Origin of the sequence: Aeoliella fuhlenseeensis, assembly GCF_052161615.1 — a bacterium.
Classification (GTDB): domain Bacteria; phylum Planctomycetota; class Planctomycetia; order Pirellulales; family Lacipirellulaceae; genus Aeoliella.
In genome coordinates this window covers 2,537,112-2,594,782 of sequence record NZ_CP197417.1, presented here as the reverse complement: position 1 = coordinate 2,594,782, position 57,671 = coordinate 2,537,112, and the positions used below count along the sequence as shown (strand labels likewise).

52 protein-coding genes and 1 tRNA gene (2 of these 53 cut by a window edge) are annotated in these 57,671 nt (G+C 61.1%); 20 read left to right on the top strand and 33 right to left on the bottom strand.

The annotated features are described in order from the left end of the window. The 6 genes from SH292x_RS10125 to upp all read right to left on the bottom strand — a co-directional run. Positions 1 to 950, bottom strand: the 5' portion of a protein-coding gene (locus SH292x_RS10125) for a cryptochrome/photolyase family protein (protein WP_442485488.1). It extends 604 nt beyond the left edge of the window; 950 of the gene's 1,554 nt are visible here — the first part of the coding sequence; its start codon is at positions 948 to 950; the stop codon falls past the left edge of the window. 71 nt (positions 951 to 1,021) lie between these two features. After that, on the bottom strand, positions 1,022 to 2,965 hold the full coding sequence (locus SH292x_RS10120; protein ID WP_442485487.1) for a sodium/solute symporter: 1,944 nt from the start codon (positions 2,963 to 2,965) through the stop codon (positions 1,022 to 1,024). After that, positions 2,962 to 3,195, bottom strand: coding sequence for a DUF485 domain-containing protein (locus SH292x_RS10115; RefSeq protein ID WP_442485486.1), 234 nt, complete (start codon positions 3,193 to 3,195; stop codon positions 2,962 to 2,964). The genes SH292x_RS10120 and SH292x_RS10115 overlap by 4 nt, the downstream gene beginning before the upstream one ends. A gap of 103 nt (positions 3,196 to 3,298) precedes the next feature. Continuing rightward, entirely contained in the window at positions 3,299 to 3,853 is a 555-nt protein-coding gene (gene hpt / locus SH292x_RS10110; RefSeq protein WP_442485485.1) for a hypoxanthine phosphoribosyltransferase, read from the bottom strand. A gap of 66 nt (positions 3,854 to 3,919) precedes the next feature. Then, the gene (locus SH292x_RS10105; protein WP_442485484.1) at positions 3,920 to 5,218 is read right to left on the bottom strand and encodes a NupC/NupG family nucleoside CNT transporter; all 1,299 of its coding nucleotides are present in this window, start codon (positions 5,216 to 5,218) and stop codon (positions 3,920 to 3,922) included. A gap of 111 nt (positions 5,219 to 5,329) precedes the next feature. Next, positions 5,330 to 6,001, bottom strand: a complete 672-nt coding sequence (gene upp / locus SH292x_RS10100; RefSeq protein ID WP_442485483.1) for a uracil phosphoribosyltransferase — start codon at positions 5,999 to 6,001, stop codon at positions 5,330 to 5,332. A gap of 229 nt (positions 6,002 to 6,230) precedes the next feature. Here upp and SH292x_RS10095 point away from each other — a divergent pair, with 229 nt between their 5' ends. Next, positions 6,231 to 7,466, top strand: a complete 1,236-nt coding sequence (locus SH292x_RS10095; RefSeq protein ID WP_442485482.1) for an endonuclease/exonuclease/phosphatase family protein — start codon at positions 6,231 to 6,233, stop codon at positions 7,464 to 7,466. Here SH292x_RS10095 and SH292x_RS10090 read toward each other — a convergent pair. The 3 genes from SH292x_RS10090 to SH292x_RS10080 all read right to left on the bottom strand — a co-directional run bounded on the left by SH292x_RS10090 (position 7,416) and on the right by SH292x_RS10080 (position 10,244). Next, a complete protein-coding gene (locus SH292x_RS10090; RefSeq protein WP_442485481.1) occupies positions 7,416 to 8,915 on the bottom strand; it encodes a PEP-CTERM sorting domain-containing protein in 1,500 nt (499 codons plus the stop codon). The genes SH292x_RS10095 and SH292x_RS10090 overlap by 51 nt on opposite strands. A gap of 297 nt (positions 8,916 to 9,212) precedes the next feature. Then, the gene (gene hemQ, locus SH292x_RS10085) at positions 9,213 to 10,055 is read right to left on the bottom strand and encodes a hydrogen peroxide-dependent heme synthase (RefSeq protein ID WP_442485480.1); all 843 of its coding nucleotides are present in this window, start codon (positions 10,053 to 10,055) and stop codon (positions 9,213 to 9,215) included. A gap of 115 nt (positions 10,056 to 10,170) precedes the next feature. Continuing rightward, positions 10,171 to 10,244, bottom strand: a tRNA-Asp gene (locus tag SH292x_RS10080). Positions 10,245 to 10,570: 326 nt separating this feature from the next. Between SH292x_RS10080 and SH292x_RS10075 the strand changes: the two genes are divergently transcribed. From SH292x_RS10075 to SH292x_RS10065, 3 genes are all read left to right on the top strand, one after another. Next, positions 10,571 to 10,738 carry a hypothetical protein gene (locus SH292x_RS10075; RefSeq protein WP_442485479.1) on the top strand — a complete coding sequence of 56 codons (168 nt, stop codon included), beginning with the start codon at positions 10,571 to 10,573 and terminating at the stop codon, positions 10,736 to 10,738. Between the two features lie 54 nt (positions 10,739 to 10,792). Continuing rightward, entirely contained in the window at positions 10,793 to 11,743 is a 951-nt protein-coding gene (locus tag SH292x_RS10070) for a GGDEF domain-containing protein (RefSeq protein ID WP_442485478.1), read from the top strand. 311 nt (positions 11,744 to 12,054) lie between these two features. Further along, positions 12,055 to 12,378, top strand: coding sequence for a DUF6793 family protein (locus SH292x_RS10065; protein WP_442485477.1), 324 nt, complete (start codon positions 12,055 to 12,057; stop codon positions 12,376 to 12,378). A gap of 138 nt (positions 12,379 to 12,516) precedes the next feature. Here SH292x_RS10065 and SH292x_RS10060 read toward each other — a convergent pair whose 3' ends face one another. The 4 genes from SH292x_RS10060 to SH292x_RS10045 form a co-directional block, all read right to left on the bottom strand. Next, positions 12,517 to 13,644 (bottom strand): hypothetical protein, encoded by a 1,128-nt coding sequence (locus SH292x_RS10060; RefSeq protein ID WP_442485476.1) that lies wholly within the window; start codon positions 13,642 to 13,644, stop codon positions 12,517 to 12,519. 327 nt (positions 13,645 to 13,971) lie between these two features. After that, a complete protein-coding gene (locus SH292x_RS10055; protein ID WP_442485475.1) occupies positions 13,972 to 14,583 on the bottom strand; it encodes a superoxide dismutase in 612 nt (203 codons plus the stop codon). 835 nt (positions 14,584 to 15,418) lie between these two features. Then, positions 15,419 to 15,676 carry a hypothetical protein gene (locus SH292x_RS10050; RefSeq protein WP_442485474.1) on the bottom strand — a complete coding sequence of 86 codons (258 nt, stop codon included), beginning with the start codon at positions 15,674 to 15,676 and terminating at the stop codon, positions 15,419 to 15,421. A gap of 41 nt (positions 15,677 to 15,717) precedes the next feature. Further along, complete coding sequence (locus SH292x_RS10045; RefSeq protein WP_442485473.1) at positions 15,718 to 18,048, bottom strand: diguanylate cyclase domain-containing protein; 2,331 nt, start codon at positions 18,046 to 18,048, stop codon at positions 15,718 to 15,720. 395 nt (positions 18,049 to 18,443) lie between these two features. Between SH292x_RS10045 and SH292x_RS10040 the strand changes: the two genes are divergently transcribed. The 7 genes from SH292x_RS10040 to SH292x_RS10010 all read left to right on the top strand — a co-directional run bounded on the left by SH292x_RS10040 (position 18,444) and on the right by SH292x_RS10010 (position 27,961). Further along, entirely contained in the window at positions 18,444 to 19,559 is a 1,116-nt protein-coding gene (locus tag SH292x_RS10040) for a hypothetical protein (RefSeq protein WP_442485472.1), read from the top strand. Positions 19,560 to 19,706: 147 nt separating this feature from the next. After that, complete coding sequence (gene gltX / locus SH292x_RS10035) at positions 19,707 to 21,278, top strand: glutamate--tRNA ligase (protein WP_442485471.1); 1,572 nt, start codon at positions 19,707 to 19,709, stop codon at positions 21,276 to 21,278. Positions 21,279 to 21,293: 15 nt separating this feature from the next. Further along, positions 21,294 to 21,560, top strand: coding sequence for a hypothetical protein (locus tag SH292x_RS10030; protein ID WP_442485470.1), 267 nt, complete (start codon positions 21,294 to 21,296; stop codon positions 21,558 to 21,560). Then, the gene (locus tag SH292x_RS10025) at positions 21,557 to 22,180 is read left to right on the top strand and encodes a paraquat-inducible protein A (RefSeq protein WP_442485469.1); all 624 of its coding nucleotides are present in this window, start codon (positions 21,557 to 21,559) and stop codon (positions 22,178 to 22,180) included. Before SH292x_RS10030 ends, SH292x_RS10025 begins: the two co-directional genes overlap by 4 nt. After that, entirely contained in the window at positions 22,181 to 23,668 is a 1,488-nt protein-coding gene (locus SH292x_RS10020) for an MlaD family protein (RefSeq protein ID WP_442485468.1), read from the top strand. 96 nt (positions 23,669 to 23,764) lie between these two features. Continuing rightward, a complete protein-coding gene (locus SH292x_RS10015) occupies positions 23,765 to 25,111 on the top strand; it encodes a vitamin K epoxide reductase family protein (protein ID WP_442485467.1) in 1,347 nt (448 codons plus the stop codon). A gap of 12 nt (positions 25,112 to 25,123) precedes the next feature. After that, a complete protein-coding gene (locus SH292x_RS10010; protein WP_442485466.1) occupies positions 25,124 to 27,961 on the top strand; it encodes an Hsp70 family protein in 2,838 nt (945 codons plus the stop codon). 121 nt (positions 27,962 to 28,082) lie between these two features. Here SH292x_RS10010 and SH292x_RS10005 read toward each other — a convergent pair whose 3' ends face one another. Continuing rightward, positions 28,083 to 28,301, bottom strand: coding sequence for a hypothetical protein (locus SH292x_RS10005; RefSeq protein WP_442485465.1), 219 nt, complete (start codon positions 28,299 to 28,301; stop codon positions 28,083 to 28,085). A gap of 383 nt (positions 28,302 to 28,684) precedes the next feature. Here SH292x_RS10005 and SH292x_RS10000 point away from each other — a divergent pair, with 383 nt between their 5' ends. Together SH292x_RS10000 and SH292x_RS09995 are read left to right on the top strand one after the other, a co-directional pair. Continuing rightward, the gene (locus tag SH292x_RS10000; RefSeq protein WP_442485464.1) at positions 28,685 to 29,140 is read left to right on the top strand and encodes a cupin domain-containing protein; all 456 of its coding nucleotides are present in this window, start codon (positions 28,685 to 28,687) and stop codon (positions 29,138 to 29,140) included. Positions 29,141 to 29,794: 654 nt separating this feature from the next. Further along, the gene (locus tag SH292x_RS09995; RefSeq protein WP_442485463.1) at positions 29,795 to 30,295 is read left to right on the top strand and encodes a DinB family protein; all 501 of its coding nucleotides are present in this window, start codon (positions 29,795 to 29,797) and stop codon (positions 30,293 to 30,295) included. 32 nt (positions 30,296 to 30,327) lie between these two features. On the opposite strand, the gene SH292x_RS09990 is transcribed toward SH292x_RS09995, so the two are convergent. After that, a complete protein-coding gene (locus SH292x_RS09990; protein WP_442485462.1) occupies positions 30,328 to 31,350 on the bottom strand; it encodes a hypothetical protein in 1,023 nt (340 codons plus the stop codon). A 264-nt stretch (positions 31,351 to 31,614) separates the two neighbouring features. On the opposite strand from SH292x_RS09990, the gene SH292x_RS09985 reads away from it, so the two are divergent. The 4 genes from SH292x_RS09985 (at position 31,615) to SH292x_RS09970 (ending at position 35,189) form a co-directional block, all read left to right on the top strand. Beyond that, a complete protein-coding gene (locus tag SH292x_RS09985) occupies positions 31,615 to 31,848 on the top strand; it encodes a hypothetical protein (RefSeq protein WP_442485461.1) in 234 nt (77 codons plus the stop codon). 607 nt (positions 31,849 to 32,455) lie between these two features. After that, positions 32,456 to 33,292, top strand: a complete 837-nt coding sequence (locus SH292x_RS09980; protein ID WP_442485460.1) for a hypothetical protein — start codon at positions 32,456 to 32,458, stop codon at positions 33,290 to 33,292. Between the two features lie 129 nt (positions 33,293 to 33,421). Further along, positions 33,422 to 34,285 carry a GNAT family N-acetyltransferase gene (locus SH292x_RS09975; RefSeq protein ID WP_442485459.1) on the top strand — a complete coding sequence of 288 codons (864 nt, stop codon included), beginning with the start codon at positions 33,422 to 33,424 and terminating at the stop codon, positions 34,283 to 34,285. Between the two features lie 775 nt (positions 34,286 to 35,060). Beyond that, complete coding sequence (locus SH292x_RS09970) at positions 35,061 to 35,189, top strand: hypothetical protein (protein WP_442485458.1); 129 nt, start codon at positions 35,061 to 35,063, stop codon at positions 35,187 to 35,189. Positions 35,190 to 35,242: 53 nt separating this feature from the next. On the opposite strand, the gene SH292x_RS09965 is transcribed toward SH292x_RS09970, so the two are convergent. The 18 genes from SH292x_RS09965 to SH292x_RS09880 all read right to left on the bottom strand — a co-directional run bounded on the left by SH292x_RS09965 (position 35,243) and on the right by SH292x_RS09880 (position 51,943). Beyond that, on the bottom strand, positions 35,243 to 36,901 hold the full coding sequence (locus SH292x_RS09965; protein ID WP_442485457.1) for an ABC1 kinase family protein: 1,659 nt from the start codon (positions 36,899 to 36,901) through the stop codon (positions 35,243 to 35,245). A gap of 107 nt (positions 36,902 to 37,008) precedes the next feature. Beyond that, positions 37,009 to 37,473, bottom strand: a complete 465-nt coding sequence (locus SH292x_RS09960; RefSeq protein WP_442485456.1) for a HEAT repeat domain-containing protein — start codon at positions 37,471 to 37,473, stop codon at positions 37,009 to 37,011. A 70-nt stretch (positions 37,474 to 37,543) separates the two neighbouring features. Beyond that, positions 37,544 to 38,209, bottom strand: a complete 666-nt coding sequence (locus SH292x_RS09955; protein ID WP_442485854.1) for an ABC transporter ATP-binding protein — start codon at positions 38,207 to 38,209, stop codon at positions 37,544 to 37,546. 19 nt (positions 38,210 to 38,228) lie between these two features. Beyond that, a complete protein-coding gene (locus SH292x_RS09950) occupies positions 38,229 to 38,654 on the bottom strand; it encodes an acyl-CoA thioesterase (protein ID WP_442485455.1) in 426 nt (141 codons plus the stop codon). Positions 38,655 to 38,765: 111 nt separating this feature from the next. After that, positions 38,766 to 39,047 (bottom strand): 30S ribosomal protein S18, encoded by a 282-nt coding sequence (rpsR, locus tag SH292x_RS09945; RefSeq protein WP_442485454.1) that lies wholly within the window; start codon positions 39,045 to 39,047, stop codon positions 38,766 to 38,768. Between the two features lie 128 nt (positions 39,048 to 39,175). Then, on the bottom strand, positions 39,176 to 40,462 hold the full coding sequence (locus SH292x_RS09940; RefSeq protein ID WP_442485453.1) for a glycosyltransferase family 4 protein: 1,287 nt from the start codon (positions 40,460 to 40,462) through the stop codon (positions 39,176 to 39,178). 20 nt (positions 40,463 to 40,482) lie between these two features. Continuing rightward, positions 40,483 to 42,117: a sodium:solute symporter family protein gene (locus tag SH292x_RS09935; RefSeq protein WP_442485452.1), complete on the bottom strand. Its 1,635-nt coding sequence runs from the start codon at positions 42,115 to 42,117 to the stop codon at positions 40,483 to 40,485. Next, positions 42,114 to 42,329 (bottom strand): DUF3311 domain-containing protein, encoded by a 216-nt coding sequence (locus SH292x_RS09930; protein ID WP_442485451.1) that lies wholly within the window; start codon positions 42,327 to 42,329, stop codon positions 42,114 to 42,116. Before SH292x_RS09930 ends, SH292x_RS09935 begins: the two co-directional genes overlap by 4 nt. 150 nt (positions 42,330 to 42,479) lie before the next feature. Next, positions 42,480 to 43,067 (bottom strand): hypothetical protein, encoded by a 588-nt coding sequence (locus SH292x_RS09925; protein ID WP_442485450.1) that lies wholly within the window; start codon positions 43,065 to 43,067, stop codon positions 42,480 to 42,482. Positions 43,068 to 43,107: 40 nt separating this feature from the next. Beyond that, entirely contained in the window at positions 43,108 to 44,025 is a 918-nt protein-coding gene (locus SH292x_RS09920) for a hypothetical protein (protein WP_442485449.1), read from the bottom strand. A 307-nt stretch (positions 44,026 to 44,332) separates the two neighbouring features. Continuing rightward, complete coding sequence (locus tag SH292x_RS09915; protein ID WP_442485448.1) at positions 44,333 to 44,995, bottom strand: response regulator transcription factor; 663 nt, start codon at positions 44,993 to 44,995, stop codon at positions 44,333 to 44,335. Positions 44,996 to 45,260: 265 nt separating this feature from the next. Then, positions 45,261 to 45,875: a response regulator transcription factor gene (locus tag SH292x_RS09910; RefSeq protein ID WP_442485447.1), complete on the bottom strand. Its 615-nt coding sequence runs from the start codon at positions 45,873 to 45,875 to the stop codon at positions 45,261 to 45,263. After that, entirely contained in the window at positions 45,868 to 48,486 is a 2,619-nt protein-coding gene (locus SH292x_RS09905; RefSeq protein WP_442485446.1) for a PAS domain-containing protein, read from the bottom strand. Before SH292x_RS09905 ends, SH292x_RS09910 begins: the two co-directional genes overlap by 8 nt. Before the next feature lie 104 nt (positions 48,487 to 48,590). Then, entirely contained in the window at positions 48,591 to 49,238 is a 648-nt protein-coding gene (trmB, locus tag SH292x_RS09900; RefSeq protein ID WP_442485445.1) for a tRNA (guanosine(46)-N7)-methyltransferase TrmB, read from the bottom strand. A gap of 8 nt (positions 49,239 to 49,246) precedes the next feature. Beyond that, positions 49,247 to 50,086 (bottom strand): rhomboid family intramembrane serine protease, encoded by an 840-nt coding sequence (locus SH292x_RS09895; protein ID WP_442485444.1) that lies wholly within the window; start codon positions 50,084 to 50,086, stop codon positions 49,247 to 49,249. Positions 50,087 to 50,124: 38 nt separating this feature from the next. After that, on the bottom strand, positions 50,125 to 50,646 hold the full coding sequence (locus SH292x_RS09890; RefSeq protein WP_442485443.1) for a 3-hydroxyacyl-ACP dehydratase FabZ family protein: 522 nt from the start codon (positions 50,644 to 50,646) through the stop codon (positions 50,125 to 50,127). Positions 50,647 to 50,736: 90 nt separating this feature from the next. Further along, positions 50,737 to 50,835, bottom strand: coding sequence for a 50S ribosomal protein bL37 (locus tag SH292x_RS09885; protein WP_442485442.1), 99 nt, complete (start codon positions 50,833 to 50,835; stop codon positions 50,737 to 50,739). A gap of 151 nt (positions 50,836 to 50,986) precedes the next feature. Continuing rightward, positions 50,987 to 51,943, bottom strand: coding sequence for a hypothetical protein (locus SH292x_RS09880; protein ID WP_442485441.1), 957 nt, complete (start codon positions 51,941 to 51,943; stop codon positions 50,987 to 50,989). A gap of 298 nt (positions 51,944 to 52,241) precedes the next feature. Between SH292x_RS09880 and SH292x_RS09875 the strand changes: the two genes are divergently transcribed. From SH292x_RS09875 to SH292x_RS09865, 3 genes are all read left to right on the top strand, one after another. Further along, positions 52,242 to 53,720 carry a BBP7 family outer membrane beta-barrel protein gene (locus SH292x_RS09875; protein WP_442485440.1) on the top strand — a complete coding sequence of 493 codons (1,479 nt, stop codon included), beginning with the start codon at positions 52,242 to 52,244 and terminating at the stop codon, positions 53,718 to 53,720. A 361-nt stretch (positions 53,721 to 54,081) separates the two neighbouring features. After that, positions 54,082 to 57,495: an aminotransferase class I/II-fold pyridoxal phosphate-dependent enzyme gene (locus SH292x_RS09870; protein WP_442485439.1), complete on the top strand. Its 3,414-nt coding sequence runs from the start codon at positions 54,082 to 54,084 to the stop codon at positions 57,493 to 57,495. A gap of 157 nt (positions 57,496 to 57,652) precedes the next feature. Continuing rightward, positions 57,653 to 57,671 carry the beginning of a WXG100 family type VII secretion target gene (locus tag SH292x_RS09865; RefSeq protein WP_145246399.1) on the top strand. Its footprint extends 254 nt past the window's final position, so 19 of the gene's 273 nt are visible here — the first part of the coding sequence; it begins with the start codon at positions 57,653 to 57,655; the stop codon falls past the right edge of the window.

The window sequence follows — 57,671 nt, the reverse complement described above, 5'->3', positions numbered from 1 at the left end:
CCGAGTATCTGCCGAATGAAGCCTTCGACACTGGCGAGCGGGGCGTGCCCGGCGTGGTAGGCTTCCTCAGCCGCGGCGACGACTTGGCGGGGATCGAGCAGCTTGAGATTCAGCGACGAAGAGATCAGCGAGTGGTACAGGAATGGCTCGCCCGTCCACAGCGCGTCCTGATACTGTCCGAAGTGTGGCAAACGGTGTTCGATGAATTCGTCGAGTGCCCGCTTAGCCTGCGAAGGCGTGGTCGGCCAATTGAAGTGCTCGAGCGTGCCGGGGTGAAAGCGATAGCGGTCGTTGACCAGCTTCAGCACTTCCTGCGTTGGTCCGTGAGAGCGAAAGCTTGGCACCGGTGGCACATTGCTCGGCCCCTGCTTGCCGAAGCTGCCACGGTTGTCGCTGTCGTAGTTCCACGACCCGCCGATGGGTTCGCCATCGTCGTCGAGCAGAACGCGGTGCTTCTTCCGCAGTTCGCGGTAGAAGAACTCGAGCCGAAGTTGCTTGCGGCCTTTAGCGTGCGCGGCGAACTCGTCGGGCGTCGAGTAAAAGTGCCGATCGGTAAGCACAGTCAGCGGCAATCCGGAGGCTTCGGAGGCTCTCTCAATCTCTTGCTGCACGCGATACTCCCCCGCTTCGACCATCACCACTTCGCGTGGGCGGTGGCGACGAACAGCATCCGCAAGTTCCTCGGCAAGGGACGGCTTGGTGGGTTTGTCGAGCGATTGATAATCCACCCTATAGCCATCGGCCACGCGGGCATCGCGGTAATGACGCATCGCTGCGAGGAACAAAGCGATGCGAGCTTTGTGCGACCAGACGTGTTTGGCCTCGCCTTCGACTTCGGCCATCCACAAGACATCGTTTGCCTTGTCAAACTCATCGAACACAGCCGAGTCGGCATTCAATTGATCGCCTAGCACAATCACCAGGCGATGGCAGCTCTTCTTTTCGGACATTACGACACGCAACTACGGAATCAAGCTATTGTTACTTGGATACCGTAGCGCGAAGTCCGGCGAGCGACCACTCAGTTTTCGGCTTTCCGAGGCTGTGTGAGCAGCGACACCACGACGACCACCGCAAACCCGAGCGGTATGGTGACGATGCCCGGTTGGCTGAAGGGCATGGGGGCGTCGGCGGCGGGGAGGCCATAAATCTTGTCGTAAGTGTCACTCGACAGCAGGATCCACGCGAGCGAACTGAGCATGCCAACGACAATGGCGACGGAAACCCCCGCGGCGGTGACGCGTTTCCAAAACAGGATCATCACGAGCGCGGGCAAATTGGCTGAGGCGGCAACGCTGAACGCCCAGCCGACCAGGAAGTTCACGTTCAAATTCTTGAACAGGATCCCTAGCGCGATCGCAATGGCACCGACGACGACCGAGGCGATCTTCGCGACGCGGACTTGCTGCTGCCCGGTGAGTTCTTCGGCGAGCAAACTCCCAAACAGATCATGGGCGATGGCGCCGGCCGACGCGAGGATCAACCCGCTCACGGTGCCAAGCACCGTAGTAAACGCGATCGCCGAAATAATGGCGAACAGCGGTTCGTTGATGCTCCGCGCCAAGAGCGGCGCGGCCATGTTGCTGTCCGTGGGATCGAGCGCCCCGCTGGTCATCGCACCGAGGCCGAGATAAAGCGTTAGCACGTAGAAGAAACCAATGGTCGTAATGCCAACGATGGTACTCTTGCGCGCGGCGGCTTCGTCTTTCACCGTGTAGTAGCGAATCAGAATGTGCGGCAGCGACGCGGTGCCGCAGAACAGCGCCAGCATCAGCGACAGAAAGTTGAGCTTGTCGACGAAGTACTCGCTGCGAATGCCGGAGAAGGTGGGGCTCTCGCCGGGGCGTAAGACTTGGCTACCGGGCGTTGGTTTTTGATAGAAGATGGTTGTGGTGCTGCCGTCGTCCTCGATCACTTTCTTGCTCGGCCACAGTACGACTTCGCTCTCTTGCAGCGTGCTGAAGAACGACAGCGGGCCGAGCGGACCGGTGCGCTCTTCGCCGCCCGGTAGTTTACTGATGCGACCAACGGGAATCAGATCTCGCTCGCCTGGTTTATTGCCGTGCGGCACTCCGCCGATAAATACCTTGCCATCAGCGGTCACCGTCTTCATCTGGGCCTCTTCGACCATCACTTGATCGTCCCCGACGGACCGCAGGTGCCAGATGTTGACGCCACCCTCTGGTCGAACGGTTTGCAGGAAGGGCAAATCCTTCCAAGGTCCTTCGGCGGGCAGAACTTTGGGATTGCCAAGCTCTGAGGATGCCTCGACATCGGAAACAACCGTGTTTTGATCAAATGGACCTGCCGAGGCGAACTCGTGCCCTTCGGCACCGCGGGGTTGTGTATCGAAACCTCGCATAATCAGCAGCACGGCCAGAATGCTACTAAAGAGCACCAAGAGCGCCCCCTTCAGAAACTGCACCCAAGTCGTCGACACCATGCCGGCGGTGACGACGATGAGAACCACCACGGCACCGACCATCATGACGCCAACCCAGTGGGGGAAGCCTAACAAGGGCGTGACAAGTGCGCCTGCGCCGACCATCTGCGGAATCAAATAGAACACGCTGACGGCCAGCGTGCTGATGCCCGCGGAGATACGGATGCTGGGGGACTGGAACTTCGCATCGAGGGCGTCGGCGAAGGTGAACTTGCCGAGCCGCTTCATCGGTTCGGCGATTACGAACAAGGCGACGATCCAGCCGGCGAGGTAACCGATCGAGTACAAGAACCCGTCGTACCCGTAGAACGCGATCATGCCGCAGATGCCCAGGAACGACGCGGCCGACAAGTAGTCGCCAGCGAACGCAACGCCGTTGACGAACCACGGAATCTGCCCGTGGGCGGCGAAATACCCTTGCGACGATTTGGCCGTCCGGCCCATGTAGAAACTGATGCCAAGCGTCACGGCGACGAACGCCGCGAACACGATGATGGCCATCCACGAGGCTTCGTAAATCACGACTGCGGCTCCTTGCTATCCGGAGTGCGGCAAAGAAAGCCGTAGAGGAATGCCAGGAGAATCGCCGCGACGATGAGCCCGAAGCCATACCAGATGGCGAGGTTCACCCCCATCGCCGGCGTCCACTCCATCGCCTCGGGGGCGAACGCATTGAGGAGCACGAAGCCGCCGTACAGCAGCACGTAGAGCGCGAAGAGCCACAGCCCGATGCGTGCGTTTCGTTGGATCATGTTTGCCTGGAGAAGAGAGGAGGGACCTCGGAAGGTCCCGCGAGAAGTCACAAGCTAAGCACTGACTCTCACACAGAAGGCAATACCTTCCGGCTAGGGCGGTTTACGTATTCTTTCCACCCACAACGCGGGCGTGTTCGACCAGGTCGGCTTCTTCGAGCGCCGCGAGGAACGGCAGGTTGCGGTACATGTCTTCGTAGTCGAGACCGTAGCCCACCACGAACTCGTCGGGGATGTTGAACGCCACGAAGTCGGGCTCGGCGACCACTTCCTGCCGGCCATGCTTGCGAAGCAGTACGGCGCTGCGAAGCGAGGTCGGCTCGTACTCGCGCATCTTCTCCATCACCTTCACCAGCGTGTGCCCCGTGTCGAAGATGTCGTCCACAAGCAACACGTCGCGGCCGCGGATGTCGAGCATCAGTTCGTCATTTACGGAGAGCTCGCCGCGAGTGGTGGTAGCTCCGCGATAGCTGCTCGCCGCGATCACTCCCACGCGCATCGGCAGGTCCAGCAGGCGGATCAAGTCGGCCACCAGCACCAAGCTACCGGTCAGCACGCCGACGATGGTCAGATGCTGATCTTCGTAGCAGCCCGCGATCTTATCGGCCATCGCCGAGACGCCTTCGTGCAACTGCTCGCGGGAGAAGAGGGTTTTCATCGGGTAGCACTCGTCACAGTGGGAATTAGGAAAACCGCCGAGTATACCCGATTCGCTACGAGGTTGTCAGTTGGCCGCGGCGCCAAGGGCTTCGGCCGCCGCGGGGGCGGAATAGAGCAAGCTGGCGATGGCCGCGGTAAGGAACGAGGCGAGCGTGCCACCGATCATCGCCCGCAGACCCAACCGCGCGAGGTCGCCACGGCGCTCGGGAGCCATGCCACCGATGCCACCAAGCTGAATGCCGATGGACGAGAAATTCGCGAAGCCGCAGAGGGCAAACGTCATCAGGTAGCGAGTTCGTTCGGAGATTTGAACCGCGCTATCCGCAGCGGCCCATTCATCAAGCCGCGTGTAAGCCACAAATTCATTGGTGCCCATCTTGAGACCCAGCAACTCACCGGCCCGCGCGGTGTCGCCGGCTTCGATGCCGATGAGCCACGCAACGGGTTGGAAGAGCGTTCCCAGAATGCCCTCGATCGTCCACGGTGCTGGGTTCTCGGGCGTGTTCCTGCCCGCCGCTTCCAGGCTCCACCAAAACGCGTCGCCAAGGCCTCCGAGAACTAAATTCATCACTGCGAGCAACCCCAAGAACACAATCAACATGGCCCCAACGTTAAGCGCCAGCTGCAAACCACCAATGGTTCCGTTGGCAATAGCCTCTAGTACGTTGGCGCTTTCGTCCTTGACCTCAACCTTCACGCTGCCGCGGGTCTTTGGTTCCTCAAGTTCTGGCTGCATGATTTTAGCGAGCATTAGCGCGCCCGGTGCAGAGATCACCGATGCCGCCAGCAGGTCGCCTGCGTTGAATCCCATCCCCGCGAGTCCACCGAGCACGCCCCCCGCCATCGTCGCGAAACCACCCACCATCACGGCGTTCAGCTCCGACGTGGTCATCGAACTGATGTAGGGCCGAATCACCAGCGGGGCTTCGGTCTGCCCGACGAACACGTTCGCGGCGGCCGACAGCGTTTCAGCCCCAGATGTACCAAGCGTTTTCTGCATTACCCAGGCCATGACGCCGACTACCCACTGGATGACTCCCATGTAGTAGAAGATTGACATCAGCGCCGAGAAGAAAATGATGGTCGGCAGGATCTTAAAGGCGATGAAATGCTCGGTGAAGTCGCCGCCGAAGACGAAACTCGAACCTGCATCGACCGAGTCAATTAGCTTGTTGAAGACAAAATTGACGCCGCTAAAGAGTGCCTCCCCATACGGCGTCAGCGTAATGAAGGCGGCCAGCAGCACTTGCAGGACGAGGCCACACGCCACAACGCGCCATGGAAAGTGGCGTTTGTGCGAACTCATGAGCCAGGCGAGGCCGATGAACGTGGCAATGCCGAGCAGGCTGACGAAGCGTTCCATGGAGGGGAGTACTCTCTGTGTGAAGTCCGAGGTGAACGATCCGCCATGGAAAGAATGAAACGCTACGCTCGCGGACCGCGTGGCGGTCCGGCTATGGCACTATCTGTCGGATTAGCCGAGTGTGTTGAAGATGCGGTCGCCGGCGTCGCCGAGGCCGGGGACGATGTACTTCACATCGTTGAGCTCCGGGTCGATCTTACAGACATACACCTGCACTTCGGGGAACTCGGAGACGACGTTCCTAATTCCTTCTTCCGAAGCAATAATCGACAGCAGCTTGACCTGCCCGACTCCCCAACGACGGAGCGTCTCGAGCGCAGCAAGCATCGAGCCACCAGTCGCCAGCATCGGGTCGACCACCAGCGCCACGTCCACCGGGCGACCTGGTGGGAGCTTGCTGTAGTACTCGACCGGCTGCGCGGTATCCTCGTCGCGGTAAAGCCCGAGGTGCCACACTTCGGCGGTCGGGATCAAATCGAGCACGGGGTCGACCATCCCAAGCCCGGCACGAAGGATTGGAATCAAACCAATTCGCTGCGAGAGCTTCCCACCCGTGGTCTTGGTAAGCGGTGTCGTCACCGGCACGGGTTCGACGGCCAAGTCCTGCGTCGCCTCGTACGCCAGGAGGGTCGCGAGTCGCCGAACGTGGGAACGGAATGACAACGGCTGCGTGGCGACGTCGCGAAGGGCGGTCAGGTGGCACTCGATGAGCGGGTGCGAAACTTCGAACACGCCCGAGGCGAGCGTATGCGCCAACGGTGGCTGGCTAGAGGTCATGGACATCGAATCGCGACTCCCGCAAGAAAGGAAACCGATATCGGGCCTGCGAACGCGCGTACCCGACTCCACCACCTGGCTGGCCATTCTAGCCGCGGGCCGAGCGCATGTTAAGAATCGACGCCAAGAAAAACCGACCGCAATTGCCCGCAACCGGCGGGCGGGACGGATCGCCGGTCGCTACAATGCCCCTATTCCGCAGGCTCCCCCACACCCGTTCACGGACGTTTGCTCCATGCGTTCTGCTTTCTATTTTCTAATCCTCGGCTTGTCTTGCACAATCGCTTCCGAGGCCGCTGCGGTAGAGCTGAAGAAGCCGCCTGGCTCGATTCGCGTGGCAACCTACAACGTGTCGATGTATCGCGATCGCGAAGGGCAGTTAGCGGAAGACTTGGAGAAAGGGGATAACCAAGCGCGAAGCATCGCCGAGGTCCTCCGCCGGGTTCAGCCAGACGTGTTGTTGCTCAATGAGTTCGACTTCGACCAGACGGGGCAGCCTGGAAAGAGATTTCTGCGCGACTACCTCGGTCGTGGTGACAATGGGCTGGACCAACTTCTACTCGGCTCAGCATTCTACCGACCCGTGAATACTGGCGTGCCCTCTGGCCTAGACCTCGATAACGACGGCATTCCAACGGGGCCCGCCGACGCCTTTGGATTTGGTCGCTATCCCGGACAGTACGGCATGAGGTTGATCACGAAGTTCCCGATCGACCTCGACTCGGCGCGGACGTTCCAGAAGTTCCTCTGGAAAGACATGCCCGGCGCGAAGCTTCCCGTCGACCCGAAGACAGGCGAGTCGTACTACTCGCCCGAGGTACTCGACATCTTCCGCCTGTCGTCGAAAAGTCACTGGGACGTGCCGGTGGAAGTGACGATCGGCGACACGACGCGAACCATCCACCTCTTGTGCGCGCACCCAACGCCGCCGGTGTTCGATGGCCCCGAAGATCGCAACGGGCGGCGGAACCACGACGAGATCCGCCTGTGGGCCGACTACATCACCCCCGATAAGAGCGACTATCTGGTTGATGATCGCGGTAATCGTGGTGGACTCGCCGAGGGCGAGTCGTTTGTGATCCTGGGCGACCTGAACGCCGATCCTGTCGATGGCGACTCGGGAGGTGACAACATCGGCCAACTTCTCAAGCACCCGCGCGTAAACGCCACCTTCACCCCCGCGAGCGACGGCGCTGTCGACGCCAGCGCCAAGCATGCGGATCTAAACAGCAACCACCAAGGCGATGCAAAGTTCGACACCGCCAACTTTAGTGGCGATGGTCACGGCAACTTGCGAGTCGACTACGTGCTGCCATCCCGCGACCTCACCGTCGTGGGCTCTGGCGTTTACTGGCCCAAGGAAGGTGAGCCCGGCAGCGAAGCCATCCTGGCCACCGACCACCGGCTGGTATGGGTCGATCTAGCGTTTCCGACGGAAGATAGCCAAGCCGGTGACGGCAAGACCGAGTAGCACGAACGTCGAAGGCTCGGGCACCACGGCGAATCGCGTGGCAAAGACGTACTCGGCAATGTCGCGACCCAGGTACGTGCCATCGACTTGGTCGAACATCCAGTGGACGCCCAAATAAACGCGGCTCGTGGCGTTCTCGCCTTCGGGCGAGTTCTCCAGGCCGATGTTGATGTCGCCCACCTGCGTGAAGGAATCGAACGTGCGAGTGAATCCCGAGCCCGCTTCCGCGGAGTTGAGAATGTACTCGAGCGTCACTTCGTCGTCGCCAAACATCGCGTCGGCGGCGGCAAAGTCGTTTGTGCCGAAGAACAATTCCAGCGCCCGGAAAGTTGCCCCTCCCATCGTGGCATGGCCCGAAGTGTAGGAAGGGAAGGGGGGTGTAAAGTCGTCTTCGTTCAGCGGATCGTCTGGATCGTTGTGCTCCGACCCAGGAGCGCCGAGCGGTGCCCAGTCGGGATCGCCCACGGTCATTGGATTGCCGTCGGCATCGGCCATCCCGCCCGCACCACCTTCACGAATGCCGCTAACGGGGCGCCAGAAGTTCGAGTCAAACTTGATATCCCACGATGCAATCGCCGCGTCGGCCATCGCCATGGAGGTCATGGCAAAGAGGCGTGCATTCTCTTCCTGCGACGTTCCCACCTGCAACGCAATATCGCGAATGTTCTCCGCAAACATCACGGGCGGAGGTCCCATCGCGGCGCGATCGTAGGCCCAGAAAAGGCCAATTTGAGTTTGGTCCGCGGTGCGAGACGTCGGTGTATCATCGGGACCGTAAGTGGTGCTCGCGCCGTAGTTCTTTACTTGATCGAAGGCGGCCGCGTACTCGGCACTCGTCAGCTCGGGCGGGCCTGGCGGAGCAAACTGCGTACTGCTGTTGAGCACAAACGGCGAAACCGTTCCCCACGCCGGCCCCCATGCTTCCTGGGGCCCGTGCATCGGATCGCTTCGCCATTCACCGGGCTGCGTCCCTTCGGGCCATGGCTCGAGCACGTTCGAGTTATCCGCAGCGCGATTCGATAAGTATTTGGCGGCGATTTGCTGACCCAGCGCGATACCAGCGGCCTTCGAGGGACTGTCCGCCATGCCGCCCAGGCTGGTGGTGAGCTGATTGCTAAGCGTCGCTGCACGCAAAGGATAACAGGCCAAGAGAATATCGTGCGCCGCTTGCGCCGCCGCGGCTTCTTTCGAAGCATCGGTGTGCATTTCGTTAAACATGAACGGCTGATGCGTGCGATTGACCGACTGGAAAGCGTCGTACATCGCGCCGTTGACCATCGCCAAGCTGCGCGTCGACCAGCCCGGGTTGGCCTTAGAATCCACGTTGACGATGCCATCTTCTTGCATCACGTGGCATAGGTTCTGATTCCATTCGAGGATAACGTCGGATCGCACCTCGCCAGCAAAGGGTAAGAGTAGCGCGGCGGAAAGTAGTGCTCGTCGAATCATCGGTTGACCTCTTCTGTTCCTCGACCTCAGGTGCTGACGCAAGGAATCGACGCGGACGCGAACCGGGACAACAAACGGCGACGAACGAGCCGCAACGAGACCCAGAGAGAGGGAATCGAGCTGCCTGACCAATCGAAGATGCCGTGCCGGTGGGCTACGAGCGTGCGATTAGAAGCGTCAGGCGATTAGGCATCTCTTCGGGTGAATTGCCACCGGGAAGGTAGCGAATTTTTTGAGCAACCGCGCCAGCCCTGTGGACGTGCGGCTACCCCTACTCAACTCATTTTACTTAGAGTCTCAGACTCTGCAATGCTTCATTAGGGAAAAAGCATCAATTACGTACCCCACCAGAAAGGGGCCGAACTCGGCGTACCGGGCACTCGCTTCATCAAACCGCATTTGGTACACGATATCCTTCAAATACTCCGGGTTTGCCCCCCACAGCGTGACGCCCCACTCCCAGTCGTCGAGCCCCAGGCCGACCGTAATCAGTTGGCTTACCTTGCCGGCGAACGCCATTCCGCTGCGGGCGTGCTCGCTCATCATGCGGTTTCGCTCCTCCTTGGACAGCGTAAACCAATTCTCGCCCGTCTTCCGCTTCTTGTTCATCGGGTAGAAGCAGGTGGCCCGGTAGGGGGGAAATTCTGGGGTCAACCGCTGGCGGTTCATCGCCCCCAAACGGCCTTCGTAGGCCTTTACCTTGGCATTCCAGGCGGGTGAATCACGGGTTTCACCCTCTTCGATCAGCCGGTCGCCGTACTGCTCGACGCTGGGGACGTACTCGCTGATCTCGGTCATCGAGACGAACGAGTACCCGGGCCGCAGCGCCACGCCGAGTGGCGAAGCCATGAGCCGCTGGTGCACCGCGTCGATTTTCAGGGGATCGACGTCCATCATCATCACGCCAAAATCCGCCTTATGGCCGCTTACAATCGTGGTTTGCAACCGCGTGGGGGCCTCCGGGCCCGCGGGGTCGAGCGCCTCGGCGAACTCCTGCCGGCCTCGCTCCAAGGTCTCGGAATCGAGCGATGCGAGTACGCCGCGATCGAACGAGTAGTAGAAATGGCTGCAATGCCATCCTCCGTCAGCCGGATGCAAGGGATCGACGGCGGGAGACTCGGACGGCATGGGGCGGGACATGGGGCGAACCTCGTGGCGAGGGGCGGACGGGCCAAGAGCGGCCGGACCAACCAGCCCGGCCCGATGAGCCTGGCCCTAACAGAAATAGCCCTTACAGATCTTGCAAGGGAAAAAGCGACGCGGACGGGACTCGAACCCGCAACCACTGGATCGACAGTCCAGTACTCTAACCAATTGAGCTACCGCGCCAGGTTGTTTCGCAGGAAGGCGAGCGACACGGTCTTCGCGTCACTCACTACCTGAGCCCGGCATTTTAGACAGAGGACCGCCGGACCGTCAATCGTACCCTACGACTGGAATTAGGACTCTTTTTTGAGGCCCCAGGTTCAGGCCCAAGACGACCTAAAATGTGCGGTGCTCCCGGCTGTATCGGGTGGACCGCCGACGCCGATTGTGCGGCCGGCCATTTCCTAGCCTGGGGCTCTGTTTCCCGCCGGCTCCTGGGGCTGCGCGGGCTAAACTTCAGCATCAGATACCTTTTCACTGGTACCTCTTCACTGACGAGGGCTTCTTGGATGGACGCTGTTTACACCACGGTCATGAGCTACTTCGACTCCGCCGTCGGCAACACCTGGGGTTGGTTCAACTCGTTGTCGCGAGAGGAGTGGGTGGTCGTCCTCGGCGTCGCCGCGGCGTGCGGATTTCTCTGCATGCGTGGATTCAGCGCCAAGGCCAACTTCTAAGTTAGCTCTGCCCATTTCAGTACAAGGCCGATTTAAGCATAGGACTCGCCTTCGATGGACGTTTTCGATTGGGCAACAGGTTTTCTCGTAGGCATTCCCGCCACGATGGGTTTGGCCGCCGTGGCCCTAATCGGCTACCTGTTTGGCCGCAGCACCAGCAACATCCCCCAGGCCAGCCTCAATGCCGTTGGTCCCCGCGAACTGCATCGTGCGGCACGAATCGCGCGACAGCTCGAAGACACCATCGAAGAACTCCGCCAGCAACTCGCCGAGCATCGCACCTACGTCGACCGATTCAAAGAAAAGGTGGCCGAGGCGGCGACGCACGAGCATCGCTCGGCGCTCGAACTGCTTTCGACCGAGTCCGAACACATTATCATGCCAACGCTTCGCCTGGCGTCGCGGTTGTCGCACGCTTATGACGAGCTCCGCCAACAGTCGCAAGTGCTGTCGAACTTCACCGAGGGCCGCACCGATCCCGTCACCGGCCTTGGCAACACGCCGGCGCTTGAAGAACAACTCGAACTCGCCCTGGGCGACCGCGTTCGCGGTGGTGCCGCGGCGAGCGTGGCGCTAGTGAGTGTCGATCCGCCGTTGGACTCGGTCCCTGGCACCGACGCGCATCGTGAGTTCGTGAAGCGGATCGCAGGCGAGATCGAACGCTGCGTTCGCGGTCACGATTACGTTGCACGACTGGGCGGCGTGGAGTTCGCCATCCTGATGCCCAAGACCACGTTGGCCGGAGCGCGTGTTTTTGGTACCCGGCTGCGGAAACAGTTGCTCAAGAACCGGGGCATCCTGGCCGGCTGCGGCATCGCCGAGGCCATGCCTGCAGATACCTCTCAATCGTGGCTGTCACGAGCCGATTCGGCTCTTTACAGCGCGCGAGCAGCGGGTGGAAGCAGCCAGTTTCTGCACACTGGCGAATCGTTGTACATGGACAATGTGCCGATTGAATCGCCACAGCCGACGCCCGAAGTGGACATCGAGTTGGCAGAGGTGTGAGCGACACGAAATTAATCCCTTGTCCCACTCCTTAGGCCTTGAACGGCATGCCGTTCGCTCGAAGCGACGCGCCAGTTTTCGTGGCGAAAGGCTTACCAAGCGGGGGGTAGTTTGTTGACCCCCGGGGGTGGGTGCCCTACATTACAGATGGCGGGCGGAACGGTTCTTCTGTCGCCTCGCCGGGCTCCACAGCGGAGCCTTGCATCGCCCCGAAGGACCGCGGTCGCTCGCCACTCACGGAAGCATCTATCGGCAAGTGCTTTCACATAAGGGTACGTGCGAGCGTCCCTGCAATTGGAAAGGAATGACCCATGCCACTTTTCGAAGTCGAGACTGACAACCACATCATCATCACGTGGGCGTCGGACGCCGATTCGGCCACCGGAGTTGTCTCCGAAGCCTATCCGTCCGAAAGCGTCATCCGTATGACGAAGCGTCCACGTGATACCTGGGTGATCTCCAAGAGCGCTCTGGGCATCTCCGAACAGGTCGACATCTGCCACGCCGCCCGCGACTGCCTGAGCAAGGCTGCCGGCGACAAGGTCCACGCCATCCGCCTTTACATGCACGAAACGGGCGTCGATCTCGAACAGGCCCGCAAGGTCATCGAATCGAACATGGTGCTCGGCTGGTAGTCGATCCCTCGCATCCACATCACAAAAGCAAAACGGCCATCAGCAATCGCGATTTCTGATGGCCGTTTGCGTTGATGCCTGGAAGAACTGTGGGAGGGCTCTCCGAGCCCGAGCTTCTCGAGCGGAGAATCCTCTCACCTAGCGGTACGAAGGAGTACCATACCTCGAAGGTGTCGGCACGGTAGTCGGCGGCAACGTGGTCGACTCGCTGCCGGCGGGACGCGTGGCAACGTCGATCGCCGAAGCCTGCGTCGTGGGATAGGTCGAGGTGCCACCGGGGCGATAACCACCCGGTGCGCTCGGCACCTTCACGCTCGCCACCGAAGAGGCGGGCGCAGGTGGTGTCGTCGTGGGCATGGTAAACGCGCTGGGCGACGGAGCGCTGCTGGTGGGCAGCGATGACATGGTGTTATTGACCGCTGCCGTCATGCCCGGAATCGCTGAAGTGCCAGCCGAGATCGGTGGCACGGTGGGCGTGGAGACCGGAGGGATCGCGGGAGTCGCGGCAACTCCGGCACCATAGCGTGCGTATGGATCGAAGCTGGCCGCCACATTGGCGGGGGCAGCCGCGACGTTCTCTGCGGCAGCAGCTACGGTGCTCGAAGCGTTATTGTACGCCGACGAGGCGGCGGCCTGCAAGTTGGTCGTCGCTTGGCTCAGGTTGTTCTGCGCATCCGTCGCCATGTTGCTCGCGGTTTGCGAATAACGATCCACCGCACCAGTCACAGCGGGCGGCGCGATGGACGACAGCGTCGGTGTCGAGTAACGATCGTTCGACGGCGCGGTGGTTAGAAGGTTGGTCGGCGCGCTCGCAGCGGCTGGTGCCGCAGGTGGATTAGTGGTCGGCGCTGCCGTCGCGGCTGCGAGGCTTGTGCTGGTCGAGTAGGGACTCGACTGGGGAGCAACCGGCGAACTCGCAGCGGTTGCAGTCGCTGGCGAAGCGTAGGACGGAGGTGCCGCTGGGAACACCGAGTAGTCGGACTTCGGCGCCGAGGCAACCGAAGTGGTGGACGGGGCGGCAGGGGTCGAAGTGGCCGGCTTACTGGTGGTAGCGGGCGGGGCACTCGCGAGCGGTGCCGCGATATTCTTGCTCGCCGCGAACTGGGTCGACGGAAGCGTCAGATCGGCATCGGCAACCGCCGTGTCCTTCTTCCACATGTTGGCCGGGTTCATCCAGGCGAGCCGCGAGCCCGTGGACTTGCAGCCGGTCGAGATTAGCAGCGTCACGATGGCAGCCGCAAGTAGCGGATACTGAATCGTTTTCATGGCTTCCATGCCTTCGATAGTGCGTTGAGCGAGCGGACAAGTTGCGGAGTTACGTTGGCGATCCTTCGCGTCGTAGCTCCAGCAGAACCTTTCGTTCACCTTGGGGTGGTCCATTGGTTGGGATCGGTTCCCACGGCCAGCATGCTTAAATTCTGTCGCCTTTTTCCAAGCTTTTTTCTGATGCAGCCTAGAAAAAACGCCGCGACACCAGGCATGCTGGCGCGCGGCGATTATAGGAGTTACCGAAATGCCGTCAACGGCGAATCATTTTCGCGAACGGCGATGGCGATGCATTCAATGCTGCCACCGTGGTCGCGGTGCTATCAACTACTTGGCCTTAGCAGCAGCGTAGCGCTTGCCAACGGCGTCCCAGTCGATCACGTTCCAGAAAGCCGTGACGTAATCAGGACGGCGGTTTTGGTAGTGCAGGTAATAAGCGTGTTCCCACACGTCGATGCCGAGGATCGGGGTGCGGCCTTCCATGTAAGGATTGTCTTGGTTCGGCGTGCTTTCCACCTTGAGCTTACCACCGTCGACCGACAACCAAGCCCAACCGCTGCCGAACCGCGTGGCGGCGGCGTTGGCGAACGTTTCCTTGAACTTTTCGAAGCCACCCAGTTCGGCGTCGATCGCCGCGGCGAGTTCGCCGGTCGGCTTGCCGCCACCCTTGGGGCTCATGATCAGCCAGAACATCGAGTGGTTGGCGTGGCCACCGCCATTGTTGCGAACTGCCGTGCGGACATTCTCGGGCACACTGTCCAGCTTTGCACACAGTTCTTCAATGGGCATATCCGGAACGCTGGTGCCGGCCAGGGCTTCGTTGAGCTTTGTCACGTAAGCATTGTGGTGCTTGTCGTGATGGATCTCCATCGTCTTGGCGTCGATGTGGGGCTCGAGCGCGTCGTTGGGGTAGGGGAGAGCGGGCAGCGTATAAGCCATGGGAAGGCCTCCGTGTGTTCGAGTCAGTACTTATTGTCCACGCACCTTGAGCGCAAGCACAGGCCCGCGCGGTCCGCGTTCGCACGAAGTGCAAACGGCGTTCCGAGTGAGGCCATTGGAGCCTCACCCACGCCCACCAACATACCCCCGTTCACGCCCGGCGACAATGAGCGCCACGCGGCGGGTGAGTCGGGTAACGGTCACAAACTGGTGAGAATCTGGCATAAAACTTCGCCCCGGAATAGGCCGTATCAAGCTCCGCGCCGCGTGCGGCGCTTAGCGTGTTGATTGTTTCCTACCTCTCCATGGTGCGATTGGTTGGCAGAGCGTTTTGATTTTCTCACCCTAAGGCGCAAAGACGCCAAGCGCATGCACGTAGCATGGCTGCCTCGGCCGTGTATTTATGCGAGTGCGATGTTGGACACGGCCGGGGCGGCCATGCTACGTGGTCTCTGTGTCCTTCCGAACGGAGCGCGCTGCCCCTGTGTCATCCTGAGGGAGCCCTAGCGACTGAAGGATCTCCTGCGCCATTGGGAACGTATTCACAGGGACGAGATTCTTCGGGTCGTGCTACTCCCCTCAGAAAGACATGCGTTTAAGGTCACTCGCATCTTTGGGTTCGCTGTCGCCGCTCCGCGGCTAACGATCACGCGTTGAACACCCAACCAGGGGCTCGCGCCCCTGGCTATGCGCTGCCGCCGCTCCGCGGCTGGGGGCGTTGATAGAACACGGCGAGGCCTCTTGTGCTGCCCACGCGGACAGTCGGCCTTGGTGAATCTGCCAGATGGCTGGGCGCTAATCGGCCGAAAGTTCGTGCACCCCACCTTCGCGTTCCTTAGAAATCTGTGGCGAGGCCGAGGTCGGTCATTAGGCGGACGAGCCGGTTCTTTTGGTCTTCGATCGACTTGAGTTGGTGGCCGATTGTGGCGATCAGTTGTTCGGTCTCGGCGGCGAAGCTCGTCGTGGACGATTCCTCCGCGGGCGAGTCGACTCGGAACTCGAAATCGGCGAACACCTCATCGACCACCACCGCCGCGAGGGGCGTGCGGGTGCGAAGGGGCGTTGCCGTCGTGGTGGGTTGCGTGCTGTTCATGTTCGTGCGGGTGCTTCGAGAGGGAAGGGGACCGGTGGAGGTTAAACCTCGGCGACTGGGTCGGTCGTGGTTTCCTTAGCCATCAGGTACGACTTCAGGCTCCCCAGGAGCAAGCGAGCCCGCTCGGCCACTTGGCCTCGGCGGCGATCGCGTTCGCGCTTGGGGCGGATCTTCACTTCGGCTACGGTGTGGACGTACTCACCCGCGGCGAGGCCAGTAGAGTTGGTGCGGGCGTGGCGTTCTTGGCCAAACGTGATCTCGATGATGTAGATCACGGGCTGGGCACCGCCTTGCTTCATGTTGGCGGCCTCGGCAACTTCTAGATCCACCTCGTTCTCGGTCACCCGGAGAATGCGTGCCTCGCGATCGGAGATAAAGCCTCGCAGCTTCTCGACGGCCAGTTCGATGGGGACGTTGGTCGAGAGCTTGGTGTCCACCAGGGCTCCGCCCGACCAGGGTCGGAAGCTAAACCAGCTTGGTTTGGGTTGTTCTTCAGGCATGCCATTCCCCAATTGCACCACTTGGTTGCGGCCCTGGTCCTTGGCCTGAAGCAAGGCGCGGTCCGCGCGTCGCAACATCGATTCGGGCGTGTCGCCCACCTGCAGTTCCGTAACGCCGAAACTGGCGGTCACCGTGTGATTGGCGAGCTCGATGTGCGCGGTCTCGGCGAGCTTCTTGCGCATCGCATCGGCGCGAGCGGCGGCGGTGGCGTTGTCGCAGTCGGCACACAGCACGGCGAACTCTTCGCCGCCGTAGCGCGCCACGAGGTCGCCCGAGCGGCACATCGACTTCAGCAGCGTGGCGAACGTCACGATTGCTTCGTCGCCCGCTTGATGGCCGAACGTGTCATTGATCGACTTGAAGTGATCGATATCCGACATGATCAAGCTGCATGTCAGCTCGGTCTCCTGATGCGCCTCGATGAAGAGGGCAAGCATCCGGTCGAACTCGGCACGGTTGGCGACCTGAGTCATCGGATCTTTGGTCATCTGCGAGTGGAGCGCCTGGCACCGCTCTTCGAGCGAGGTCTCGCTCGAGGCGTCGTGCATCAGTAGCGTCGCACCGCAAAGGTTGCCCGAGTCGTCGTGCACAGGGACTGCATGCAGGTCGATGGTGACGTGGCGACCACTGCGGCCGAGCACACCGACGCGCTCGAGCACCTGCATGCCAGTTCGCAGGCTCTTGGCGATGGGGCAATCGGCGTCGGTGATCAAGCTGCCCTTGGCGTTCGACATCTGCAGCAAACCAGGTTCGAACGTGCGGCCGCAAACGGCCGATCCAGCAATGCCCGTCAGCCGCTCGGCACCGGTGTTCCAGAGGAACACTTGCCTTAGGTGGTCGACGAACACGACGCCATCGTGCATGGTGTTGACCAGCTTTTGTTCGAACAGGGCATTCGAACCAACTTGGCGGCGATCCCCCGGACGGATGATGGAAGTTGTACCGCCCGGTGCGGCCCATTCCGTGGAGAGATCGGTCAGCCAGCGACTGGCGACTTGATCGGTCAGCACGCGCTGATCACGAGTCACGAGGTCGGCGAACGACTGAACAAGTTTGGGATCGAACTGCCGCGCCGAACACTCGAACAACTCGGCGATGGCTCGTTCGCGCGAGCGGGCGCGGCGGTAAACGTGGTCGGTGGTCATGGAGTCGAAGGCATCGGCGATCGCCAGCATCCGCGCGGCGAGCGGGATCTGTTCGCCAACGAGCGGGAGTTCGCCGTTTGAGCCGTCAAACCAGGCGTTGGCCGTCAGCACGGTATCGAGCACCAACTGCGGAGCGCCGGCCGCCGAGAGCATCTCGACCGCCATCGCTCGGCTGCAGGCCATGGTGGCTATTTCTTCGGGTTGCAGTCGGTTCGGCTTGCTAAGAATGGCGTCGGGGACACCAATCTTGCCAACGTCGTGAAGCAGCGCGGCGACTTCGAGTGTCGACTGTTCCTCTTCGGCCAGCTCGAGGTCGGCACCCCAACCACTGCAAACCAGTGCGACCCGCAGGCTGTGACTGGCGGTCGCTGGGTGCTTGCATCGCAGCGCCGTAAACAGTCCCGCGGCCGATCCGAGGCGTGCCTTGACCAATTGTTTCTGAAACTTTCTGCCTGTCAGCGTTTCGGCAGGTTCCATCAAGCCGTCTTCGGTGGCGGCTTCGCCCAGGCGACTGAGCTCGCGCGAGACGCGCTCGGCATCGCTAGCATCCGTTGTCACGGGCTGCGGCGCAGAGGTCTGCGGCAGGTCGGGGGCGAACGGATGGATAGGCGTGGGCTCGGTCATGGGATCGGCAGGGGCAATATATAGCGTGGCTGCTCCAGGGACCGGGATCGCACGAATCGCCACGACCCACGCCCGTGGGGCAAGAGTTTTCCACCAAACCATAGGTCACGCGTGGGGGTCGGGCAACGAACGTGCGGGGCGAAAACCGCGACCTGTGGCGAACCGAAGAGGGCAAGTCGAACTGGCTTCGTTCGCTGGCACAGTCTTCGCAGGCGTCAAAGTTTGCCCCGCCGGTGCGACCGCGCCAGGCCGACCTACCCCAGACCAAGTTGATTCTGTGGTAGCGATTGTGTCGAAGTGCATAGGGGCCAAGTTGCCCACCAACACACGGGTCGCGCTGTCGACCCTTTCGGAGGTCATTGATCGCGATTGCCTGTAGGCCCCCTTTGATCCTTGAGCGAAGCGGGAAGCTTCGCCTCGTCACCGAGTGACAACCCCAGGGCCCCGGCAACCTCTCGAATTTTGCTCCCCCCAGCAATCCAGCAGGAACCAACCTTATGAGCGGTGCCCGACAAGGACGTCGTCGTCGCCTTCTCCAAGAAGAAGTTTTGAGTGCCTCCCGCGAAGCCGGAGCCTACTCGCCCGACGATCACGAACCCGTTAGCGGCGAAGGTCGTCGTTATGCGCTTTCCGCCGGCAGCCTCGGTGGCGCGCTAGCGAAGCGTCATTTCCCTAACCATGTTTTCGCTCCCGTCGCTGTGGCGGCGGGAAGCGTTGCGGTGGTCGGTGGTCTCGCGGTACTGCATCTGCAGCGTGCCGCGGTGAGTTCGGCGACTGGCGCGCGGACGCTAGCGCTGCTCGACGCAACCAGCTCCAATTCGCTGGCCGCCTGGCTGACGTCGACGACGATGCTGGCAGTGGCTGTCATGGCTGCGATGATCTACGCGGTGCGTCGCCGGCGAGTGGACGACTACAAGGGTCGACACAGCCTTTGGCGGACCGCGATGGTAGTCGCCGTGCTACTGAGTATCGACTCCGCGACCGACTTACACCTTGTCGTCGGCGAGACGCTTTCGAACGTCACCGGGGTGAAGATGATGCAAGGTGGAGCGGAGTGGTGGCTCGCCATCGGCGGTCTGGTGTTCGCCTGGGTGGGCTTCCGGGTGATGATGGACGTGAAAGTCAGCAAGCTATCCATGTCGCTGCTCGCCGCCTCGGCGGTGACTGGCGTGATTGCCGCGGTTGGTCCGCTGGTTGGTGTCGCCGAGGTGGTCGCCTCGCTGGCTCAATTGGTTAGCTACGGCTTGGTAGCCGCTTCGCTGGTGGCCTACGCCCGGTTCCTGCGTCACGACGTGGCCGCGGGCATTGCGACGAAGCCTCAAGTCGCCCGTCCCGCTGAAGTGAAGATCGCTCGCCAGACGACGCCTCCTGCTGTCACCAAGGCATCGGAAGAATCGGAGTCGACCGAAGACGAAGAGCCCCCAACTGCCCGCCGTCAGCGGAAAGAAAAGGTTGCTCGTGCTGCGAAGACGGAAAGCGAGTCCGGATCTCGCTGGACCGATGGCAGCGATGGCTACGACGAAGACTACGACGATGAATCTCCTAGCCGCAACAAGCTGAAAGCCGACCGCAAGAAGCAGCGGCAACAAAAGGCCGAACGCTGGGCCGCGTAAACTGAGTTCCCCCCCCCCGATCGGGCGACCTGTGTCGCCCGATCGGCTGTGGGCTATCTACGAACTCCGGCGAAAATCGGGTAGACTAAGGTCGCAGGTTTCGTCCCTCCTTAGCCTTCCCACCCCGCTGATCGTCTTCAGGCCGTCATGTCCGTCCGCACCCGTTTTGCCCCCAGTCCCACCGGTTATTTACACATTGGGGGCGTTCGTACGGCGCTGTTCAACTGGCTGGTTTCGCGTAACGCCGGCGGTCAGTTCCTATTGCGCATCGACGACACCGACCAGGAACGCAACGTCGACGCCGCGCTCGCCCCGATCCTGCACGGCTTCCACTGGCTTGGACTGCAGTGGGACGAAGGCCCCGAGGTCGGCGGGCCGTATGCACCGTACTTTCAGTCGCAGCGTGGCGAACGCTACACAGAAGCGGTCGCCGAACTCTTGAAACGTGGTGCCGCGTACCGCGACTTTGCGACGCCCGACGAACTGGCCGCCGAGCGCGAGGCCGCGCAAGCCGCCGGTGTGCCGTACCGCTACAGCCGTAAGTGGATGGCGGAAACGGACGCCGAGGCTGCGGCATTCCGGGCCGAAGGACGCGATGGCGTGGTCCGGCTCAAGATGCCGACCGAAGGAACGCTGGAGCTGAACGACCTTGTGCGTGGCACCGTGAAGTTCGAATGGGCCAACGAGCAGGACCACGTGGTTCAGCGTCCCGACGGCACCTGCTTGTACCATTTGGCGACCGTAGTCGACGACTACGACTTCAAGATCACCCACGTGGTCCGGGCCGAGGAACACCTGCCCAACACACCCCGGCAGGTGTTCATTGCCCAGCAGCTTGGTTACCCGTTGCCGGCGTTCGCCCATTTGCCGTACGTCGCCGAACCAGGGAGCAAGAACAAGCTGAGCAAGCGGAAGCTCGACAAGTACTTGAAGAACCGCGACTTCGCGGCGCTCAACGCCCGTGGCGAGCAGATCGCCAAGCGACTGGGGCTGACGACGACTGCCGAGACGTTCAATCCGGTGATTGTCGACTTCTACGAGCAGATTGGCTTCCTTCCCGACGCGATTCTCAATTACCTGGTGCTCCTTGGCTGGTCGCTCGACGACTCGACCGAAGAGTTCACGCGCGAAGAGATGATCAAGCACTTCTCGCTGGAGCGAGTCAACAAGGCTCCCGCCAGCTTCGACGCCCAGAAGCTCATGGCGTTTCAGCAGCGGGCGATGAACGCGCTGCCGATCAAGCAGAAGGTCGCACGGTCGATTGAGTTTCTCCAGCGAGCCGGCATGATCGCCGATCCGACGCCGTGCGAGATGGGCGAGTACGTCACGGCCATCGTCGAGGCGGCTGGCGACCGCATCACGGTGTTTGGCGACGTGCTGGAGTTCGACGACTTCTTCACGCCCGACGACGAGTTGATGTTCGACGAGAAGGCGTTCGAAAAACGCCTGGCCTCGGCCGACGACGCGGTGCCGCTCTTGATGGCGTTTCGCGATCAACTGTCCGCCGCCGAATCGTTCGACGCCGCCTCGCTTGAAAAGCTGCTGCACGACTTCGTCGAACAGCAGGAAATCAAGATTGGCCAAATCATCCACGCCCTCCGCGTCGCGGTGACCGGTAAGGGGGTCGGCTTCGGCATGTTCGAGACCCTCGCCATCCTGGGACGCGACCGCGTGCTGGCTCGCATTGGCCGGGCGCTGGCGCTGGTAAATACTCCGTAACCCGTGGGACCCACGATGGTCTCGCCCGCTCGCCATCTTCGCGCTCGGCACTGGTCGCTTCGATGGCTCGTTAGTGTGGCGATGCTCGTTGTCGTCTACGTGCTCAGTAGCGGGCCGGTGCTGGGCCTCGCGTTCTGGCTTCGTGAAACCACGCACGACGATCGCTGGTGCCAAGTCATGTGGGTTTACTATCCCCTATTTGCCTGGGTGAAGTTCCGTCCGCTCGGCTGGTATATTGAATGGTGGGTCGTTGACGTGTTTCGCACCGTGGGGCCAGGATGAACGCCGTCCAATCCTTCCAAGCTTGCCACTGCTGCGGGCTCATACACCAATTGCCCGTCATTCCATCTGGCGAGCAAGCCGTCTGCACGCGGTGCGGTAGTCGGTTCGTCACGCACGCCAGCCGGCAACAATCCGCCAGTCGCACGGCGGCGGCTGCGCTCGCGGCGTTTGTGTTGTTCTGGCCAGCGGTGCTATTGCCAGTGCTAGAGATCGAGCAACTCGGGCACACCCACAAGGCAAGCATCCTCGGTGGCATCTTCGACCTGTTCGCGCACGGCAGCTGGTTCGTGGGGCTGGTGGTGCTGGTGTTCTCAATTGTGTTTCCGCTGGCGAAGATCATCCTGCTCTTAGAAATCAGTCTGCTCGAACTACTGCATCGCCGGCACAAGGCGTGGACGCTGCGGCTGATGGAGCACCTGGGCCGGTGGAGCATGATGGACGTGATGCTGCTCGCCTTCCTGGTGATGATGGTAAAGGTGGGCGACATGGTCGAGTTTCATCTGGGGCCCGCGGTGGTGGCGTTTGTGGCGTGCGTGGCAATGAGCATGGTGGCGTCGTTGTCGTTCGACCCCCACTCGATTTGGGACGATGAAGAAGTGACTGAGGGAGAATGCCGGTAAATGGATTCGAATAAGATAACCGCGAACGACACGGTGATCGGCACGGAGTTTCCCGTTGCGCGACTCGAACCACGCCGCGTGCTCGGAGCGTCGCGCATGTGGTGGGCAACGGCCGCCGCGCTCGCCATCGCCGCGTTCTTGGTCTGGCGATCCATGGAAAGCCACGGACCGCGGATCACCATCCAGTTCCCCGAAGGGCACGGCCTCGCCGTCGGCGATTTCGTGCGGCACCGTGGCATCGAAGTCGGTCACGTCGAACGTGTAGATTTATCGAAGGACCTCGAAAACGTGGAGGTTGGTGTGACGCTGCTCGAAGGGGCCGACGCACTCGCCCGCGAAGGAACCGAGTTCTGGATTGTCCGCCCGCAGCTCAGTCTCACCGAAGTGCGAGGCCTCGAAACGGCGCTCGGCAGCAAGTACATCGCGGTTCGCCCTGGTGCGCTGGACGGCAAACGGCAAACGGCGTTCGAAGGCCTGCCGGCTCCACCCGCGGGCGACGCCTACAGTTCCGGGCTTGAGATCGTGCTGCGCGGCGATCAAGGTTTTGGCCTTTCGCCGAATGCGCCCGTCACTTGGCGAGGCGTCGATGTGGGCCAAGTGCTGAGCGTCGACATTGCGAGCGATTCGCGTTACGTCGACGTGCGCGTGCGAATCGATTCGTCGTATCAGAATCTCGTCAGGGCCAACTCCAAGTTCTGGGTCACCAGCGGACTCGATATCGACGCCGGACTCACCGGCATTCGCCTGCGCACCGACTCGCTCACCGCCATCGCACGCGGCGGTATCTCGTTCATTACGCCCGCCAAGCCCGACGCTTACCCGATCCGCGCCGGGCATGTTTTTGCGCTGGCACCTAAAGAAGACAGCGATTGGACCAGCGACGCATCGACCATTAGCCTCATCGAGTTTCCACTACCGCCCACGGTCACCATCCGCGCCACCTGGAAGCAGAAGTATCTTGGGTTCACGCAAACGCGGACGGCCGATGTGAACGCCGTGCTCGTTCGAGGTGACAAACAGCTGAGGCTTATCGCGCCCGCGGAAGGGGTCGAGGTTCCCGAGTCGGCGATCGCCGACAGTTGGCAACTGGCGATCTTCGCGCCGGGGGCCGAGGGTCCGCTTGCCGAGTTACTCGCGACGACTAAGTTTCGCACGCTTGCCGCCGGCATGGCGGAGTGCGTGGTCGAGACGAAGATCCCGCCGGCCTACTCGATTCCCGAGAGTAAACTCCGCCGCGCTGCAGAGCCGGAAGACTGCTGCTTGGCTCGAAGTGTGGGCGGGACCGAAGGTTCCAGCCACGTGATCCATTCGTTGTCGCGGACATCGCTCTCGGCGTCGAGCGAAGGCTGGCGGATCGAAGCCGATGACGACGATTTCGACGATTGGCAGGGGGCGGCCGTCGTTGCGGCCGTGGATGGGTCGGTCCTTGGCCAATTGATTGTCACTTCGGCCGGACCTACGGTCGTTCCGATACCCGCCGCCAATTGACGCTTTCGGCGGGCGAATTAGCAGCCAGCGGGGTCAAGAGCATCCGCCCGGCATGTGGTAGAATAGTGTTTTGCCCCACAGCCGCTCCGCCGCGCCATGTCCCGCACCACCAAATTGCTCGCCTCGCTCATTCTGCTCGCCGCGCTGGTCGCGGTGGGGGTGTCGTCGTACCTAGCGTACGAGTCGATTCGCCCCGGCAAGATGGCCGGCTGTACGTTCGAGTCGTTCGACTGCGACGGTGCGCTCGCCAGCAGTTGGTCGCACTGGCTCGGCGTGCCAGTCGCGATTATCGGAGGCTTGGTGTATCTGGCCATCGCCGCGATGGTCTGGCCCGCGGCGATGAATCCCCGCAGCGCGAGCATGAGCGTGCTCATCGCCCTGGTGACCTCGGCCGTCGGTGCGGGCATCTGGTTCACGGGATTGCAGTTCTTCGACCTCGAAGGGCTCTGCCTCTATTGCCTAATCACCCACGCCTGCGGCTTGGCGATTGGTGCGATGACCGTCGCACTGTACTTCGTCGCTGCAGCCGATGCTCGTAGTTGGACGCGTGTGACTTCATCTGCCAGCGTCCCAAGCTTCGTTGGCTCGCGCGGCGACTCCGGGTCGTCGCTCTCCTCCCTCTTCGGAATCGTCGCTGGAGTAGTTGTCGTTGCGGTGCTCGTCGGCGTTCAACTCGCGATTCCATCGGACATGTCGAAGCCGATGCAGGAGATCGACCTGCAGCACGTAACACGAGCCAAACCTCCCGTGGAGGAAAAACCCTCCAAGGCCCCCGACTTCATGGCCGAGGGCTCCGATGACCAAGAGGAGAAGGCCCCCGCCGCGCCCTCCAAGCCCGAGCGTTTGCTCAACTTCGCCGCCCTGGCGTCGCCGCTCGACACCTACGCGATGCCAATGCTGGGTAATCCCGACGCCACGTACGTGGTCACCGAGATGCTCGATTACACTTGCTCGCACTGCCGGCAATTGCATCCGCATCTCGCGGCGGCGCGCGAACGCTACGGCGACCAGCTCGCCGTGGTGTTGTACCACGTTCCGCTGAGCGCCGACTGCAACGACCACCTTCCACCCGGCAAGCGCGGCCGCAAAGAGGCCTGCGAGTACGCCCGCCTCGCGATCGGCGTGTGGCAGCTTGCGCCGGAGAAGTTTCCCGAGTATCACAATTGGTTAATGCAGGGCCGCCAAGCTCCTTCGCTGGGAGAAGCCAAACAGCGTGCCATGCAAATCGCCGGCGACCAACTGCTGCTCGACAATAAACTCAAGAAGCAGATCACCGACCGCTTGCGCCGCCAGTCGGACGATTGGCATACGCTCAAGTCGGGCCTGCCTTTGCTGTTGTTCCCCGAAAGCGCCGTCAGCGGTGCGGGCAAGGGCTCCGCGGAAGTGTTCAAACTGCTCGAAGACAAACTCGGCGTCGCCCCGGCCGCCGACCAGCCCCAATAGCGAGATCTCGCCGTGCCGCACGATCAGGACGATCGACCGCCAGAAAGCCGCTACGTCGTGGGGATCGACCTCGGCACGACGAACTCCGCGCTCGCCTTCGTCGACACCGAAGCGCCGAAGTGGCAGGTGGGAGTGCTGCCGATCCCGCAGCTCGTCGCGCCGTTTCAAGTCGAGCCCCGCGAGACGCTGCCGTCGTTCCACTACCAAGGCACCGCGAGCGAAGCGGCCGCCGGCGCGCTCGGGCTACCTTGGACTGCTGAGAAACCAAATAACGCCGTTGGTGTGCTGGCTCGTGACGAGGGGACGTCGAAGCCGGGTCGCATGATCGCCTCGGCGAAGAGCTGGCTGTGTCACGCCGGTGTCGATCGCACCGCCGACCTCTTGCCGTGGCAGGGGGACGACGACGTCGAACGCCTTTCGCCGGTGGTCGTCACCTCGCGGTACCTGGGACACCTTCGCGATGCGTGGCACCAAGCATTCCCAAAGTTTCCGCTCGCCGAGCAGGACGTGGTGATCACGCTCCCCGCGTCGTTCGACGAGGTGGCCCGCGAGCTCACGATCACCGCGGCGAAACTGGCTAGCCTCCCACGCGTGATGCTCATCGAGGAACCGCAGGCCGCGTTCTACGCCTGGGTCGATCGCCACGCCGACACCTGGCGCGAGCAAGTTTCGCCGGGTCAGAAGATTCTGGTGTGCGACATCGGTGGTGGCACGTCCGACTTTACGCTGATCCGAGTCCGCGCGAGCGAGCGCGAAGGGGACGTCGAGTTCCATCGCGTCGCCGTTGGCGAACACTTGATCCTCGGCGGCGACAATCTCGACCTCGCCCTCGCGCGCCACGTCGAGCAGCGACTCGCCGGCGATGGCACGCTTCCCGCCGAGCAATGGGACGTGCTGGTCCGCATGGCCCGCCGCGCGAAAGAAACGCTACTCGGCACCGATGCCCCCGCGTCGATGACGCTGAATCTCCCTTCGAAAACTTCGAAACTCATCGGCGGGTCGATGCAAGTCGAAGTCACCCGCGCCGAGGCCGAGCAGGTGCTGGTCGAGGGCTTCCTGCCGCGCGTTCCGCTCACCGAGCGACCCACGCGTCGGCAATCGGGCTTTCAAGATTTTGGCTTGCCCTACGCCGCGGACGCCGGCATCACGCGTTACCTCGCTACGTTCCTCGAAGCCCATCGCCTAACCGGAGATGAGGCTGCGGCCGACGTTCACGATCCCGCTCGCCCCGACATCGTGCTCTTTAACGGTGGCTTCTTCGCATCGCCGGTGCTGCGCGACCGTCTACTTGAGGTGCTCGCCAGTTGGTTTAGCACCGCGAGCGCAAACTGGAAGCCATTGGTGCTCGACCACGCCCGCCTCGACCTCGCGGTGGCTCGCGGTGCGGCGTACTACGGCATGGTCCGCCGAGGCGAAGGCGTGGGCATCACAGCAACGCTCGCCCGCAGCTACTACGTGGGCGTCGGAGGTCATCAGAGCGGCACGGCAGCGAAAGCCGTTTGCCTCGCCCCCGGTAGCGCCGCGGCAGGGCAGGACTTCGAGCTCCCCAACTCGTTCCAGCTCACGCTCGCGGAGCCCGTCGAGTTTCCGCTCTACGTCTCCAGCACACGCCTGACCGACGCGCCGGGAACGGTGATCGAGGTCGACCCGGTGGAACTCTCTGCTTTGCCACCCATTCGCACGGTACTCGATGCGGGACGCAAGCGCGAGTCGTCGACCATCGACGCGCGGCTGCACGCTCACCTGTCAGAAATCGGTTCACTCGAGCTATCCTTAAGGGAAGGGGCTTTGCGCGATACGAACTCGAATCGCAGTTGGCGACTCCAGTTCGACATCCGCAGCACCACGCAAACCGACCTCGCCGCCCACGAGTCGCAGGCCGAAGGCGAGGGCATTGTCGGCGACGACACGATCGAGGCGTGCCGCGCGGTGATAGCGAGCGTGTTTGGCGAAACCGCGAAGGCAAAACCCTCCAAGCTCGTCGGCGAACTGGCCGAAGCCATCGGCAGCGACCGACACGCATGGCCCACATCGCTGCTACGTCGCCAGTGGGAACTGCTGATGGAGCACGAGTCGGGTCGCCGGAAGTCGCCCCAGCACGAAGCCCGCTGGCTGAACCTCACCGGCTACGCGCTCCGGCCCGGCTATGGTTTCGCGGTGGACGATTGGCGCGTCGCCGAGACGTGGCGAACCGTGCGTAACCGCCTGGCGTTCCCAGCGTCGCAAGCCGAGTCGCTCATCCTGTGGCGACGCATCGCCGGCGGGCTCTCAACGGGGCAGCAACTCACGATCGCCGAACCACTGCTCGCCGCCACGCGGGCCCTCCATCGCCGTTTCACGGGTGGCAAAGCCACTAGCAGCTCCGCATCGACCGACCCCGCCCAAAGCGGCGAAGTATGGCGGCTACTGGGTTCCCTGGAGCTACTTCCGGTGCCGGTGAAGACCGAACTCGGCACGGCGATCGTCGAGCTCCTCCCCAAGCGAAAACTCGAAGGGGTCCGCAGCGCCATGCTCTGGACCCTCGGTCGCCTAGGCCAGCGAGCCCCCGTGTACGGCCCTTTGAACACGCTGGTGCCGTCGACCAGTGCGAGCAAATGGGCCAGCGCGGTGATGGACCTCGCCGAGGACGAACCAATCGCCCCGCTGGTCGCGATGCAACTCGCCCGCACCACCGGCGACCGCCACCGCGACCTGGAGCAATCAAAACGCGACCAAGTCGCCACGTGGCTCGAGCGAAAGAACGCCCCGCATCACTTAATGGAACTCGTCCGCACCGGCGGCACGCTCGATGAAGAAGAACGCAGCCAGGTGTTTGGCGAGTCGCTGCCGGTGGGTTTGCGGTTGGTGTAGTGGCTAGGGTGTAGCGATTATGTCATCCTGAGGGAAGCCTCGCGGGCTGAAGGATCTCGCTGGCGACGGCCTCGAGCGTCTATTTGGAATTACTCAACGCAATTGTAGACGATCCGAATCCTCATTCCTTAGGAAGCAATTCGTCATCGGACAACTTAGCGCTCTCAAGCTCCGCTCCTGTTCCAGATGGCAAGAACACCGTCTCAATGATCCACCGCCCGCTAATCAAGCAGTAAAGTCCGAAGAGTGCATACCCGACGTTGCCAACAAGGTCGCCATAGAACTGGTTGTCGTAACCGGACGTATATCGTGCGAGTCCCAGCTCTGCCAAGTTTGCCACGGCGAAGGAGCTACCGACGGCAAAAGCGTAAACTCCCAAGATTCTAATTGCGAACTGTGTGATCGGTACGTAGTAAGGAAACGGATCGCGCCGTTCGAAGGAGCCAGAGGTTGGCCTTTGCAAAGGTGGTGCCTGCGCGCTCGATCCATACGGATTTTCTGTCATAAAGTGGGCCTCTCTGTAATGCTTTCGCTTCGATGATCGCGCCGGGTCGCGTGGTGTTGAAGCCAACGTCGATTGGTGAAAGCCAGCTACCTATTGCCGTACTGCACCAATAACACTTTATCTCATCCCGTAGTGAGTAGGAACCTTGAAACCAACACCAGCCATTCGGTAACTTACTCAAGTTCAGTTCCATCCACCACGAGTCGCGTCACTCCCCCATGCCCACCCACCTCTGGTTCCTCCACGCCCTCGAAACCATCCACACTAGCGCCACCGATGGTAGTGATGGCGTTTCGCTCATCGAGCACTGGGTGCCGGCGGGGGATTCGCCGCCGCTGCATATTCATCACACCGAAGACGAGATTTTCTACATCCTCGAAGGGGAGTTCCGCCTCCACATCGATGGCAAGGAGCAGCGTGTCGGACCGGGGGCGAGTGTCCTCACTCCCAGAGGCATTCCCCACACCTACCGCGCCGAGTCGCCAGAGGGAGGCCGCTTCCTGACCGTCACCACCCACGGCGACTTCGAACGCCTGGTCCGCCTCGCCGGCCGCCCGGCCGAACGACCAGAACGCCCGCACCTCGCCAGCCCACCCACGCCCGAGGAGTTCGCGGCGTTTGCGAAACTGGCGATGGAGTGCAACATTGAACTGGTGGGTCCGCCGCTCGAATAAGAGAGAGTCGCCGAGCGATCAGCAATTAGCTCCATGCGTAGGCGAAGAGCGCTATCATTATCAATACTCCCCAATACAGCGCAAACGCTAACAGTGGCCCCAACGGCAAACACAGGATCCCGACGCCGATTGCCGTTGTAAGGGAATGAGACCGTAGGCTCACTCCCATCCCCATCACGGCGCTCGCTATCGCAAGTAGCACGAGTCCCGCAATATCCGTGTTGCCATACCAATTGCCAATAAGCGGAAGTGATACGCAAACGGCGATAATGCCAATCGCAATGATTGCGTTCGCAACGATTCGCTGCCACCGGCTAGTAACGAAGTCACTGGCCTCTAAGCTTTCCATCGCTTCGTACTTGCGTCGAAGCGGGCCAGTCGAAGTCGGGCGAGCTCTTCGTGGGGATTGCATGCAAGAGGCTCTCTACGCGGGGGATGGGTCCTTAAGGGCGACTCGAAGTTTTCACGATCCACGATTCACGGGGCCCGCGAATCCAGTCTAAGGTAGCCGCTCGCCTCGAGGCTACTGTTCCCATTACTCCACGTGGCCCCTTTCGGATTATTTCGGAATTTCCTCCCAAGGCCTGTCGAATTCTCACAAGTTCACTCGACTACTGGTAGCTCTCCCATGTCACCCAAAGGAACGCCCGCACGATGAACGCCCTCGAACTCGTCCGTAAGAATCTGGAATTCAGCTTCGAATGGATTTGGCCGCTCGCCGAGGACCTCGCCGATTCGCCGATGACACGTCCCCGCCCCGACGGTGGCAATCATGCCACGTGGACCATGGCTCACATCACCCACGCCCACGCCGGACTCACCAGCATGATCACTGGCAAGCCGAGCCCGATCGAATCCTGGGGAAAACAAGTGGCTGGCGGAACCCAGCCTGTGGACGACCCCAGCATCTACCCTGCTTACGCCGATATCCTCACCGCCTACCGAATGGCCCATGACGAAACACTCGCGCTACTCGAAACGCTCAGCGACGAAGACCTCGAATGCACACCCGCTATGGTCCCGGAGTACCTCAAAGACTTCCCCGACTTCCAAGCCATCGGCAACCTGCTGGTCTTCATCCCCATGCACGACATGTCCCACCGCGGGCAACTCGCCGACGTCCGGCAGGTGCTGGGGCGGAAGCCGTTTGCGTGAAGTGAGAGAAACCCAGCGCCGTACTTGCTACGTCACCCACTCGTGGGGAGCGAACGCCGCCGCGCGCCTACGACCACACTGACCACCCACAGGATGGCTCCTGCTGGAGTGGCGATGTAGTAGACCACTAGGTTCGTCGGCAATCGGGCATCAGCAGCCAGCGCCACGAAGTAGACCGCGCTAGCCACGAGCGGTATCGCTAAAAGCATCAAGTAGTTTGTGATCCTCACCGGTTCCGCGTAAGCCACGATGGCATTGGGAAGCGTTTCGACCCGGCGATTATTGCCGAGTGCCCAGAACGTCACTCCCAATAGTGGCGGAAGCAACCACACAGCTCGCGGCGCCGCAGGCACGGTCACCAGGGAGTAGTACAGCAGCGTCACGACGGCCAACGTCCACAGCTCTCCCTTCGAAGGCTTGAACTCCCTGATTTTCACGCGCTGAAACAACCAGTAGGCGGCGATCAGCATCGCCGTGGTTCCGAAGGCGTACAAGGCGAAGTGAACGAGCACTACGTCCTTGCGACCCGCGTCGAGGAGCACTTGCATCGGCTCGGGGGGTTCGTTCCACCAGAAGATAGCCCACAGACCGTAGAACAAGCCGACGCAGGACGCGAGGGCGAGCGTCTTCCGCAACCGATTCTCAGCGAGCACACGCCGTACCAGATACCAGCCGACGAACACGTCGAGAGGTGCATGCCAAGCGAGCGCCGTGAACGATATGGACATCGGAAACGGGGTAGCGGGCGTGCCGTAGGTGGTTTGAACTACCAGACCTTCCTCGAACCATCCGTAGAACGCCCCCGCAAGGAAGACGGCCCACGGTTCTCGCACCCGAAAGTAGCTCACGACGCACAGGAACGGGTAAGCCATGATCGAGTACAACACCCACACGGCCACCATCCCACCAAGGTCCATCCCCTCTCGATCCGGCGTCGCCCAAAACACGAACTCGCCGAAGTAGACGATGATGTACCCGCTGCACAGCGTAATCGCCACGCGTTGAAAGAACGCCCCCATCGACAAAACTCCGCCGCAGTACTTGCTGTGATCCAATAAAAGTAGCAGCAGCCGAACTGTTCCTCAATCGTAACCACCGCCATTGGGCGTGGCGAAGTCGTTCATTGCCTCTCCCAGTTGGATTCGGCGTAAACCACGCCTGGGAGGTTCAAGACAAGACGGACTTTGGCTTTCCTCTCGTAGCCACCCACCAAACGATTAAGTGTGGACGAACTGTTCGGCAAGCTTGTCGAACCCCCGCCGGCGCGGCGCACGCGCAATCCGTTGTTCGTATCTTAAAGTCCCATCGAAAGGCCCGCGATGAACGCCCTCCAAACCTATCACGCATCCCACGCAGAGACTCTCGCCCTGCTCAACACCTTGAGTGACAACGATCTCGACCACGCCCCGGCCATCGTCCTCGAACGCATGAAACACTTCGCCGATTTCCAATCCATTGGCAACCTCCTCGTCTTCACTCCGATGCCCGACATGTCGCATCGCGGGCAACTCGCCGACGTTCGACAGCGATTGGGGCGCATGCTCTTCGCGTGATGCCGCGACAGAGCGCGGGAGAGCAGCTCGCACGCCCGAGCTAAGTGGAACGCCCGGCCTCGTACTTCACGCCTCTCAAATTCATACAGCGGCTCATCACCCCTCGTCTCGAGCATCGATGGCGCATTCATACATGCAACATGGAGGGTTTAGCGAGGCAACATAGAGCCTACGTGAATGAAAGAAGAGAATCCGATGTCGTCGTGTGAAGAATTGAGATCTTCACGCGAACGTTATTGCAATAGCTCTCAGTATGGCTAGACTAGACCGCGTTCCGACTACACCATTCGCATGAGTGCTTGCTTTCGCCGTCACGCACTGAGCGAGGGCTCGACTCTGACCCGACATTCGCTTGAAGGGCAGAGCAGATCGTCATCTATGAATGATGCGCGAACGTCACTTGAATCGTGCAGAGCACGGCAATCTACCGCGAGCTTGCGCCGATGCCATCGAGGATTGACACATGGCGCGTAGCGAATACTGGATTGCCCGGCGTCTTCCCGTACGTTCGCAGATTCGGCGAGTCCGGATCGAACTCGTCGTCGATAGCACCGCAGTTCGGAATTGGTGGTCATGCCTTAACTCAAACTGGAAACCGAGAATGTACATGAAGCGTAATCTTGCAACTTCGGCCACCGCCATCGCGGCGTTGGTCCTCGTGGGTACAGCCGTGTCGCACGCCACGCCAATCTTGCCCTATGAATTTACGAGCACGCATACGGAAGTACCCACGCAAACCGGGTTGACTTACTCGGCACTTACTCGCACGAACCTCTCCTTCTCGACCTCACCCGGTACGTTTAATAGCGGTGGGTGGAACCTGGCGTCCGAGGTTGATACGACGGAGTATGTTGAGTTCACCTTGACCCCAGAGACAGGGTACGAGTTGAATCTGACGCAAATCTCCTTCGATTCCCAGCGGTCTAACACCGGGCCGGTCTTCGGCGAGGTTCGATACAGCGTCGATGGCTACGCCAGCGGACTGACCTACACCACGACCCCGTTGACCGAAGCCCTGGGGAATAACATCTGGGACTTCCCCGATGTCTACAACGCAACCACGCCGGTCACCTTCCGCTTCTACGGATACGGTGCCACTGGCAGCCTCGGCACCCTCAAGTTCGACAACGTTGCCGTGACCGGGGAGGTTCTCGAAGGGGCACAGATTGCCGGGGACTTTAACGGCGATGGCAAGGTGAATCTTGCTGACTACACCGTATGGCGTGATAACCTTGGTGGTCCAGAGTCAGTCTTCCCCGATGGCACTGGCGATAGCTCCGGCCTCGTAGATACGGGCGACTACAACACCTGGAAAACGAGCTTCGGCACCGGCAGTGAGGCAATGCTCTCCACCACACAGGCAGCAAACGTCCCCGAGCCTGCTACTGTCGTCCTTCTGGCAACGTTCGGACTTCTTGTCGCCGCCCGTTATCGATTTCGATAGCACGCCGCTTTTTCCAGAAGCGGCCGGCGAGGGCTGGGCAGCAGTCTCGTCGGTCGCTCGCTGGAAGGGCGAATAAAGGTGACAACCCACTCAACGCTTCCCACGTCGGACACAGTACAATGGCCCCAGTTGTATCTCCTGCGATGCGCACGAAAGCCTTTAGCAATGTCCTCCATCCGGCTCCTCGACGACCATCCTGAACTCGCGGTAGCAGCAGACTTCGGGCAAGCGAGAGTAGTATTCATCGAGTCGCCCGGTGAATTGTTTGACGCTTGCTACGAGTTGTTCGAGAGAGTATTTGAGCCCGAGGTACTCGATTCCAAACAGACCTACCTCGACCGGTTCGAACAACAAGCGAAACGCGCAAGCCAATCTAGCCCGTGCCTGGTCGCCGCCCTCGTCGAGGCGGAAGGGAAGGTGTTAGTTGCAGGCATTTCCAGCGCCCATGTCTTGGCCTTACCGTCCGCTTACTCCGCTTCGATTGTCGCCATCGCCAATGTTGCCATTTCCAAGGCCTGCCGCGGCAAGGGGATCGGAGCCCTGCTACTCCATGCCACCCGGGAGCGAGCCAAGCAGCTTTGCGCCGAACAACAACGTGTTCTCGATTGTATTGTCCTGGAGTCCGAAGTTCGAAGCCTCCGGTTTTGGCGCAAGATGGGCTTCCGCTGGCCGAAGGGGATGTTTTACTATCAGCCACCTCTGAAGTGGAACCACGATGGCTCCCCGGTCCACAAGGAAGTGCGCGAAACTTTCCTCATCGCGCGGACGGAAGTCCCCGCAGCGACTCACATCGAAACCACCAAGCTTCTGGATATCGTAGGTACTCTCTATGAGAATTGGTCGCTGCGAGACATTCGAGGCGCCCTCAGCCCGGAGGCGGTGTCGTTGGCAGAAGACTATCTCAGAACTCGCGTTTCTGCGCCCGTTGTGGCCTCGCTCATGACCGAACAGGTGGAGCTGGTCGATCCACTACAAAGCCAGGAATCCAGTTAACGACCCAAATTGTCGCTCCGTGAGATCCGGCACCTAGCAATGAAGCTCAAGCCGGCTTCGAAACTTTTTTCATTTTCTTGAAAAATGTGACTAGAAAGCGCGCTCTACGTGTGCTCTCATGTACACATCCACCAGGAATGTGGACATGCGTTCTTTGACAATTCGAATAGTTTATCCAAAAAAGCGTGAAATCCGCGTGAGGATACCATGCACGTTTGGAAGTCGATCGAATTGGCGACTCCAGCGTTGACACGTTTTTGCCTGGCGTCTTTGCGGCTTTGCGTGGGATTATTTGCAAGCGTCCTCCGATGGCAAGCGAGATCCTTCAGTTGCTTAGGCTCCTTCAGGATGACACCATGAATCGTCGAATGGCGGGCGAAGCGGAGTAAAGTCGCACCTGCGGGTCACCCCTGCGACTTTACTCGGCGAGAGTTCGGACAGGTCGGCTCGTAAGTCGTTCCCGCCGTGCCACTTGCGCGGAACTCCCACAAGGCGGAAAAATAATAAAGTCGCAGTCACTGCGATTTGAACAAATGGAGACTTTATCCGGACATGAGTTGGGGCGTCGGGCTACGTCACGCTCAACGCCGGCGGCAAGGTTTACCCAAACTCGTGTGCTAGCGAGGCAATTCGGGGAAGAAACGGCGTAAGGCGAACTCCGGGGCGGCCGATCTTCATGGCTGTCCCCTCGAATGGCATCCCCCCAACCTCAGAACCCAGTGTCGCACGCCACTCCCCCCGGCGTGCGGCACTCCCCCCTCTCGCCTCGCCCGCCATGTCCGCCACGCCCAACCAACTCGACACCATCGACGGGCGCTTCACGCAGCTCGTCGCGGAGCTCGAGGAACTGAGCGATCGGATCGAGGCCGCCCTCGCCGAACACGGCACCACGAAAGAGAAATGACCCAAAAGACCCCTGAATGGTTCTCTTGGTCCTTCGAACTTGGTCGTTCCCGCCTAGCGTTTTCTATCGAGGTGGCCCGACTTGTTGATGGCGCGAAGCAGCCGCAGTCCCAAAAGTCCGCTGAGTAGCATGCCGAGCGTGCCAGGGACGGAGACCTCGCGGATCGCCCACACCTGCTGACTCAGCAGCACGGACGAGCCAAGGAACAGGGCACTCGTTAGCAAACCGAGCACGAGCCGATTCACGGACGGTTCGAGCCCGCGGTGATCGAGGTGGACATCGAAGCTGCCGCGCTGCACTTGCTCGAGGATCTCGCGCACGCGGCGAGGGGCGACTTCGGCGAGCTGTTCGAGCTCCGCCAGCATGTTGCGAATCTTGCGGGCGTGGCGCTTGGGCGACATTCGGCGGCGGAAGATTTGCCCGCGATAGGGTTCGATGACTTCCATCAACGAGAAGCTCGGCTGCATCATCCGCGCCATGCCCTCGAGCATCAGCAACGTCTTGATGAGCATCGCGACAGCACTCGGAAGCACGATCTCGTAACGCCGGACGATCTCTACGAATTCGGTGAACGCACCTGACAAGTCGAACTGATCGAGCGACTGGTAGGCGTACTGATCGACGAACGCCGTAAGGTCTGTGGCGAGCGCCACGTCATCGAGCCCGGGCGGAGTCGAGCCGATGCGCATCACGACGTTCGTCAGCCGCGACGAATCGTGACAGGCGATCGCCACCAGCAGGTCTTCGACTTGCTCACGCAGGGGATCGCTCAAGCGGGCGACCATTCCGAAATCCAATAGCCCAATCGCGCCATCGGACATCAACACCAGGTTCCCCGGGTGGGGATCGGCGTGATAGAAGCCGTGCTCGAAGATCATCTTCAAGTACATCTCGGCCCCACGCCGTGCGTACTCGGGAAGCCGGTCCTGGGCGTCGGGGTCGTCCACCAAGTCCGATAGCTTGCTCCCGGCGAGCCACTCCATGGTGAGGACGCGTTTGGTGGAGAGCTCGCAGTAGACGCCAGGGACGCGAACTAGCTTGTCCTTCTCGAACTGGCGGGCGAACTGATCCTGGTTGCGGGCTTCGCGACAGAAGTCGAGCTCCTGCCGCATCATCCGCTGCAACTCATTCATCGTCGCCCCGAGGCGATAAGGCTGTAGTTCCGGCACACTGTCAGCGAGTTGCGCGAGGCCCGAGAGGATTTCTAGATCCACTCGCACCTGACGATCGATGCCCGCGTGCTGGACCTTCACCGCTACGGGCGTTCCGTCGTGCAGCGTCGCGCGATGGACCTGGCCAATGGAAGCCGAGGCGACCGGCACGTGATTGAACGTCGCAAAGCACTCGGCGAGGGGGCGTTCGAGCTCCTCCTCGACGAGCGCTACTACCGCGTCGGGTCCATCCGCCGGCGTGTGCTGTTGCAACTTGGTAAGTTCGTCCGCGAGCGCGAAGCCAACCTGATCGGGCCGCGTGCTCAGCACTTGCCCGAGCTTGATGAACGTGGGACCGAGTTCTTCGATGGCGAGGCGGATGCGTTCCTCGTGCCCCGCGTCGACGAGCGTTTGCCCCTGACGATTGCGGAGCATGCTGGAGCCAAACGTCAGCCCCAGTCGATTCGCCCAGCCCGCGAGCCCGTACTTGCTCAGCACGGCGAGGATCTCACGCCACCGCCGCAAGTTGCGATAGATCTGCGGTATGGTGGAGATCTTCATCGCTGCGAGCGGGGAGAAAGGAGGGGGGGAACAAACCTCCATTCTAGTTGCACTGCCGGCTGCAACAAAATAGTCGCTTTGTAGCGATTATGCGGAACAGTCGGGGGCTACTCGATCGCTTCGAGTGCCTTCCTCACCGCACGAGCTAGGCTCGAAGGCTCTGCGTCACGGAAAGGTTCGAGCAAACGTCGAACAGGAGAAGCAGCCGGACCGATGCGAGCAATTGCCCACGCGGCTCGCTCGCGAACTTGGGGTTCGGCTTTGCTGGCGACAACGCCGGCAAGTCGAGTCGCATACTCAACCGCCGCGGGGCCAGTGCGACCCACAAGCGTCACCGCCCAGTACTGCACATCGGGGTTTTCGTCCACGATAAGCTCTGAGAGTCGTGAGAGATGGAGCGGCGAGGGTTCGCCAAGTTCTTCCAGCGTGGCGACCGCGTACTCCATCACCTGCCGATCACTGTCGCCAATCGCCTTCACCAAATCGACAGGAAGCTCCATCGCAGCGTCGGGATTCTGGCTCAAGTGCTCCGCCGCCTGCCGCCGGAGCGCCACGTCGGGTGATTGAAGCATGCTGGAGAGCTGCGTGGCGTTCATATGAAATACTGAAGAAGAGAAAGTGGGGTCATCGAGCCACCGATACTTAGCTCAGCAACTTGCCGTCGTCGATTCGCATCTGCTGCTGCATGGTTGCGGCGAGAGACTGACTGTGAGTAACAACCACCAGGATCGATTGATGCTCTTGCGGAAGTTCCACCAGCAGTTTGCCAATGGCGTCGGCGGTGGTCGAATCGAGATTGCCGGTGGGTTCGTCCGCGAGCACTAGGGCAGGGGAGCGGACGAGCGCCCGAGCTATCGCCACACGTTGCCGCTCGCCACCGGAAAGTTCTGCGGGGCGATGCGTGGTTCGCTCGGCGAGACCCACACGGTCGAGCAGCATTCGCGCGCGATCAAGCTCGTCGCTCGATGGCTTTCCGTCGGCAAGCAACGGAACCAGCACGTTCTCCAGCACCGATAATTGCGGCAACAAATGGTGATCCTGGAACACGAAGCCCACACGGTCGCGGCGGAACTCAGCAAGGCCCCGGTCGTCGAGCGCGAAAGGGTCGGTGTTGCCAAGCCTAACACTGCCAGAGGTTGGACGATCCAGCGCGCCAAGTATCGCGAGCAGCGTGCTCTTCCCCGAACCACTGGGTCCGACGATCGCCAAGCTCTCGCCAGGACTGAGTGCCAACGAGACGCCGCGCAACACCACCAGCGGCTCGGCGGGCGTGGGGTACTCTTTGGTGACGTTCTCGACCGTGAGCAATTCCATCGCGTGCACTCCGTTATGTGGTGACCAGGAAAGGAGTGAGCACCTCAAGGAACTCGTCTGGTAGCGGCGTCGATTCGGGGGGACGATCGTGGTAGATGTGGCAGCAGACGCAAGTCACTTCGCCCACCGCGACAGGCTGACCCATCCGCGAGAAGTCGATCTGGTAACTGAGGCTAGAGCGACCGATCCTTGTGAGGATTAATCGTGCGTCGAGCACGTCCTCGCACTTCGCCGGCGACTTGAACTCGCACTTCGCAGAGACGCGAGGGAAGCTGATCGACTGGCCGTTGATCTGCGAGTAGACGCTCATGCCAAGGCTGCGGATGAACTCATGCTCGACCGATTCCATGTAGTGGAAGAACGACGCGAAGTGCATGATGCCCGCCATGTCGGTGTCGGCGAACTCGACCATCCGCTGGGTGATGTAGACTTGAGACATGGCGAGTTCTCGAAGTGGTGGCCGAGATGGTAGCTGTTAAACAACGTTAGCCCTCGACCAGGGGCCAAGGGCTAACGTAGATTGTTTTGGTTGTCGCGCTGGCCAGCCGGATCAGTCGCCGACGTAGGGCATCAGGGCCATGAAGCGGGCACGCTTGATGGCACGGGCAACGGCATGCTGGCTCGCGGCGCTGCAGCCCGTCTTGCGACGGCTGACAATGCGGCCATGGCGATTGGTCAGCTTGGCCAGCAGTTCCAGGTCCTTGTAGTCGACGTACATGGGGCGCGGCTTCACGCCATCGACGAAAATCGGATCCTTCTTCGCGGTCTTCTTCGTAGTGGTGCGACGCTTGTTGACCGGACGGCTGCTGTTGCTGCGATTGTAAGGAGGCAAGGTAACGACTCGTAAGGGTTCCTAGGGTTGAAGCCCCATATTTTAACGCATTCCCGATTGCTTGCAAGGCGTGTAAACACCTATTTCTGCCGCAATTTTGCCATGTTAACCGGCACAAATTGGGCGGATCAGGGGACGGAGAGCTGCTGGTAAAGCTGGACGTGGGCCTCGGCCATGTGGTGGGCCTGGTAGCGGTCGACCACCGCCTGCCGGCCGAGATTCCCGAGCGTGGCCCGCAATTCGGCGTCGGCGAGTAGCTCCGCGAGGCGCCCGGCGAGGTCGTGCGGATCATGCGGAATGTGCAGCAACCCGCCTTCGGTATCGGCGACCATTTCGGTGAAACTGCCATGATTGGGGAGCAGCACAGGGAGGCCATTCGCCCAGGCTTCGAGCACCGGCAGGCCTTTGCTCTCGGCGTAGACGGTGGGGAGAGCGAACACAGAAAGCGACTGGAGAAACTTAATCTTCTCGCCGCGGTCGAGCTCTCCGACGTACTTGAAACGTCCCGCGAGTGGGCCGCGAGCCACGCGTCGCTCGATCTCCCGCAGGTACGGCTCGTCTGCTTTGCCGAGATAGCCCGCGGCGCGAACCTCGAAGTCGAGATCGGGGCAGGTCTTCGCGAGGTGCTCGCACGCTTCGACCAACAGGTGCAGTCCCTTGTCGTGGCAAATACGGGCGAGGTAACCAACGGTGAGTCTCGTTGGGGGCGCACTCGCTGGCGAGTGGCCTACAAGGTCCAGTCCATGTGGGATCACATGCACCTTATCGCGATCGACGGCTAGATAGTCGCTCATGAAATTGGCGTAGTATTCGTTAAGCGACACGAACGCATGGCATTCGCGGGCGCGCTCGCGGAGCAGCTCGCGGGCCTGCTCGTAGTAAGGAGGCGTTAGCTTCTCCAGGAAAATGTCCTCGCCCGAGAGCGAGCAAACGACCGGTGGGCCGCAGCGTTCGGCGATGAGTCGCGCGAAACCAAGTAGCATCGAGTTCGACAAGTGAACCACCTCGGGCTTCACTTCGTCGAGCAACCAATCGACGAGCTTGACGAGTTCCTTCCGCTGATGGCCAAGCTCGCCCTGCAGCATCGAGACGGTCATGTCGCCGAGCTTCGAGGGATCGACGCTCGGTCCACCGCGCGTAGCCATGTTGAGTAGCCACGGGCGGTCGAACATCCAGTCGACCCAGCGTGGAGTACTGCGGAAGAAAGGGATTTTCTGCTGTAAGTATACATTGATGCCGCCGTAGAACACCCGCGGAATGCTTACGTCGACCTCATCGGTGCGGAGCGGTGTGTACGTCGGCACGAGTACGATGTCCTCGCCGCGATCCATCAGCGCGCGGGCGAGCGTGTTGTCGTGCAGACAACTTCCACAATACATTCCGGCAGCACCGGCGGCGATGTAAGCAATTCGCATGAGGGATTCGGCTGCCTTAACTATGCAAAGAACTTGTTGAGAGTCGCCTGGGACGGTTTCGGAGTGACGAGCGATACAAGCACTAGCGCAAGCGTTGACGCCGTGAACATGATCGCCACGGGCATCACCTCGTAAGTGGTACCGCCGATCGGAATGGGGACACCGTACGATTCGTCGGCCGCGAAGCCAGAGGACCAGAACAGGTAGACCCATGTTGCGATGGCTGTCAGCACGCTTGCGTAGGCCCCGGCCTTAGTGAGTCCGCGCCAATAGACCGCGGCGAGGGCCAGTGGGAACAAGCTGCTAAACCCACTAAAGCACCATACGCCCAGCGTGAACACGCCGCGCGGTTGGAATAAGCTAAACCCATACGTCAGTGCCACAATCAGCACAATAAAACCGCGAGCCGCCCAGATGACTTGCTTATCGGTGTAGCGCTCACGCCCTCGGTAGTGCAGCAGCATGTCCTCAGTAAACATGGTGCCAAGGCAGAGGAACTGGCTGTCGAGGCTCGACATGATGGCGGCAAGGATGCCCGCCGTCAGCAATCCGCCAAGAGCCGGCAGCTCCAACTGATTAACCATGAAGGGGAGCACCGCGTTTGGATTTGCGGCAACGCTGGAGGGGACATTCACCAGGCTGCCTGCCGCCCAGGCTCCCATCAACACGCAGGGGGCCCAAACGATCATGATGAAAATCGGGTGCATGACTACAGGAAGCTTGAAACTGCCCGCGCTCTTCGCCGTGAGCCAGTGCTGGAAGATATGCGGAAACATACCCACCGAGAGCGGCACGAGCATGTACGTAGCGAACTTCAGCTTGTCGATATTCACCCGCGTGGCTTTGTCCTCGGGGATACTCTCGCCGAGCGCGCGGAGGTTCGCCAAGAAGCTGTCTTGGCCGCCGAGTTTGTTGGCAAGCAAGTAGAACATCAGAACGCCGAGCACCATGAAAATGCAAGTCTGAAGCGCGTTCGCCCACGTAGTGCCGCGCATGCCGCCAAAGAAGACGTACGTGAGCACCACGCCGCAAATGATGAGCGAAGCAACTTCCTTGGGTAGGCCACCTGCAGAACCAGCTGCAAACGTGGGTTCGCCATCGGGATCCGTGGGGTTCGGACCAAGTTCGATAAAGTCGGGGAAGGTACCGCGAGCGAACGTGACCGTCGCGGGGTCGACATCGCCTTCGACGATACGGCCAGCGCTCACCTTATTGATCACGGTGCCGGACGACATGACCCCGATTAACAAGTAGGGGATCACCAGGGCCACAAGCACGGGGAACAGCACGAGCCCAATCGAGTTACTCTCTAGGCGATCGCGAAAGAATTGAATTTGAGTGCGATAGCCGTACTTGTGCCCGAACTGCCACAGCTTGACGCCGAGTACGAAGAAGCAGAGGGAGTGCACGATGCCACTGCTCGAAGCGAGCATGCCGTAGACACCAATCCCCCGCACGAACGCTTCGCCGGTCGAGCCGACGAGCGCGAAGGCAGTCATCGTCGTACCGAATAGCGCCATCAGCAGCAGGAAGGGACCGATCGAGTGACTAGCGAGCATGTAGTCGCTCGAAGTTCCGCGGAACAGCCGACTGGAGAACAAGCCCAGACAAAGTACCACGGCCAAGTAGATGCCTATTACCGTGAGCTGCATCATTGCTGGGGGCCTCCTTTGTCCGCCTCGATATCGGCGGGCCAGCAGAAGAAGGTCGCCAGCCACCACACCACGGCCACCGCCACGGAGATGCAAATCTGCGAGAAGAACCCAATGGGAAGGAAGCCGAACACGAGGTAAGGGTCGTCCCACCACCAGAAGTCCTGGTGCAGGACCACTAGCACGACAACCAACAGCCACACCACGTATTTCATGCGAAGATATCTTTCGGGGGATATCGGGGGCGAGGAAAGCTGGAGGGGAACGCGGTGCCAGGAATCGGGAGAGCCCGCGGAGTCACGAGTGTACCACACGCGCTGTCAGCGCTGTACCGGAGCCGTACGAAAACTGCGACTCTTGGCCGGCTAAGTATGGCGCGGCACAGGGTGATCGGTCACGATCTCTAAGAGATCAACGGCACGCTCGCCCGAAAGATGGATTACCGCCGAGCGCCCGTAGATCTCGTCGCCGACGGACAGCCCCAAGGGTTCGGCCAGCCGAGGCCCCACTTCGATGCGCCACAAGGCCAAGAGCTCGACGTGGCGGAGCAGGTTGTTCTCGATCAGAATGCGACCAAGCGGAGCTGCGTGGGTCTCGATGGCGTGATGGACATTGCTCGGCAGTCCCGATACGTCGATCCGCATGATGCCGTACTGCACGATCGCGTCGTCGGAGATCCGCGCGAGTAGGCTTTGCCGGGCGTACCAGTTTTGCTCGGCGCGTTCTTCGACCACTTCGACCGACACCAGCGAGTTGTGGTACTCCTCGAGAGTGACCGTCATGTGGTCGTGGTGCGCGAGCAGCGACGCGTAGGTCGAAGGCAGATCGTTCTCGCCGACGGGGGTGAAACTGCCTAGCGAGCTCCAATCATCGGTGAACAGATCGACGAGCTGCGTCACCTCGGAGTATCGCGACTGGCTAATTCGGTGGGTAACGCCAGTCGACTCCGCCATTTCGTTCTCGCTAACTCCCCCTGAGTTACTGCTGATTGGCTCAGCTAAGTTTCCCGGGCCAACTTCCGTCGCCTCGGACCTCGTCGAACAGGTATGCAACCCCGCGACGGACAATAGGGCTCGCCGTTTTGCGGATACTCGCCAGACTCATCAGCACCAAGCTGGTGACGGGGACCGAATTGGCGAAGCTGCCATTGTCCCATTGTACACGAGCCAGCCAGTCCATGGCACGTCGCGCGGCCCGGCCTCGGCGCCAGCGAGTCCAGGGATTGAGCGGTTTGTTGCGTTCGTACGCCGCGATGCCAAGCGCCACGATGGCGGGCATGACGGGTTCGCGATCGGCCCAGAACTCGGCTCGATTGACCTTGGAGTCGAAGTTCGCGCGTTCGAGCGGCATTGCGGGGAGCTGTTTCCAGTCGATCACTTCGGCGAGAGCGCTGGTGCCACGCGTCATGAGCGTCGCGCTGTGCACGGCACCGTATTTTGTTTTGAGTTGCTCGACACCGCCGCGGCTCTTGATGAACGCCGACATCCAGTCGCCCAGCTCGGGGTAGGCTGCGGGGGCGCCAATCAAGCGAAAGGCGGAGCGGACCATCATCGAAGTCATCAGCTGCGAGGGGTCGTCGAGATTGTCGGTGTAGCTCGCCCAGCCACCGTCGCGGTGCTGCCGACGTGCGAGCCAGTGCATGCTGCCGACGATCAGCTCGCTGAGATCGCCTTGGTAGGCGCAGTCGAAGTGCGTAGGCTGGTCGATGGCTCCGAGGACGCCACCATGCTGTTCGGAGAGCACCAGCGCTCCGACGGCCGCAGCGGTGGCGATCACGGGTCCGTTCCACTCTTCCAGCCAGTCAATGCTGTCGAGGAGTTCGGTGCCCGTCGGGGGCGCCACAACGCGAAAAGCTTTCCTAACGACGGAGCCACTCTCGGCGGTCACCGCGGTCTGGTTCGATGTGAACATACAATGTTCGAGACGGGAGGCGACACGCATGATCCCGCGCGTCTTCTGGGGGTTCGCTCACACGAACCATGGCGACTCCGGCCGCCAATTGCATTCGCAGCAATTGAGCATAGGCAGCCCTCAGGGGGCTGTCGAGGGGCAAGCAAGCCGACGTCACGGATAGGTAGGGGGGCGTAGACCGTGACGCCGGCGGCTTGTCCAATAAGCTAAGTGCTTGTCAGGTAAGCACTTCGAGAAGGGTCTCTGTTGTCAATCTAGGGCCGCCGGGGCAAGCTTTGACGCCGCGGCAAACCGCTCCGAATACCGCTCAAGCATCGATGAAACCGGCCGCGACACACGCGCGGGTCAGCTCGGCCACCGACTGCACGCCCATCGCCTTGTAAATTCGGCTACGGCGGGCTTCAACGGTGCGAATGCAAACGCTCAATTGGCTGGCAATCTGCTTGTTGGGGACGCCCTCGAGCACTTGCACCAGCACTTCACGTTCGCTGGGCGTTAACTGCTCCAGGCGGCCTGCGGCGTCGCGGCGATTGGCCGTACGACGGAGTTGCTTACGGTCCTGAGCCAGGGCAAGGCCAATGGCGTCACGTAGCTCGTTCTCGCAGCAGGGCTTCTCCAGAACGTTGACGGCACCCATTCGCATCGCATCGACCGTCATCGAAGTGCTGGCGTGGGCGGTGACGAACACGGCCGGAATGGGGACTCCCTCGCTGCGAAGCTGACGCAGCAATTCACAGCCGCTAATGCCGGGGAGGCGCTGATCGAGCAGCAAGCAACCGGGCGACTGGGGCTCGTAGGCTTGCAGGAATTCTTCGGCCGAGCGAAAGGCTTCGACCTTCGCACCGGTCGGGCGAATCAGCTCGCCGAGAGCGTCGCGGGTACTCGCATCGTCTTCGACGATGTACACGGTGTCTTGAACTTGGGGAGCCGCAAAGGCTCCACCGCTGGTTTCAATTCCTTGATAGGACATCGAATCGCTGCCTCCGTAAAGACGTTTTCGATTGCCGAGGCAACCGCTGCACTATGCCGGCCACTTGCCGTTAAAGACGCTCGCCGGCCACCCGGGCCACTCCTGCGATCGTTCACTAAACCGTACTCAGCGGAACCCCGCTTAGCACTGTCTTAAGAATACGGACCGGTTTGCGGCAGAATAGATAGGGAGAACCGCGTAAAAATGCGAAGTGCCACCCTCATCTTGTGGGTAACCACAATCGGGCGTCCGCATGCATGCGGCATTACGAAGGGGATTGTGCACGAAGCACAATTTGCACCAGTTCGGCGACGGAATTCGCCTTGAGCTTCGTGAAGACATGCTGCCTGCGAACCTCCACGGTTCGCACGCTGATATCGAGCCGCTTGGCGATGGCCTTGTTCGGTACCCCTTCGACGATCATGTCGAGCACTTCGCGTTCGGCCGGGGTGAGCGATTCGAGGCGTGCTACCAGTTCCTTCTGCGCACGTTCCTTGCCGTAGTTCTCGGCATCCTTGGCGAGCCCTTCGCGAATAGCGTCCCACAGTTCGTGCGTGCGGCAAGGTTTCTGCAGGAGCGTCACCGCGCCGTTCTTGATCGCGCGCACAATCACTGGCGTGTCGGCGTAGCCCGTGACCACGACGACCGACAACGTGGTGCCGCGGCGCTGAAGCTCTTCTTGCAGCTCGAGCCCGCTCATTTCGAGCATGCGAATGTCGGTCACCAAGCAACCAGGGCGTTCGCCACTGTAGTGTTCGAGGAACGACTCGGCGGAGGCGTACGACTTGAAGGCGACCTTCATTTCGGCGAGTAGCATCTCTACCGACTCGCGCGAGGCGTCGTCGTCGTCCACGATGTAAACCGTTGGCGTATCAGTCACGGTTGTCTCCACGATCCACGGGGAGGAGAACAGAAAAGGTCATGCCACCCTCGGAATTCGATTCTCCCCAGATCTTTCCGTGGTGTCGCGACACAATGGTTCGACTTAGGGCGAGCCCCATGCCCATGCCATCGACCTTGCTCGTGACAAATGCATCAAAGCACGATTCTATCTCAACCCCCTCGGCGATTCCACTTCCGTTATCGCTGACATCCAGTTGGACGCCTCCGCAAGTTTGACTTGTTCGCAAGCTGACGCGTGGCGATCGGTCTTTGGAGAGCCGCTCGGCGTCGAACGCATCGAAGGCGTTGCGAAGCAAATTGACGATCACTTGCTGAATCTGCACGCGATCGCCAATTACTCGCGGCAAGAACTCGTCGAGGTTGAACTCTACGCGAATGCAACGGCGGCGGGCTTCGAAGCCGACCATCTCGGCCGATTCGCGTAACAGGCCGTTGAGGTCGAACTGCGCCATCCGCACGGCTTGCGGCCGGGTGAACTCGCGCAGTCGGCGAATGATGTCTGCGGCGCGGTTGATCTGGGCCGAAATCTTCTGAACCATGGTGGCCGCACGATCGGCGAAGCCCTGGTCGCGACTTTCGAGGGACAGCGTCGTCGCGTTGGCAAACGTCGCAGCGGCGTGCAGGGGCTGATTCACTTCGTGGGCAATTCCCGCGACGATCTCGCCCATGGTCGCCACACGCGCGAGGTGCGCCAGCCGAGCATCGGCGTCGGCCAGGCGCTGACGGCTGAGCACTTCGTCGGTGATGTCGCGATCGACCCCCACCATCCGCACCGGTTTGCCTTCGGCGTCGCGTTCGATGACACGCCCACGATCGAGATTCCAGCGCCACGAGCCATCTTCCATCTCGACGCGGTATTCGCACTCGAACACATCGCTACGGCCCGCGAGATGTTCTTCGAGTTGCTCGGTAACTACAGCGCGATCGTCGGGATGAATCGACTCCTGCCAGCCGGCGACGCTCCATATCTGCTCGCCCGGCTCCAGGTGGCGGACGGCGAGCCAGTTGTCGCTGACGAACACCTTACCGCTCTCGAGATTCCAGTCGTAAAACCCGTCGGCCACGGCGTCGATGGTCAGGCTTAGACGCTGCTGACTGGTGGCAAGTGCTTCTTCCGCTTCTTGGCGTTTGAGTGCATTGACGAACACCTCGCCCAACAACCGCAAGATGCCGGCAGTTTCTTCCGACCACTTGCGCCCCCGCTCGCGGCTCGAGATGCCCATGAAAGCGAATAGCTTTCCTTCGGAGAAGGCCGGGACGATGATGAAGGACTGGATGCCGATGGATTCGATATTCGCGCGAAGTTCTTCGCTTCCAGGGGGAAGCTCGTCCAGACTCGACATCGAGATGGGGTGGCCGGCCGCAAGGACCGGGATGCCCCAGTCGTCGCCCGAGGTCGACATACGCCGCAGCCCGGGGGGACTATCAGGGGCAGCCGGCGCGAGCCATTGGAAAGCGAGGCTTGATTCGTTCGAGTCCAAGTCGACACGGTAGATATAGGATCGATCGCCACCGACGAACTCGCCGACCTGACGCAGGGCATCGACGATTTGCTCGGGCAGGTCCGCCGACGGAATGTTAATGAACCGCGTCGCCAGGTGCAGGATTAGGTTCTCAAGCTTCTGGCGATACTCCAGCTCCTCCCGCGCCTGCATGTCGGCGGTGATATCACGCCCCACCGATTGCAGCTCGACCACATTCCCTTCGGCGTCGAACAACGCACGATCGGACCATTCGTGCCACACGGAGGTTCCATCCAGCATATTAACGCGGTGAATGTCGGTGCCGAAGGGATTCTCTGGAGTCAGGGATTCGATGAGCGTCTTCTTTTGCCAAACGTCTTCGGGATGGATGACATCGAATACATTGATCTGAAGCAGCTCGTCGCTACTCAAATTCCAGTACCGGCAGAGCGGCGCGTTGACGTAGGTCATCGTGCCGTCGGGTTTCCAGCGAACGATGTAGTCGGTCAGATCGTCGACTACCGATCGGTAGCGTTCTTTGGTGGCTTCGAGTTCCTTGAGGCTCTGCTTGCGATCGATGGCGTTGACCACCAACTCTCCCATCACTCGCAGTAGCGCAATGCTGTCGTCGGACCAGATCTTGGTACGTTTGACGCACGAGAATCCCAACATTCCCGTGCGGCCCGAGCGAAAGAACAGGGGCAGGTAACACGCCGCGCGAATGCCCAGCTTCTCATACAGCGTCCGCAGCGCTCCTGCTTCTTCCGGCAGTTGATTGATGTCGGTGATGTGCAGCACGCGACCTTCGTGCATTTGCTCGACCACCCATGCCAACGGTTCGACATCGACGCGCTGGACGTATTCGCGCAGCGACTTCACCCCTTTGCCACACCACTCATAGGTGAGCTGGGCGACCTTCTCGGTGTCGTCGGCGTACTGGTAGACGAAGCAACGATCGACTTCGGTATAGGTACCGACCTTGCCGAGTGCTTCGAGAATGCCTTGGTCGATCGAGTCGCTCGGCAGGTTGATGAACCGCATGCTGAGCGAAGTCAGCAACTGCTCGAAGGCAGAGCGGTAGTGCGAGTGTCGCAGCAGCGCGGAGTACTCGGTATCTACCGACATGGGCGGCGGGCCTCAGCAGCGGGGACGAAATTCACGGGAGAGACCACGCACGCGGTGCGGCCCCCCGCTGTAAGTGTAGTCGGCACCCCCCCGCCCGGGCAACTTCAGACTGCCGCGCGGCGGAACAGCGAACGGTAAATTGGTAGCCCAGCCTTCCGTTTACGCCGCTCGAAGTGAGTACGATAGTCGAGGTCGTGTTCGGGCGAGGCCTCGTCGACCTCTTCGGGCCCTACTAGCATCGGGAAATCCCTCATCAGCTTCATAGTCGTTTTGTAGTACTCTTCGACATCGGTCCAGAAGTGCAACAGGCCATTTGGCTTCAGCGTTCGGGCGACGTCGGTGAGGAACTCGCGAGAAAGGACTCGCCGCTTACGATGTCGCTGCTTCCACCAGGGGTCAGGGAAGTAGACATGCACTGCGTCGAGGCTGGCGTCGGGCAGCAGGTCGTGGAACAACTTCAGTCCGTCGCCCGACACGATCACGGCGTTAGCCAGCTCGCGGCGGCGAAGCCGCGCCGCTGTGAAGCGGGCGTACTTGTGGGCGACTTCGATACCAAGGAAGTTGATATCGGGCCGCGAGAGCGCGGCGTTCTGTAAGAACAATCCCTTGCCACTCCCCACTTCGACCTCGATGGGAGCGGTGCGACCGAACAACACCTCTTGGTCCCACGGCGCGGGAAGTTGGTCGAGGGTCTTCAGGTGGCGGTCGAGATCGACCGATTCGTCTACGGCGGGTACAGCACGGCGGCCCATGATCGTCGTTATTTTTTCTTGGTAGAAGTTTCGAAAGCTTCCGCACGCTCGGCGAGCGTCTGCGGCTGGCCATATTCAAACAGTTTCTGCGTCTCTTTATTCCAGTCTTCACCCTGCGGCGGTCTGCCTAAAGCCATCAACGGCATTAAAACCAGTCCCGCGATAAATCCGCCGATGTGCGCCCAGTGGGCAACACTGGCGGGAAGGCCGAGTTGCATCTCGACCACTCCAGCGACCGTTTCCATCAGCATCCACGCCCCCAAGACGATGAACGCCGGCAGGTCGAACAAGAGCGGAATGATCACGAATACCAGGGTTCGTACTTTGACCCATGGATAGGTCAGCGCATAGCCACCCAGCACAGCCGCGACCGCACCGCTGGCCCCAATAATGGGCGTTTGACTTTCAGGGTCGATTGCCCAGTGAGCCAGGGTCGCCAGTAGCCCGCCGGCGAGATAGAACAGCACGTAGACGATATGGCCGAGGCGGTCTTCGATGTTGTTGCCGAATACCCACAACATCCACATGTTGGTAAGCAGGTGAAACCATCCGCCGTGCAGAAACATGGTCGTCAGCAGCGTGGTGTAGACTGACAGCGAGTCGTGAGGCAGGTCGACCTCGAGCATCGCCTGGGGTGGGTTACCCAGGGGTTGCCGGATGCGGAGCGGCTGAGGATTGTCGATCCGCGTGAGCCGGACGGGGATGAAGCCCCATTCGAACGAGAGCTCCGCTTGGCGAAGCGGGGGGACCAATGCCATCTGCCACGTGATCCACACGTTGGCCACGATGAGCACGATGGTCATCAGCGGAAAGCGGCGGTGCGGGTTGTGGTCGTAGAGTGGAAACATGCGGCGTCGCTGCTGGAGGGGACAGCGGCGTTGGGGCGTTAGCCTTGGCCTGCTTCCCGGTTTTGTACCATCTCGACAGGGATCGCCACGCCGACCAGTTCGCCTTCGCCCACCAAGGTGGAACCTACAAAGGCCTGGAACGCACAGCGGATCATTGCCCGCGGCCGTAGCGCGATGCGTTTGCAAACCAGCAGCAGCCGATCACCGGGGCGGACGATGCCGCGGAAGCGAACCTTATCGAGTCCGCCAAACCCCATCATATCCACGTTCATCGCCCCGTGCTTTTGCACTTGGTAGGTGCAAAGCTGGGCGGCTGCCTCGCAAATCAGCACGCCGGGCAACAGGGGCATCCCCGGCATGTGGCCGCGGATCCAAAACTCGCTGTCGGAGAGGTCCTTGTAACCCGCTACGATTCCCGCCTCTGGATCGTCATGTACGATCGCCGACAGCTGTTCCATCTCGAACCGCTGCGGGATGTATTGACGTATCTCCTCCAGGTCCGCCAGCACATGGCTGAGGTCCAGCGTGGAGGGGTCGAGAATCAGGTCCTTATCGGGCACGCTGCACTCTTCAAGACAAACGAAATCGAGAACCGAACCGGGACACGTCGACGCGCGGCGGTCCCTGTGCAATTGGCGAAGGGGGGCAGATTAGGTCTTGGTCTTCTGACGACGTTGCTTGCGGGGACGGCTGCACGCCGGGCGGGCGCCGTGGTTGGCCTTCTTCACTTTTCTTCCTGGCTTGGCCATGGGAGGGAACCTTCCAAAATGGGCGATGTAGTAGGGCGGGACCCGAAGCATCCCAAAAGGATGCCGAGCTCCGGAAATTCGTAAGCCCCGCAGTATAGCAATTGTCGGCACCGCGAGAAAGCGCTATCCAGCCCTGGGGCTAGCGGGGTGCCTACTTCGATTTTGCCGCCAGATCCCAGGCGTTAAGCCAGATGATTTCGACTGGTTCGAGGCCGAACTCCTTTTGGAGCCGCTCGTCCATGTCGGATAGGTGGCCGGCACCGTAAAACACGCCCAGTTTCTTCTTGCCAGCATCGATTTGCTCGCGGAGCACCTTCAGGGCGGCCTTATTTCGCTCGGTAATGAGGGTCGAGCCCTCCTCGCCGCCGAAGGCCGTGAGCAGCGATTCCATCTCGGATAGCTGACCAGCCATGGCGATTTTGAGCTGGCGGGCACGGTCTTTGGCAAACATGGCCTTCATCATGTCGATGTCGGGGGTCGCCCCTTCGGCAGTCGCCGTGCTCTGGTGGGCAATCGACTGGCCCATCATGCGGAAGTACATCTTCAGGAAGCTTTCATCCCGCGTCTTCATGCTGTCGAAGAACTCGTCCGGCGACATGTCGGCGTGGACAAAGTTTTCCTTGGTGTAATCGACCTTTTCGAGCTGGTGTTCGAGTTCCAGCATGTCTTTCATACCGTTTTGCATCGCTCCCAGTGCGTGGCGATTCGAGGCCTTGGTGCCGGCTTCGATCCGAGTTCCCTCGGGCGCCACAAGCTCGTAGAGCAGGGCGTCGTATTTCTCGAAACGCTTGTTGAGGTCGTCGTAGTAGGCGGCGTCGCCCACGTGCACTGCACCCACCAGGTCGACTTCCACCGGTACCTTGTCGTCCCCGGCGGTGGATCGATAGCGGACAATGGCTACCTGCATCGCTAGCGGTCGTCCGCGGTCGTCCTTCTTCACCCGGACCCACTCGGTCCCCATCTTGGGTTCGGCGTCGGACTTGGTTTTGCCCGTGAGGACGGGTTCGGCCACCGCGGTAGCTGCGACCATCCAAACGCCCGCTAGCAGCAGGGCGAGCCCGCGTGGATGCGGAAAAACAAGGGAAATTCGGCTTGCCAGCTTGAACATGGCACTCTCACGTGGGCGGGTGGGGGCGGAATGGTCCGGGGCCTGAGGCTACTAAGTATATGCCCCCAGCTGCCCGACCGGCAATTCGATGGGGCGGGCGCCCGAAGGTTAGCCGGGCCGCTAGCACACGCCGGGTCCCGCATGAGACTCCCCTTTTTCGTTACTCCTTACCAAAGTTGTTCAACTCCTACGACCGGCGTTTCCGATACTACCCACACAGACAAACTCCAAGTCGCGAGTGGGCGTGATTACTACGCACCCACCTGCCGTGCCTCAGCCAATAGGGTAGTAAAACCAAATGTCTGCCTCTTCTCTCAAAGCAACCTACTTAGCTCTGCTGGTGATGGCCGGCTTCGCGTCGACCGTTCGAGCCCAGCTCGACGATCCGAACAGTCCGTTCTACGGACCGTCCAACGACATGCGGTTCTTCGAACCCGTGGACTTGGACATCGACGGCCGGGATTCAATTCCGCGGACGGGGTTCTTCTTCCAGTACAACAAGCTGGCCTGGGCAACCACTGGCGAGCGCGTTGAAATTGGAGATAAGGACACCATTCAGCGGTGGTTCCAAATCTACGATGGCGTACCGACCGATCCCACGACGGGTAACCCCATCGTGCCTCCAATCATCCCGAACAGCATTAAGAATGCGGTACCTCGGGCGAACTGGAGCATGGGCGATCGCTACGAGTTCGGCTTCTGGGGCGAGAAGGGGGGAGGCTGGTTAATCAGCATCCTCAACGGTCCCGATGACCGGCAATTTGCCCAGTTCGGCCTGAATGGTGGTCGCCAGGGTGGTTTCCAGGATGGTTTGCAATCGCCCATCGGCGACGTGTTTGTGGCCTTCCGCACCGACCCGGGTCTGCTCGCCAGCTTCGTCGACATGCACGAAGACGCGGTGGGGCCTGGTGGTGGTATTCTTCCCGACTCGGACGCTGGCAACGGCATCTTGGACGGCGACGGTATCGCGGACGACATCAACCGCAACGGCGTGTACGGCCCGGACGGTGTGCGGATTGACGACGAATTCTTCATCGTGCCAACGGACTACGGCGACTTGGTGATCCTGCCGATCTCGTTCGGTCTGGTGAATATCCACAACACCACCAAGTTCAACGGCTTCGAACTGATGCGTGGACATCGCTTGAGCAACTCGCACTTTATGGAGAAGCACCAGAACAACCACTTCGAGTGGGGATTCGGTGCCCGGTTCCTGCAGATCGACGATACCTTCCAGTTCGAAGGCCTGGGTGTCCGGAGCGACGACTTTGGCATCGACGACAACTTCGACAATGCCGACTGGTCGCTGGGTGATACCTTGATCAATCAGCAGATCACCAACAACATCGTGGGTCCCCAGCTCAGCTTTAACTGGGCTCACCAACGGGGTCGCTGGGTGCTAAGCTCGGCTGGTAAGTTCATGCTCGGTTTGAACGTCCGCGAGTGGAAACAACGGGGTTACGTGGGTGAAGACCTCACCCCGGGACGGACCAACAACTACCTGTTCATTCCGCCCCAATCGTTCAGCCACGGTCGCAGCGACAGCGGCATATCGCCGACCGGCGAGTTGCGGTTGGACCTGGCCTACATGCTGACCGACAACATCAGCCTGAAGCTGGGTTACACGGGAACGGTGGTCACCAACATCCGCCGAGCCTCGACGCACGTCGACTACGTGCTGAACGAAGGGGGCAACGTGATGGGCTTCGCCAACGTCAACGAGGGCGAGGACATCCTGGCCAATGGTGTGAACTTCGGTGTCGAAATCACCCAATAGGCCCCCTCGGGGTCCGAGATTGCGGGAAAAAGTTGCGACAATGTAATGCTTCTCTATGTGCCGCTAACGGCGTAAAAGCTGCTAGCGGCATATTTTATGCAAACCGGGCAAGTGGCGCTGCCAAGCCCTGCCAAATTGCCTAACAGGCTGTATCCTGGGTGGTAAGCGATTTGCAGGGGAGGGATTGTCCGGCATTGTCGCTTCAGTTTCCGTAGCGTTTGCGACCCGTAGAGCCGTTTCAACAGTGCGGTTGGAGAACCGACACTCACTCATGCATCGACTTGGCCGATGAAGGGACATGGTGCCGACCACCGTGCTGGCACTTCCCCCCTCCCGCGCCTACCAACTCCCCCCCGCCGACATGAATTCCTTTAGCGCCTTCGGTGCGGCATCTTCGCCTCGCTCAGCACTGCCCAGTTGGGGGAGTGGCCACTCGATCGCCGAGCATAGCTTTGCCCACGCATCGCACGGTGGTGGTGAAAAGGCTGCTCGTCAGCCGGCCACCCTGGTCGACCTGCTGCGGACACGCGCGGCGGAACTCGGTAACCAGTACGCGTTCAGCTACGCGGTCGACGGCGACCAAAAGCTCGAGCACATCACCTACGCCGAGCTCGACCGTCGTGCTCGCGCGATTGCCGCTCGCCTGCAGCATGCTGGCATGAGTGGCGGCCGGGCGCTGATGCTCTATCCGTCGGGTCTCGATTTCGTGGCAGCGTTCTTTGGATGCCTTTACGCCGGCGTCGTTGCCGTGCCAGCGTATCCGCCGCGCCGTAACCGGAATGCCGACCGCATCGACCGCGTGGTGCAGGACGCCGATGCCTCGGTGGTGCTATCGACCGAACACGCCTTGGTTCGCACCGAGGGCATGCTCGAAGCCGACGCCGTGTTGCGGAAGCTATCGTGGTGGCCTACGGACAAAATCAACGTCGCCGACTCCAACCATTGGTCGCCCACCAAAGTCAGCCCTGACGACTTGGCCTTCCTCCAATACACCTCGGGCTCGACCGGCGATCCCAAGGGCGTGATGCTGACGCATCGCAACTTGCTAGCGAACGCCGCGGTGATTCGCGAAGGTTTCGAAACCTCCGCCGACGATCGCGCCGTATTCTGGCTCCCGCTGTACCACGACATGGGCCTGATCGGCGGCATCATCGAGCCGCTCTACGCCGGCACCTACTGCACGCTCATGTCCCCGGCCCACTTCCTGCAGCAACCCCTTCGCTGGTTGCAGATGATTTCGTCCACGGGGGCGACCATCAGCGGTGGGCCGAACTTCGCCTACGACCTGTGCGTCGACCGCGTGACCGACGAGCAAGCCGCCCAGCTCGACCTGAGCCGCTGGAGCTTGGCGTTCAACGGTGCCGAGCCAATCCGCGCCGAAACGCTCCGCCGCTTCACCGAGAAGTTCGCCATCAGCGGCTTCCGACGCGAGGCGTTCTATCCCTGCTATGGTTTGGCCGAGTCGACCCTGCTGGTCGCCGGTGGCCACCGCCACACAGCAGCCCGCACCCGCACGGTCGATGCCGTCGCGCTGCAAGAGGGCGTGCTGAAGGACGCCACTTCGGCGAGCGAAGACCACCAGATGCAAACGCTGGTCGAGTGTGGTCATGGCCTGCTGGATCAGGACGTTCGCATCGTTGATCCCGAAACCGGTATCGAAAGCCCGAAGGGCTCCATTGGAGAAATCTGGGTGTCCGGCGATAGCGTGTCGCAGGGCTATTGGGGCCGTGAAGAACTCTCTCGGGAAGTATTCGCCAACCAGATTCCAGGGGTCGAGAAGCGGTTCCTCCGCACCGGCGACTTGGGACTGATGGACTCCACGGGGCTGTACGTCATTGGCCGCCGCAAGGACCTGGTGATCATCCGCGGTGTGAACCACTACCCGCACGATATCGAAGAAACCGCTCGCTCGGTGAACGACGCCCTCGCAGGGACTCGGACCGCCGCGTTCGCGATCGATGGCCCTGAGGGCGAGCAGCTGGTGGTCATCCAGGAACTCGCTCGCCGCCAGAAGACCGAGGGCAACGAGCTAGCCGAGGCAATTCGCCGACGCGTGTCGGAAGTGCACGAAGTCATGCCGGCTGCCGTGGTGCTGGTTTCGCCCAATTCGCTACCCAAGACCTCGAGCGGCAAGCTGCAGCGCTACGCCTGCCGCAAAGAGTACTTAGCCGGAGAACTGGACGTGGTAAGCAGCGTTGGCAGCACTGGCGGTACCGAATCCAAGACCACAGCGAGCAAGTCGCAGCCCGTCACCACTTCGCAGCCCTCTCCTTCGCAGCTCAGCTCGGCCACTTCGAAGGCCGTGATGGAAGTGATCGAGAACGTCGGCAAGGACCGCGCCCGTGGCTTGGCGCTCGATACCGACCTCGTGTCACTGGGTCTCGACTCGCTGGAGCGGATGGAAATCGTCGCCGCGCTCGAAGAGCGTTTTGGCGGACGATTCTCGGAAGAAGCCGTGCTCGACATGCACACGCCGGCGGACATCGTCAGCGCCGTTGAACGCGAGCTCGGTGGCCAGCAGCGCTCTGCCCCGGTGAATCGCGAGGTCACCGAAGGGGACTTCGACTTCGCCAAGTCCCCCGAGTACCTAGCGCTCCAGGAAACGCTCAGCCTCACGAAGAAGGTCGGCCTGCCGAATCCTTACTTTACCGTTCACCAAGGCCTGACCAACGATCGGACGATGATCAATGGCCGCGAGCTGGTAAACTTCTGCAGCTACAACTACCTCGGCATGTCGGGCGATCCGATTGTCGTGGCCGCCTCGCAGAATGCCACTGCTCGTTACGGCACCAGCGTGTCGGCCAGCCGATTGGTGTCAGGCGAGAAGCCGCTGCACGGTCAGCTCGAAGCCGAGATCGCGCGGTTCCTGGGTGTCGAGTCGGCCATCACCATGGTCGGCGGTCACGCGACCAACGAAACGACCATCGGCCACCTGTTTGGCCCGGGCGACTTGATCCTGCACGACGCGCTGTCGCACAACAGCATTGTTCAGGGCTGCAAGCTGTCGGGAGCTCGCCGTCGGGCTTTCCCGCATAACGATCCCTTGGCGTGCCGAGAGCTTTTGGCCACGTGCCGCAACGAGTACCGTCGGGTGCTGATTGTGATCGAGGGCGTCTACAGCATGGACGGCGACATCGCGCCTCTGCCCGAGTTCGTCGCCCTGAAGGAAGAGTACAAAACCTACCTGATGGTCGACGAAGCCCACTCGCTGGGCACCATCGGCCCGGGTGGCCGTGGTATCGCGGCTCACTACGGCGTCGACGCTAAGCGGGTCGACCTGTGGATGGGTACCATGAGCAAATCGCTCGGTAGCTGCGGTGGCTATATCGCGGCTCGTAAAGAGATCATCGAGTACCTGAAGTACACGGCACCTGGCTTCGTCTATAGCGTCGGCTTGTCGCCCGCCAACACGGCGGCGGCCTTGGCGTCGCTCAAGCGGCTACTCGACCAGCCCGAACGCGTGACCAAGCTGCAAGAGAACAGCTCGCTGTTCCTGGCGCTTGCGAACGAAGCGGGTCTCGACACCGGCGCAAGCCGCGGGACGCCTATCGTGCCAGTGATCACGGGCAGCTCGCCCGCCGCGCTGCGGCTGGCCGACCGGCTGTTCAAGTCGGGCATCAACGTGCAGCCAATTCTGCACCCGGCGGTGGAAGAACACGCGGCACGCCTGCGGTTCTTTATCACCAGCGACCACACGTCCGAGCAAATCCGCCAGGCCGTGGCCCTGACCGCCAAGCACGCCCGCGACCTGAAGCTGGGAAACTCGGCGGCGTAATCGTCGAACGTTGCAGTTTGTCAACAAGTCGCTTCGCGCGGGTAGCCGACGAGCTACATCTCGTCGGAGGAACCCCACGCGCTAGTCGCTCGCTGCGCTCGCGCCGCCTATAATGGCAGGGTTGCCACAGCACTCCCCCTTCGGAGGCCCCCCTCGTATGTCGCAAGCCATTGTCG

Bases quoted from the DNA above. Each gene is read 5' to 3' on its own strand.
- SH292x_RS10115 (WP_442485486.1), bottom strand. From the start codon at position 3,195: ATGATCCAACGAAACGCACGCATCGGGCTGTGGCTCTTCGCGCTCTAC.
- hpt (WP_442485485.1), bottom strand. From the start codon at position 3,853: ATGAAAACCCTCTTCTCCCGCGAGCAGTTGCACGAAGGCGTCTCGGCG.
- SH292x_RS10105 (WP_442485484.1), bottom strand. From the start codon at position 5,218: ATGGAACGCTTCGTCAGCCTGCTCGGCATTGCCACGTTCATCGGCCTC.
- upp (WP_442485483.1), bottom strand. From the start codon at position 6,001: ATGTCCATGACCTCTAGCCAGCCACCGTTGGCGCATACGCTCGCCTCG.
- SH292x_RS10095 (WP_442485482.1), top strand. From the start codon at position 6,231: ATGCGTTCTGCTTTCTATTTTCTAATCCTCGGCTTGTCTTGCACAATC.
- SH292x_RS10090 (WP_442485481.1), bottom strand. From the start codon at position 8,915: ATGATTCGACGAGCACTACTTTCCGCCGCGCTACTCTTACCCTTTGCT.
- hemQ (WP_442485480.1), bottom strand. From the start codon at position 10,055: ATGTCCCGCCCCATGCCGTCCGAGTCTCCCGCCGTCGATCCCTTGCAT.
- SH292x_RS10075 (WP_442485479.1), top strand. From the start codon at position 10,571: ATGGACGCTGTTTACACCACGGTCATGAGCTACTTCGACTCCGCCGTC.
- SH292x_RS10070 (WP_442485478.1), top strand. From the start codon at position 10,793: ATGGACGTTTTCGATTGGGCAACAGGTTTTCTCGTAGGCATTCCCGCC.
- SH292x_RS10065 (WP_442485477.1), top strand. From the start codon at position 12,055: ATGCCACTTTTCGAAGTCGAGACTGACAACCACATCATCATCACGTGG.
- SH292x_RS10060 (WP_442485476.1), bottom strand. From the start codon at position 13,644: ATGAAAACGATTCAGTATCCGCTACTTGCGGCTGCCATCGTGACGCTG.
- SH292x_RS10055 (WP_442485475.1), bottom strand. From the start codon at position 14,583: ATGGCTTATACGCTGCCCGCTCTCCCCTACCCCAACGACGCGCTCGAG.
- SH292x_RS10050 (WP_442485474.1), bottom strand. From the start codon at position 15,676: ATGAACAGCACGCAACCCACCACGACGGCAACGCCCCTTCGCACCCGC.
- SH292x_RS10045 (WP_442485473.1), bottom strand. From the start codon at position 18,048: ATGGTTTGGTGGAAAACTCTTGCCCCACGGGCGTGGGTCGTGGCGATT.
- SH292x_RS10040 (WP_442485472.1), top strand. From the start codon at position 18,444: ATGAGCGGTGCCCGACAAGGACGTCGTCGTCGCCTTCTCCAAGAAGAA.
- gltX (WP_442485471.1), top strand. From the start codon at position 19,707: ATGTCCGTCCGCACCCGTTTTGCCCCCAGTCCCACCGGTTATTTACAC.
- SH292x_RS10030 (WP_442485470.1), top strand. From the start codon at position 21,294: ATGGTCTCGCCCGCTCGCCATCTTCGCGCTCGGCACTGGTCGCTTCGA.
- SH292x_RS10025 (WP_442485469.1), top strand. From the start codon at position 21,557: ATGAACGCCGTCCAATCCTTCCAAGCTTGCCACTGCTGCGGGCTCATA.
- SH292x_RS10020 (WP_442485468.1), top strand. From the start codon at position 22,181: ATGGATTCGAATAAGATAACCGCGAACGACACGGTGATCGGCACGGAG.
- SH292x_RS10015 (WP_442485467.1), top strand. From the start codon at position 23,765: ATGTCCCGCACCACCAAATTGCTCGCCTCGCTCATTCTGCTCGCCGCG.
- SH292x_RS10000 (WP_442485464.1), top strand. From the start codon at position 28,685: ATGCCCACCCACCTCTGGTTCCTCCACGCCCTCGAAACCATCCACACT.
- SH292x_RS09995 (WP_442485463.1), top strand. From the start codon at position 29,795: ATGAACGCCCTCGAACTCGTCCGTAAGAATCTGGAATTCAGCTTCGAA.
- SH292x_RS09985 (WP_442485461.1), top strand. From the start codon at position 31,615: ATGAACGCCCTCCAAACCTATCACGCATCCCACGCAGAGACTCTCGCC.
- SH292x_RS09980 (WP_442485460.1), top strand. From the start codon at position 32,456: ATGAAGCGTAATCTTGCAACTTCGGCCACCGCCATCGCGGCGTTGGTC.
- SH292x_RS09970 (WP_442485458.1), top strand. From the start codon at position 35,061: ATGTCCGCCACGCCCAACCAACTCGACACCATCGACGGGCGCTTCACG.
- SH292x_RS09965 (WP_442485457.1), bottom strand. From the start codon at position 36,901: ATGAAGATCTCCACCATACCGCAGATCTATCGCAACTTGCGGCGGTGG.
- SH292x_RS09960 (WP_442485456.1), bottom strand. From the start codon at position 37,473: ATGCTTCAATCACCCGACGTGGCGCTCCGGCGGCAGGCGGCGGAGCAC.
- SH292x_RS09950 (WP_442485455.1), bottom strand. From the start codon at position 38,654: ATGTCTCAAGTCTACATCACCCAGCGGATGGTCGAGTTCGCCGACACC.
- SH292x_RS09940 (WP_442485453.1), bottom strand. From the start codon at position 40,462: ATGCGAATTGCTTACATCGCCGCCGGTGCTGCCGGAATGTATTGTGGA.
- SH292x_RS09935 (WP_442485452.1), bottom strand. From the start codon at position 42,117: ATGATGCAGCTCACGGTAATAGGCATCTACTTGGCCGTGGTACTTTGT.
- SH292x_RS09930 (WP_442485451.1), bottom strand. From the start codon at position 42,329: ATGAAATACGTGGTGTGGCTGTTGGTTGTCGTGCTAGTGGTCCTGCAC.
- SH292x_RS09925 (WP_442485450.1), bottom strand. From the start codon at position 43,067: ATGGCGGAGTCGACTGGCGTTACCCACCGAATTAGCCAGTCGCGATAC.
- SH292x_RS09920 (WP_442485449.1), bottom strand. From the start codon at position 44,025: ATGTTCACATCGAACCAGACCGCGGTGACCGCCGAGAGTGGCTCCGTC.
- SH292x_RS09915 (WP_442485448.1), bottom strand. From the start codon at position 44,995: ATGTCCTATCAAGGAATTGAAACCAGCGGTGGAGCCTTTGCGGCTCCC.
- SH292x_RS09905 (WP_442485446.1), bottom strand. From the start codon at position 48,486: ATGTCGGTAGATACCGAGTACTCCGCGCTGCTGCGACACTCGCACTAC.
- trmB (WP_442485445.1), bottom strand. From the start codon at position 49,238: ATGGGCCGCCGTGCTGTACCCGCCGTAGACGAATCGGTCGATCTCGAC.
- SH292x_RS09895 (WP_442485444.1), bottom strand. From the start codon at position 50,086: ATGTTTCCACTCTACGACCACAACCCGCACCGCCGCTTTCCGCTGATG.
- SH292x_RS09885 (WP_442485442.1), bottom strand. From the start codon at position 50,835: ATGGCCAAGCCAGGAAGAAAAGTGAAGAAGGCCAACCACGGCGCCCGC.
- SH292x_RS09880 (WP_442485441.1), bottom strand. From the start codon at position 51,943: ATGTTCAAGCTGGCAAGCCGAATTTCCCTTGTTTTTCCGCATCCACGC.
- SH292x_RS09875 (WP_442485440.1), top strand. From the start codon at position 52,242: ATGTCTGCCTCTTCTCTCAAAGCAACCTACTTAGCTCTGCTGGTGATG.
- SH292x_RS09870 (WP_442485439.1), top strand. From the start codon at position 54,082: ATGAATTCCTTTAGCGCCTTCGGTGCGGCATCTTCGCCTCGCTCAGCA.